Origin of the sequence: Falsigemmobacter intermedius (assembly GCF_004054105.1) — a bacterium.
GTDB classification, from domain to species: domain Bacteria; phylum Pseudomonadota; class Alphaproteobacteria; order Rhodobacterales; family Rhodobacteraceae; genus Wagnerdoeblera; species Wagnerdoeblera intermedia.
This window is the reverse complement of sequence record NZ_SBLC01000003.1, coordinates 56,358-111,576: the sequence shown is the minus strand read 5'-3', so window position 1 is coordinate 111,576 and position 55,219 is coordinate 56,358. Positions and strand designations below refer to the sequence as shown.

56 protein-coding genes, 1 tRNA gene and 1 pseudogene (2 of these 58 only partly in view) are annotated in these 55,219 nt (G+C 63.0%); 29 read left to right on the top strand and 29 right to left on the bottom strand.

Annotation, left to right across the window (positions count from 1 at the left end; all coding sequences use genetic code 11):
* The 9 genes from EP867_RS02795 to mepA all read left to right on the top strand — a co-directional run.
* A protein-coding gene (locus EP867_RS02795) for a SulP family inorganic anion transporter (protein WP_128486689.1) crosses the window boundary here: on the top strand, positions 1-1,322 show its 3' portion. Its footprint begins 76 nt before the window's first position; 1,322 of the gene's 1,398 nt are visible here — the last part of the coding sequence; the start codon falls outside the window, past its left edge; it ends in the stop codon at positions 1,320-1,322.
* A 145-nt stretch (positions 1,323-1,467) separates the two neighbouring features.
* A complete protein-coding gene (locus tag EP867_RS02790; protein ID WP_128486688.1) occupies positions 1,468-2,082 on the top strand; it encodes a ribonuclease D in 615 nt (204 codons plus the stop codon).
* A gap of 22 nt (positions 2,083-2,104) precedes the next feature.
* Positions 2,105-2,737 carry an LPS export ABC transporter periplasmic protein LptC gene (gene lptC / locus EP867_RS02785; RefSeq protein WP_128486687.1) on the top strand — a complete coding sequence of 211 codons (633 nt, stop codon included), beginning with the start codon at positions 2,105-2,107 and terminating at the stop codon, positions 2,735-2,737.
* Positions 2,738-2,747: 10 nt separating this feature from the next.
* Positions 2,748-3,251: an LptA/OstA family protein gene (locus tag EP867_RS02780; RefSeq protein WP_128486686.1), complete on the top strand. Its 504-nt coding sequence runs from the start codon at positions 2,748-2,750 to the stop codon at positions 3,249-3,251.
* Positions 3,251-4,006, top strand: a complete 756-nt coding sequence (gene lptB, locus EP867_RS02775) for an LPS export ABC transporter ATP-binding protein (protein WP_128486685.1) — start codon at positions 3,251-3,253, stop codon at positions 4,004-4,006. The genes EP867_RS02780 and lptB overlap by 1 nt, the downstream gene beginning before the upstream one ends.
* Positions 4,007-4,336: 330 nt before the next feature.
* Positions 4,337-4,912, top strand: a complete 576-nt coding sequence (gene hpf / locus EP867_RS02770) for a ribosome hibernation-promoting factor, HPF/YfiA family (RefSeq protein ID WP_128486684.1) — start codon at positions 4,337-4,339, stop codon at positions 4,910-4,912.
* 63 nt (positions 4,913-4,975) lie between these two features.
* The gene (locus tag EP867_RS02765) at positions 4,976-5,440 is read left to right on the top strand and encodes a PTS sugar transporter subunit IIA (RefSeq protein ID WP_128486683.1); all 465 of its coding nucleotides are present in this window, start codon (positions 4,976-4,978) and stop codon (positions 5,438-5,440) included.
* Positions 5,441-5,522: 82 nt separating this feature from the next.
* The gene (locus EP867_RS02760) at positions 5,523-6,851 is read left to right on the top strand and encodes an MFS transporter (protein WP_128486682.1); all 1,329 of its coding nucleotides are present in this window, start codon (positions 5,523-5,525) and stop codon (positions 6,849-6,851) included.
* Positions 6,851-7,750 carry a penicillin-insensitive murein endopeptidase gene (gene mepA / locus EP867_RS02755; protein WP_128486681.1) on the top strand — a complete coding sequence of 300 codons (900 nt, stop codon included), beginning with the start codon at positions 6,851-6,853 and terminating at the stop codon, positions 7,748-7,750. Before EP867_RS02760 ends, mepA begins: the two co-directional genes overlap by 1 nt.
* A 52-nt stretch (positions 7,751-7,802) precedes the next feature.
* Here the strand turns inward: mepA and EP867_RS02750 are convergent, their stop codons facing one another.
* Positions 7,803-8,321 carry a DUF1269 domain-containing protein gene (locus EP867_RS02750; RefSeq protein WP_128486680.1) on the bottom strand — a complete coding sequence of 173 codons (519 nt, stop codon included), beginning with the start codon at positions 8,319-8,321 and terminating at the stop codon, positions 7,803-7,805.
* Positions 8,322-8,416: 95 nt separating this feature from the next.
* The gene (locus EP867_RS02745) at positions 8,417-9,844 is read right to left on the bottom strand and encodes an amidohydrolase (RefSeq protein ID WP_128486679.1); all 1,428 of its coding nucleotides are present in this window, start codon (positions 9,842-9,844) and stop codon (positions 8,417-8,419) included.
* A gap of 176 nt (positions 9,845-10,020) precedes the next feature.
* On the opposite strand from EP867_RS02745, the gene sseA reads away from it, so the two are divergent.
* From sseA to EP867_RS02730, 3 genes are read left to right on the top strand one after another with little or no spacing between them, the layout of a single operon-like run.
* Positions 10,021-10,869, top strand: coding sequence for a 3-mercaptopyruvate sulfurtransferase (gene sseA / locus EP867_RS02740; protein WP_128486678.1), 849 nt, complete (start codon positions 10,021-10,023; stop codon positions 10,867-10,869).
* 4 nt (positions 10,870-10,873) lie between these two features.
* Positions 10,874-12,055, top strand: a complete 1,182-nt coding sequence (locus EP867_RS02735; protein ID WP_128486677.1) for an amino acid aminotransferase — start codon at positions 10,874-10,876, stop codon at positions 12,053-12,055.
* Between the two features lie 56 nt (positions 12,056-12,111).
* Complete coding sequence (locus EP867_RS02730) at positions 12,112-12,441, top strand: DUF2322 family protein (protein WP_128486676.1); 330 nt, start codon at positions 12,112-12,114, stop codon at positions 12,439-12,441.
* 66 nt (positions 12,442-12,507) lie between these two features.
* Here EP867_RS02730 and smpB read toward each other — a convergent pair whose 3' ends face one another.
* Positions 12,508-12,981 (bottom strand): SsrA-binding protein SmpB, encoded by a 474-nt coding sequence (smpB, locus tag EP867_RS02725; RefSeq protein ID WP_128486675.1) that lies wholly within the window; start codon positions 12,979-12,981, stop codon positions 12,508-12,510.
* Between the two features lie 107 nt (positions 12,982-13,088).
* Between smpB and EP867_RS02720 the strand changes: the two genes are divergently transcribed.
* The gene (locus tag EP867_RS02720; protein ID WP_128486674.1) at positions 13,089-14,276 is read left to right on the top strand and encodes a hypothetical protein; all 1,188 of its coding nucleotides are present in this window, start codon (positions 13,089-13,091) and stop codon (positions 14,274-14,276) included.
* 6 nt (positions 14,277-14,282) lie between these two features.
* Here the strand turns inward: EP867_RS02720 and EP867_RS02715 are convergent, their stop codons facing one another.
* Positions 14,283-16,265, bottom strand: a complete 1,983-nt coding sequence (locus EP867_RS02715; protein WP_128486673.1) for a lytic transglycosylase domain-containing protein — start codon at positions 16,263-16,265, stop codon at positions 14,283-14,285.
* A 137-nt stretch (positions 16,266-16,402) separates the two neighbouring features.
* On the opposite strand from EP867_RS02715, the gene dapA reads away from it, so the two are divergent.
* From dapA to EP867_RS02700, 3 genes are all read left to right on the top strand, one after another.
* Positions 16,403-17,275 carry a 4-hydroxy-tetrahydrodipicolinate synthase gene (dapA, locus tag EP867_RS02710; RefSeq protein WP_128486672.1) on the top strand — a complete coding sequence of 291 codons (873 nt, stop codon included), beginning with the start codon at positions 16,403-16,405 and terminating at the stop codon, positions 17,273-17,275.
* 173 nt (positions 17,276-17,448) lie between these two features.
* Positions 17,449-18,609, top strand: coding sequence for an AI-2E family transporter (locus tag EP867_RS02705; RefSeq protein WP_128486671.1), 1,161 nt, complete (start codon positions 17,449-17,451; stop codon positions 18,607-18,609).
* A gap of 169 nt (positions 18,610-18,778) precedes the next feature.
* Positions 18,779-19,390: a class I SAM-dependent methyltransferase gene (locus tag EP867_RS02700; protein ID WP_128486670.1), complete on the top strand. Its 612-nt coding sequence runs from the start codon at positions 18,779-18,781 to the stop codon at positions 19,388-19,390.
* Between the two features lie 100 nt (positions 19,391-19,490).
* On the opposite strand, the gene EP867_RS02695 is transcribed toward EP867_RS02700, so the two are convergent.
* The 12 genes from EP867_RS02695 to iscR all read right to left on the bottom strand — a co-directional run bounded on the left by EP867_RS02695 (position 19,491) and on the right by iscR (position 29,242).
* Positions 19,491-19,567: transfer RNA gene (locus EP867_RS02695), tRNA-Arg, on the bottom strand.
* 55 nt (positions 19,568-19,622) lie between these two features.
* On the bottom strand, positions 19,623-20,843 hold the full coding sequence (locus EP867_RS02690) for a cysteine desulfurase (protein WP_128486669.1): 1,221 nt from the start codon (positions 20,841-20,843) through the stop codon (positions 19,623-19,625).
* Between the two features lie 14 nt (positions 20,844-20,857).
* Positions 20,858-21,430: a YIP1 family protein gene (locus EP867_RS02685; protein ID WP_164888744.1), complete on the bottom strand. Its 573-nt coding sequence runs from the start codon at positions 21,428-21,430 to the stop codon at positions 20,858-20,860.
* Positions 21,431-21,447: 17 nt separating this feature from the next.
* Complete coding sequence (locus EP867_RS02680; RefSeq protein ID WP_128486667.1) at positions 21,448-21,945, bottom strand: YIP1 family protein; 498 nt, start codon at positions 21,943-21,945, stop codon at positions 21,448-21,450.
* A gap of 77 nt (positions 21,946-22,022) precedes the next feature.
* Complete coding sequence (gene sufD, locus EP867_RS02675; protein WP_128486666.1) at positions 22,023-23,315, bottom strand: Fe-S cluster assembly protein SufD; 1,293 nt, start codon at positions 23,313-23,315, stop codon at positions 22,023-22,025.
* A complete protein-coding gene (sufC, locus tag EP867_RS02670; protein ID WP_128486665.1) occupies positions 23,315-24,070 on the bottom strand; it encodes a Fe-S cluster assembly ATPase SufC in 756 nt (251 codons plus the stop codon). Before sufC ends, sufD begins: the two co-directional genes overlap by 1 nt.
* A 90-nt stretch (positions 24,071-24,160) precedes the next feature.
* Positions 24,161-24,667, bottom strand: a complete 507-nt coding sequence (locus EP867_RS02665) for a hypothetical protein (RefSeq protein ID WP_128486664.1) — start codon at positions 24,665-24,667, stop codon at positions 24,161-24,163.
* Positions 24,668-24,786: 119 nt separating this feature from the next.
* Positions 24,787-25,404 carry a hypothetical protein gene (locus tag EP867_RS02660; RefSeq protein ID WP_241656794.1) on the bottom strand — a complete coding sequence of 206 codons (618 nt, stop codon included), beginning with the start codon at positions 25,402-25,404 and terminating at the stop codon, positions 24,787-24,789.
* Complete coding sequence (locus EP867_RS02655) at positions 25,397-25,708, bottom strand: heavy metal-binding domain-containing protein (RefSeq protein WP_128486663.1); 312 nt, start codon at positions 25,706-25,708, stop codon at positions 25,397-25,399. Before EP867_RS02655 ends, EP867_RS02660 begins: the two co-directional genes overlap by 8 nt.
* Positions 25,709-26,006: 298 nt before the next feature.
* A complete protein-coding gene (gene sufB / locus EP867_RS02650) occupies positions 26,007-27,542 on the bottom strand; it encodes a Fe-S cluster assembly protein SufB (RefSeq protein WP_128486662.1) in 1,536 nt (511 codons plus the stop codon).
* Between the two features lie 99 nt (positions 27,543-27,641).
* The gene (locus tag EP867_RS02645; RefSeq protein ID WP_128486661.1) at positions 27,642-28,691 is read right to left on the bottom strand and encodes a cysteine desulfurase family protein; all 1,050 of its coding nucleotides are present in this window, start codon (positions 28,689-28,691) and stop codon (positions 27,642-27,644) included.
* Between the two features lie 89 nt (positions 28,692-28,780).
* Positions 28,781-29,242 (bottom strand): Fe-S cluster assembly transcriptional regulator IscR, encoded by a 462-nt coding sequence (gene iscR, locus EP867_RS02640; protein WP_128486660.1) that lies wholly within the window; start codon positions 29,240-29,242, stop codon positions 28,781-28,783.
* Between the two features lie 204 nt (positions 29,243-29,446).
* Between iscR and EP867_RS02635 the strand changes: the two genes are divergently transcribed.
* The 5 genes from EP867_RS02635 to EP867_RS02615 all read left to right on the top strand — a co-directional run bounded on the left by EP867_RS02635 (position 29,447) and on the right by EP867_RS02615 (position 32,571).
* Positions 29,447-30,106, top strand: coding sequence for an alpha/beta hydrolase (locus EP867_RS02635; protein ID WP_128486659.1), 660 nt, complete (start codon positions 29,447-29,449; stop codon positions 30,104-30,106).
* Between the two features lies 1 nt (position 30,107).
* Positions 30,108-30,335, top strand: coding sequence for a hypothetical protein (locus EP867_RS02630; protein ID WP_128486658.1), 228 nt, complete (start codon positions 30,108-30,110; stop codon positions 30,333-30,335).
* A gap of 67 nt (positions 30,336-30,402) precedes the next feature.
* Complete coding sequence (locus tag EP867_RS02625) at positions 30,403-31,008, top strand: HD domain-containing protein (RefSeq protein WP_128486657.1); 606 nt, start codon at positions 30,403-30,405, stop codon at positions 31,006-31,008.
* A 68-nt stretch (positions 31,009-31,076) separates the two neighbouring features.
* A complete protein-coding gene (gene ppk2 / locus EP867_RS02620) occupies positions 31,077-31,961 on the top strand; it encodes a polyphosphate kinase 2 (RefSeq protein ID WP_128486656.1) in 885 nt (294 codons plus the stop codon).
* Positions 31,954-32,571: a TetR/AcrR family transcriptional regulator gene (locus tag EP867_RS02615; RefSeq protein ID WP_128486655.1), complete on the top strand. Its 618-nt coding sequence runs from the start codon at positions 31,954-31,956 to the stop codon at positions 32,569-32,571. The genes ppk2 and EP867_RS02615 overlap by 8 nt, the downstream gene beginning before the upstream one ends.
* Positions 32,572-32,691: 120 nt before the next feature.
* Here the strand turns inward: EP867_RS02615 and EP867_RS02610 are convergent, their stop codons facing one another.
* Both EP867_RS02610 and EP867_RS02605 read right to left on the bottom strand, forming a co-directional pair.
* Positions 32,692-33,054, bottom strand: a complete 363-nt coding sequence (locus tag EP867_RS02610; RefSeq protein ID WP_128486654.1) for a HesB/IscA family protein — start codon at positions 33,052-33,054, stop codon at positions 32,692-32,694.
* A gap of 9 nt (positions 33,055-33,063) precedes the next feature.
* Entirely contained in the window at positions 33,064-33,429 is a 366-nt protein-coding gene (locus EP867_RS02605; protein WP_128486653.1) for an SUF system Fe-S cluster assembly protein, read from the bottom strand.
* 171 nt (positions 33,430-33,600) lie between these two features.
* Here EP867_RS02605 and tgt point away from each other — a divergent pair, with 171 nt between their 5' ends.
* On the top strand, positions 33,601-34,731 hold the full coding sequence (gene tgt, locus EP867_RS02600) for a tRNA guanosine(34) transglycosylase Tgt (RefSeq protein ID WP_128486652.1): 1,131 nt from the start codon (positions 33,601-33,603) through the stop codon (positions 34,729-34,731).
* A 125-nt stretch (positions 34,732-34,856) separates the two neighbouring features.
* Here the strand turns inward: tgt and EP867_RS02595 are convergent, their stop codons facing one another.
* The 4 genes from EP867_RS02595 to proS form a co-directional block, all read right to left on the bottom strand.
* Positions 34,857-35,540 (bottom strand): ABC transporter ATP-binding protein, encoded by a 684-nt coding sequence (locus EP867_RS02595; RefSeq protein ID WP_128486651.1) that lies wholly within the window; start codon positions 35,538-35,540, stop codon positions 34,857-34,859.
* A complete protein-coding gene (locus tag EP867_RS02590; protein WP_128486650.1) occupies positions 35,533-36,822 on the bottom strand; it encodes an ABC transporter permease in 1,290 nt (429 codons plus the stop codon). Before EP867_RS02590 ends, EP867_RS02595 begins: the two co-directional genes overlap by 8 nt.
* A gap of 212 nt (positions 36,823-37,034) precedes the next feature.
* Positions 37,035-37,280, bottom strand: a complete 246-nt coding sequence (locus tag EP867_RS02585; RefSeq protein ID WP_128486649.1) for a hypothetical protein — start codon at positions 37,278-37,280, stop codon at positions 37,035-37,037.
* Between the two features lie 244 nt (positions 37,281-37,524).
* Positions 37,525-38,862: a proline--tRNA ligase gene (proS, locus tag EP867_RS02580; RefSeq protein WP_128486648.1), complete on the bottom strand. Its 1,338-nt coding sequence runs from the start codon at positions 38,860-38,862 to the stop codon at positions 37,525-37,527.
* Positions 38,863-39,048: 186 nt separating this feature from the next.
* Here proS and EP867_RS02575 point away from each other — a divergent pair, with 186 nt between their 5' ends.
* From EP867_RS02575 to EP867_RS02565, 3 genes are all read left to right on the top strand, one after another.
* On the top strand, positions 39,049-40,113 hold the full coding sequence (locus EP867_RS02575) for an AI-2E family transporter (RefSeq protein ID WP_128486647.1): 1,065 nt from the start codon (positions 39,049-39,051) through the stop codon (positions 40,111-40,113).
* Positions 40,114-40,211: 98 nt separating this feature from the next.
* Entirely contained in the window at positions 40,212-42,386 is a 2,175-nt protein-coding gene (locus EP867_RS02570; RefSeq protein ID WP_128486646.1) for an RNA degradosome polyphosphate kinase, read from the top strand.
* A gap of 152 nt (positions 42,387-42,538) precedes the next feature.
* Positions 42,539-44,059 carry a Ppx/GppA family phosphatase gene (locus tag EP867_RS02565; protein WP_128486645.1) on the top strand — a complete coding sequence of 507 codons (1,521 nt, stop codon included), beginning with the start codon at positions 42,539-42,541 and terminating at the stop codon, positions 44,057-44,059.
* A 69-nt stretch (positions 44,060-44,128) separates the two neighbouring features.
* Here the strand turns inward: EP867_RS02565 and EP867_RS02560 are convergent.
* Both EP867_RS02560 and EP867_RS02555 read right to left on the bottom strand, forming a co-directional pair.
* A pseudogene (locus EP867_RS02560) lies at positions 44,129-45,442 on the bottom strand (D-amino acid dehydrogenase); the annotation flags it as partial.
* Between the two features lie 180 nt (positions 45,443-45,622).
* The gene (locus tag EP867_RS02555) at positions 45,623-46,213 is read right to left on the bottom strand and encodes a transglycosylase SLT domain-containing protein (protein ID WP_128486643.1); all 591 of its coding nucleotides are present in this window, start codon (positions 46,211-46,213) and stop codon (positions 45,623-45,625) included.
* Between the two features lie 332 nt (positions 46,214-46,545).
* Between EP867_RS02555 and gatB the strand changes: the two genes are divergently transcribed.
* On the top strand, positions 46,546-48,057 hold the full coding sequence (gene gatB / locus EP867_RS02550; protein ID WP_128486642.1) for an Asp-tRNA(Asn)/Glu-tRNA(Gln) amidotransferase subunit GatB: 1,512 nt from the start codon (positions 46,546-46,548) through the stop codon (positions 48,055-48,057).
* A gap of 162 nt (positions 48,058-48,219) precedes the next feature.
* Here gatB and EP867_RS02545 read toward each other — a convergent pair whose 3' ends face one another.
* The 5 genes from EP867_RS02545 to EP867_RS02525 all read right to left on the bottom strand — a co-directional run bounded on the left by EP867_RS02545 (position 48,220) and on the right by EP867_RS02525 (position 52,929).
* Positions 48,220-49,338 carry a hypothetical protein gene (locus EP867_RS02545; protein WP_128486641.1) on the bottom strand — a complete coding sequence of 373 codons (1,119 nt, stop codon included), beginning with the start codon at positions 49,336-49,338 and terminating at the stop codon, positions 48,220-48,222.
* Between the two features lie 132 nt (positions 49,339-49,470).
* Positions 49,471-50,118, bottom strand: coding sequence for a L,D-transpeptidase (locus tag EP867_RS02540; RefSeq protein WP_128486640.1), 648 nt, complete (start codon positions 50,116-50,118; stop codon positions 49,471-49,473).
* Between the two features lie 90 nt (positions 50,119-50,208).
* Positions 50,209-51,048 carry a tryptophan 2,3-dioxygenase gene (gene kynA / locus EP867_RS02535; protein ID WP_128486639.1) on the bottom strand — a complete coding sequence of 280 codons (840 nt, stop codon included), beginning with the start codon at positions 51,046-51,048 and terminating at the stop codon, positions 50,209-50,211.
* Positions 51,049-51,172: 124 nt separating this feature from the next.
* A complete protein-coding gene (gene kynU, locus EP867_RS02530; protein ID WP_128486638.1) occupies positions 51,173-52,369 on the bottom strand; it encodes a kynureninase in 1,197 nt (398 codons plus the stop codon).
* A 68-nt stretch (positions 52,370-52,437) separates the two neighbouring features.
* Positions 52,438-52,929 carry a hypothetical protein gene (locus tag EP867_RS02525; RefSeq protein WP_128486637.1) on the bottom strand — a complete coding sequence of 164 codons (492 nt, stop codon included), beginning with the start codon at positions 52,927-52,929 and terminating at the stop codon, positions 52,438-52,440.
* Between the two features lie 247 nt (positions 52,930-53,176).
* Here EP867_RS02525 and EP867_RS02520 point away from each other — a divergent pair, with 247 nt between their 5' ends.
* The 3 genes from EP867_RS02520 to EP867_RS02505 form a co-directional block, all read left to right on the top strand.
* A complete protein-coding gene (locus tag EP867_RS02520; RefSeq protein ID WP_128486636.1) occupies positions 53,177-54,223 on the top strand; it encodes an ABC transporter substrate-binding protein in 1,047 nt (348 codons plus the stop codon).
* Positions 54,224-54,502: 279 nt separating this feature from the next.
* Positions 54,503-55,126, top strand: coding sequence for a RodZ family helix-turn-helix domain-containing protein (locus EP867_RS19750; protein ID WP_164888743.1), 624 nt, complete (start codon positions 54,503-54,505; stop codon positions 55,124-55,126).
* Between the two features lie 26 nt (positions 55,127-55,152).
* Positions 55,153-55,219 carry the start of a hypothetical protein gene (locus tag EP867_RS02505; RefSeq protein ID WP_128486633.1) on the top strand. 548 nt of this gene lie beyond the right edge of the window, so the window shows 67 of its 615 coding nt (coding positions 1-67); the start codon lies at positions 55,153-55,155; the stop codon falls past the right edge of the window.

The following is a 55,219-nucleotide window of genomic DNA, read 5'->3' as shown; positions in this document are numbered from 1 at the left end:
CTTTTGCCCTGATCCCTGAGGTTATCGCTTTTTCCTTCACCGCCGGGATTGATCCGGCGACCGGACTTTATGCCTCTTTCATCATTTCGCTGGTAATCGCTGTCTTTGGCGGGCGTCCGGCGATGATCTCTGCCGCCGCAGGCTCTGTGGCGCTGGTGGTGGCGCCGCTGGTGAAAGAGCATGGCGTTGACTATCTCTTTGCCGCCGGTCTGCTGGCGGGCCTGTTTCAACTGGCCTTTGGCTTCGGGCGTCTCAGCAGTCTGATGCGTTTTGTCTCAAACCCGGTGCGGACGGGCTTTGTGAATGCGCTGGCGGTGCTGATCTTTGCAGCCCAGCTTCCCCATATTCTCAGCGCGGGGCCTTTGGGCCTGGCGATGATGGCCTTCGGGCTTGCGATCATTCTGGTGATGCCGCGTCTGACCACCGCAATCCCGGCCCCGCTGATCTGTGTGGTGGTGCTGACGCTGCTGGCGGAAATCGCGGGCCTGCCGGTGGCGCGGGTGGCCGATCTGGGGGCGCTTCCCTCAGGCCTTCCGGTCTTTGCGCTGCCGCAGGTCAGCCTCTCCTTAGATCTGTTGAAAATCATTTTCCTGCCTGCGCTTGCGATTGCCATGGTGGGGCTGCTGGAATCGCTGATGACAGCGCGGGTGGTGGATGATCTGACAAAGACCACCTCAAACCCCGATGCCGAAGCGCGCGGACTGGGCCTTGCCAATATCGCGGCCAGCCTTTTTGGCGGCATCGCAGGCTGTGGCATGATCGGGCAGACCGTCTCGAATGTGAAATACGGCGGACGCAGGCGGCTTTCGACCCTGGCCGCGGGCGGGCTTTTGCTGGTGCTGATGGTGGCGCTGAAGGATGTGATCGCGGCGGTGCCTGTGGCGGCGCTGGTGGCGATTATGATCCTGGTCTCGGTGGATACCTTTGACTGGGGCTCGCTGCGCCGGCTCCACATCATGCCGCGCCTTTCGGCTGTCGTGATGCTGATCACCGTGGCGGTGACCATTTTCACCCATAACCTCTCGCTTGGTGTGCTCTGTGGCGTGCTGACGAGCGCGGTCTTTTTCACGGCCACGCTGGCGCATTCGGCACAGCTCCGGCGCGACGGGGATGTCTATAGTCTCAGCGGGCCTTTGTTCTTTGCCTCGGCCCCGGATCTTTTTGCAGCCATTCGTGAAAGCGATCACACCGCCCCCGTCACCCTTGATCTGACAGCGGCGCGGCTTTGGGACATCACGGCAACAGAGGCCCTGAGCGCATTGAAGGCGCGGTTTGATGCGGCGGGGCTGGCGCTGATCATTCGCGGAGGACCCGATGCGTAAAATCACCGGACGCAAAACACCCGCCGCGCGGCGACTTGCCGATGCGGCTGCGGCTGCCGGTCCCGGGGCACGGGGCGCGTTGACCCCCTGCCCTGGCGGCGCTATGCGAAAAGTCAGTTCCCCCGATGCCAGCCGGAGCGCCAGCGTGACCCTTCATCTGTACCGCAATGACCTCCCCGAGGGGCTGGATCTGGGCCCGGTTGTGGCCATCGACACCGAGACCCTTGGCCTTGATCCGCGCCGCGACCGTCTCTGCCTTGTGCAGCTTTCCTCTGGCGACGGCTCGGCGCATCTGGTTCAGATCGAGCGGGGTCAGACCTCGGCCCCGCGCCTTCAGGCGCTGCTGGCCGATCCGCAGGTCACCAAGCTCTTTCATTATGGCCGCTTCGATATTGCGATTCTGAAGCAGGCCTTCGGCACGCTTTGCGTCAATGCCTGGTGCACCAAAATCGCCTCCCGTCTGATCCGCACCTATACCGACCGCCACGGGCTGAAATATCTGCTCACGGAGATGATCGGCGTGGATATCTCCAAGCAGCAGCAGACCTCAGACTGGGGGGCGGCCACGCTGACCGAGGCACAGATGAGCTATGCGGCCTCGGATGTTCTTTATCTGCACCGGCTGAAAGCCGCTCTTGAAGAGCGGCTGATCCGCGAAGACCGCAGCGATCTCGCGCAGCGTTTGTTTGACTTTCTGCCGATCCGGGCCGAGCTTGATCTGATGGGCTGGGACAATTCCGCCGATATCTTCCAGCACTGAGCGAAACACCGGAGCCCGCAGTTTGCGCAAGCGCGATAAAGCCCATTCCCGACTGGTCAGCCTGCTGAAAGTGGGCCTTCCGCTGACGGCGCTTGCTCTGTTGTCGACGGTTTTTCTGCTGGCGCGCACGCTCGACCCGGAAGATGCCCTGCCTTGGGCCACCGTTGATATCGAGGAACTGCTGCGCGATCCGCGGCTGACCGCACCGCAGTATGCCGGTGTCACCGAAGAGGGCGATGAGATCCTCTTCACCGCTGCCCGTGCCTGGCCGGGTGCTGCGACCGGCGCCCATGCGGCCGAGCCCGTTCTGCGGCTGATCTCGCCTGCCGGGGAGGAGACACGCGCCGTGGCTGAGACCGCCCGTATTGAGCCGACCGCCGGAGAGCTGACCCTGCAGACAGCGGTGCAGCTGACCACGGCCGGCGGCTATCTGATGACCACCGAGAAACTTGACCTCAAGCTTGACCGCAGCGCCCTGACAGCCCCCGGTGAGATCCGCGCAGAGGCCCCGGGAACACAGCTTGAGGCCGGCAGTATGCAGCTGACCCGCACAGGCGCGAAGGGCGGCGAGGTTGTGGTTTTCAAAGGCGGCGTCCGGCTGCTATACCAGCCGCAATCCGCGTCTTCCCCTTCCGCTCCCCCCTCCGCACCGTGAGATGGCTTTGATGTATTCCCTTCGCCGCACTGGTCTGACCCTTGCCCTTCTGTCCGGCCTGAGCGGAGCCGCTCTGGCGCAGGGAACCTCTGTGGGGTTCAGCGGCCTTAAGCAGGATCCCGGTGCCCCGGTTGAGGTCACCTCCGAGACCCTGAGCATCGACCGCGACGCCGGTCTGGCCATTCTGGAGGGCGAAGTGCTGGTCATCCAGGGCGAGATGCGCCTGACCGCCCCGCGCGTCGAAGTGATCTATGGCACTGAGGGCCAGCAGATCAAAGAGATCCATGCCCAGGGCGGTGTGACCATCGTCACGGCGGCGGATGCGGCAGAAGCCCGGGAGGCGCGCTATGATGTTGCCACCGGCGGCCTCGTCATGAGCGGCGATGTCCTTCTGACCCAGGGCCCCAGCACCATCGCGGGTGAGCGCCTGGTGGCAGATCTGCGCAGCGGGACCGGCCGGATGGAAGGCCGGGTGAAAACGCTCTTTAACACCGAACCGAAGGCGGGGAACTGATGGCCGTAACTTCCGGTCAGCCGCATCCCGGAGGCGGCCTGTCGATCCGCGGTCTGGCCAAAAGCTACCGCAAACGTCCCGTTCTGCGCGATGTGAACATCGATCTTGGCCGGGGCGAGGTTGTGGCCCTTCTGGGGCCGAACGGCTCTGGCAAAACCACCAGCTTTTACTGCGTCGCGGGCCTTATTCAGCCCGATGCAGGCGAAGTGCGGATGGATGATCACGATGTCACGGGCCTGCCGATGTATCGCCGCGCGCGGCTCGGCCTTGGCTATCTGCCCCAGGAGGTCTCTATTTTTCGCGGCCTCTCGGTGGAGGACAATATCAAATCCGTCCTTGAGATCGCCGTCGCGGACCGCCACGCGCGGCGCGAGCGTCTTGAAGAGCTTTTGAGCGAATTTTCCATCACCCATCTGCGCGAAGCCCCGGCCATCGCGCTGTCGGGTGGGGAGCGCCGCCGGGTTGAGATTGCGCGCTGCCTCGCCGCCTCGCCGCGCTATGTGCTGCTCGATGAGCCTTTCGCCGGGGTGGATCCGATTTCGGTCGGCGATATCCGCGGCCTGGTGCATGATCTGAAAGACCGTGGCATCGGCGTGCTGATCACCGATCACAACGTCCGCGAAACGCTTGAGATCGTTGACCGCGCTTATATTCTGCATGACGGAAAAGTCTTGATGAGCGGCACCGCTGACGAGGTGGTGCAGGACGAAAATGTCCGCCGCGTCTATCTCGGCCAGGGCTTCCGCGTCTCCTGAAACATGCTGCCGCGCAGCATCTGACCCGCCCTGAAAGGGGCGGGTTTTTATTTGATTGGCGATCACGCCAATGTGGCCATGCGGCATCGGAAAAGCTCCGCTGAGACCGGAGAGGGCAGTTGACATATGCTCCGCCCCGTTGCCCAATCTGAGGGATGCGTATGACCCGAGCTTCTCAGTTTCATCCGGTCGTCAGCCCTGCGGTTCCCCGCAGCCAGGCCCGGAGAGAAGACGGCCCCGCGCCGCACCCCATCGGTGCGGCCACAAAGCGCCGGCAAACCAGCCCGCTCGTCGGGACGGGTGCGGCTTTTCCACAGCGAAGGAGGCATCATGCGGTATCAGATCAGCGGACGGCAGCTCGACATCGGCGACGCTCTGCAGACACATGTAAAGTCTGAGCTCAATGAGACGGTTGAGAAATACGCCCAACGCCCGACCGAAGCCGTTGTCACATTCTCACGCAAGGCCCATGAGATGGTCTGCGAAGCGACCCTCCATCTCTCAACCGGGCTGACGGCGACTGCCAGCGGCAAGGCAACCGAGATTTACCCCGCCTTTGAGGCCTGCCGCGAGCGGCTTGATAAGCAGCTGCGCCGCCACAAGCGCCGCCTGCGTGACCATTATGGCCGCCGGTCACGCCCTGTTGAATTTGGCACGGGCCAGTCGTATATCCTGGCAGCTACCGAAGAGACGGAGGATTCGGAAGACGACTCGCTGCAGCCCGTCGTCATCGCTGAGATGGAAACCCGGGTTCCCGAGATTTCCGTTGGTGAAGCGGTCATGCAGCTGGAACTGTCGGCCCAGAAACTTCTGGTGTTCCGCAACGAAGGACATGGCGGGGTGAACGTGGTCTATCGCCGTGAAGACGGCAATATCGGCTGGATCGACCCCCGCAACAGCAAATAGCGGCCAGCCGCGCGCGCCCGGGAGGCCTTCCGGGCCCGCGCTCTTCCTGCTTTACGGATGGACATGGACATCTCGAAAATCCTCAAACCCGAAGCCGTGCGCGTTCTGGGTTCTATGACCAGCAAAAAGCGCCTGTTTCAGGAGCTTGGTGAAGTCGCAGCCTCGGCCTATGGCCTGCCGGCTGCCGTTGCAATCGACGGCCTGCAGGAGCGTGAAAGCCTTGGGCCGACCGGCGTGGGCCATGGCATTGCGCTGCCCCACGCCCGTCTCGAAGGGCTCGACCGCATTGTCGGGCTGTTCTTCCGGCTGGAAAAGCCGATGGACTTTGACAGCGTCGACCGTCAGCCGGTGGATCTGATCTTCACGCTCTTTGCGCCCAAAGACAGCGGCGTTGAGCATCTGAAGGCCCTTGCGCTGATCTCGCGCACCATGCGTGACCAGCAGGTCTGCGCCAAGCTGCGCGCCAATCTGGCCCCGGCGACGATCTACGCGATCCTGACCGAAAGCCGCCCCCAGGCGGCGGCATGATCGCAGCCCGGTTTTGTCACGAGTGATCTGAGCCTCCGGGGCGCCAGCGGCGCCCTCTCCCCTCACCCGCCGGAGCCATCTTATGACACCCACGCAGAAGCGCATTCGGGGCTGGTATTTTTTCGACTTCGCCAGCCAGCCCTATAATACGCTTTTGCTGACCTTCATCTTCGGGCCCTATGTGGTCTCGCTGATCGGAGACGGCTCCACCGCTCAGGCCATCTGGGGCTATGGCGTGGGGCTGGCGGGACTGGCCATTGCGCTTCTCTCGCCGGTGCTGGGCGCGATTGCCGATAAAACCGGTCGGCGGATGGGCTTCATTGTCCTTTTCTCGCTGCTTTATGTGTTGGGGGCCTGGGGGCTCTGGTGGTCCTCACCGCAGGATTTCAACATCTGGTGGGTGATGTTCTCCTTCTCGGTGGGCCTCATCGGGATGGAATTTGCCACCACCTTCACCAATGCCATGATGCCTGATCTGGCCCCGCGCGAAGAGCTGGGGCGGATCTCCGGCAGCGGCTGGGCCTTTGGCTATGTCGGCGGCGTGATTGCCCTTGCGATCATGCTGCTGTTTTTCGCAGAAGGCACAGAGGGGACCACGCTGATCGGTCTTGCGCCGCTCTTCGGCCTTGATCCTGAGACGCGCGAGGGGACGCGCTTTGTCGGTCCCTTCACCGCGATCTGGTTTGCAGTCTTTATGGTGCCTTTCTTCCTGTGGGTGCGCGAGCCGCGCCGGCCTGGCACCGGGATCCTCGCTGCCACCCGCCGCGCCTTTCCGGACACCCTGGCGCATATCCGCGCCCTGCCCGCCAACCGCAGCCTCGCGGCCTATCTTTTGTCTTCGACCTTTTACCGCGACGGGCTGAACGGGATGTATACCTTCGGCGGCATCTATGCGGCAGGGGTTCTGGGCTGGTCGGTGACCAATGTCGGCATCTTCGGCATCCTGGCCGCGATCACCGGGGCGATCTTCGCCTGGTGGGGCGGACGGCTCGACAGCCGCTTTGGCCCGAAGCCCGTCATCGCCGCATCCGTTCTTCTGATGCTGCTGGTCTGTATCGCGGTGGTCTATGTCTCGCGGACTAAGGTCTTTGGCCTGCCCGTCGGACCAGAAAGCTTCGCGCCCGATATTGCCTTTTACGTCATCGGCTGCCTGATCGGCGCAGGCGGTGGCATCCTGCAATCGGCAAGCCGCACGATGATGGTGCGCCAGGCACATCCCCACCGCATGACCGAGGATTTCGGCCTTTATGCGCTGACCGGCAAGGCCATGGCCTGGATGGCCCCGCTGAGCATTGCCGTCACCACCCAGCTGACCGGCAGCCAGCAGCTTGGCATTCTTCCGCTGATCGGGCTTTTTCTGATCGGGCTTGTGCTGCTACTCTGGGTGCGTCCCGAGGGAGGTACCCATTGATGTTTTTAAGATTTGCGCTGCTCGCCGCGCTGATGCTGCCCGGCGCTGTTCCGGGTGTGGCCCTGGCCCAGCAAAAGGCCAATCAGCTGTTTGGCGCCAAAACCACCCCCAGCCCGCACCGCCCGGCACCCATTGGCTCTTACGCCAAGGGCTGCGCGGCAGGTCTGGTGCAACTGCCGGAAACCGGCCCCTCCTGGCAGGCGATGCGGCTCTCGCGCAACCGCAACTGGGGCCACCCGGAGACGATCCGCTTTCTGCAGGAGCTCTCAGTCGCGGCGCAGCAGATCGGCTGGCGCGGGCTTTATATCGGTGACATCAGCCAGCCGCGCGGCGGTCCCATGGTCTCGGGCCATGCCAGCCACCAGATCGGGCTGGATGCTGATATCTGGATGCTGCCGCCGCAGCGGCTGAACCTCTCGCGGGCCGAGCGTGAAAAGATCTCCTCGATCCCCGTGCGCAGTGCCGATCAGCGCAGCGTGACGCGCAACTGGACCGCCAGCCACCACGCACTCTTGCGTGCGGCCGCTTCGGATGACCGGGTGGACCGCATTTTCGTCGCAGCCGCCGTGAAGATTGAGATGTGCCGCTCGGCGCGTTCATCCGACACCCGCTGGCTGCAGAAGATCCGCCCCGTGGCGGGGCATGACACCCATTTCCACGTCCGCCTGAAATGCCCGCCCGGCTCTGGCGGGTCGTGTCAGACCCAGACGCCGACGGTGCAGGAGTTGTCGAAGGGTGGCAATGGCTGTGATGAGACGCTGACCTGGTGGGTGACGGATTACCTGAACCCGCCCAAACAGACCGGCCCGAAACCGCCGCCGCAGCCGCGCCCGCGTGGCCCGCGCGATTACACCATGGCGGATCTGCCCGCCGCCTGCCATCAGGTGCTGACGGAATAACAAAAGACCGCCCCCCCGGGGCGGTCTTTTTCATTGGCGCAGTCGCATCGCCTCAAGCGGCGTTCAGACCGGCAATGGCCGAGCGCAGCTTCTCTTCATCCTCGGGCGAAAGCGACGAGCGGATGATGCGGCCCCTGGTGTCCTTGAATTCTGCCATGACCTTTTCCGGCTGCGCTTTGCGCACCAAAAGGAAAAGCGCTGAGGTTCCGGGGGTCAGAGTCTCCGCAATCTCGCGGATCAGATCATCATTGATCCCGTAATCCGCCAGAGAGCCCGCCAGCGCCCCGGTCCCTGCGCCGATTGCGCCGCCGATGGCCATGCCCGCCAGCGGATTGAGGAACAAAAGCCCGATCAGCGTGCCGAACATCGCCCCCGAGACACCCGAGGAGGCCGCGCCCATGCCGACCAGATTAACGCTCTGTTTCAGATCGACCGCGCCTTCCGCCGAGCGGGTGGCGATCACCGCATCTTCCAGATCGATCAGATATTCGCGCTGCAGGCGGCGCAGGCGCGACAGCGTTTCATCCGCCTCGGTGACCGTGTCAAAGCCGATTACGATAAATTCAGACATCAGAACCTCTCACAAATCCGGGGCAGCCCCCCGCAGCACCAACCGCCATGACGCGATCGGGTTGCCACGCGGCGGACGCCTGATCGCGGGAGGGCTCAGCCCAGCGCCTCTTCGCGGGTCAGGATCGGGGCCTGAACCTCCGGCGGGATCGGGCTGACAAAGGGGCTGCGCGCAAGGCGGTCCGCGTGTTCGCGTTTTGCCTCAGCCAGCAGCGCCGGATCGGCGATCAGCTTCTCGCCCAGCCGCGCCATGGCAGTGGCCGCATGGATCATGCCCTTGTGGGCGGCCGGCGATTTGCCCTGGGCCGTCATCTGCCAGGAGTGAAGCGGCGTGCCGATGGCCGCGGTGGCGACCAGCACTTCCGTGGTGGGCACCTTCCAGGTCACATCGCCCACATCGGTGGAGCCCAGCATCTGCTCGCCGCCCGGACGGAAGGGGGCCACCCAGTCACAAAGCAGATCGTCATTGGGCGGCTGATTGATCACGGCAAATTCCGCCGCAATATCGTTTTCGGTCAGCGTGGCGCGGATCTTGGCGGCATAGGCGCGGTCGGCGTCATCAAAGGGCACACCGCCGATTTCCTCGAGCACCGCCTGCATCGCCTTATCCAGCGTCAGGTTTTCGAGGTGGTTCGAGACTGCCGAAAACACCTTCGGTTCGACACTCGTTTCCGTCATCAGCGCGGCCCCTTCGGCCACCTTTTTCACCCGCTCGACCAGCGAGAGCATCTCGGGCAGTTTCAGCGCCCGGATCGAATAACGCACCGTGGCTTTCGACTGCACCACATTGGGCGCGCGGCCCCCGGCATCGAGATAGGCGTAGTGAATGCGGGCATCCTGCACCATATGCTCGCGCAGATAGTTCACCCCCACCGACATCAGCTCCACCGCATCAAGAGCTGAGCGGCCCAGATGCGGGGTCGCCGCCGCATGAGACGACCGGCCGGTGAAGGTGAAATCGATGCGCGTATTGGCCAGCGCCAGCGGATCATCGACACGGGTGATGCCGCCCGGATGCCAGGTGACCGCCGCATCCACATCATCAAAAGCGCCGTCGCGCACCATAAAGGCCTTTGCCGCGCCGCCCTCTTCGGCAGGGCAGCCGTAATAGCGCACCCGTCCCGGCGTGCCGGTGGCGGCCAGCCAGTCTTTCAGCGCGCAGGCCGCCAGCAGCGAGGCAGACCCCAGAAGATTATGCCCGCAGCCATGACCATTGCCGCCCCCCTCAACCTCTGAGTGGAAATCCACCCCCGCCTCCTGGCTCAGCCCCGGCAGAGCATCATATTCGCCAAGGATCGCAATGACCGGCCCGCCTTCACCCGCCTCGCCCATGACGGCGGTGGGCAGGCCCGCGAGATTGCGGGTGACGCGAAAGCCCTTGGCCTCCAGCATCTCGGTATGGGCATCGCAGGAGCGGAACTCGCCGTAAAGCAGCTCCGGCGTGGCCCAGACGCGGTCGGCAAGGCCTTTCAGGTCTTCCTGATGGCGGGCGATATGGTCCGGGATGGTGGATCGGTTTTGCATTCTGTCGCTCTCACTGAGCCGCAGGCGGTGGCGGCGGATGATCCATGGTGGCAGCGCGGCAGGCGCCCTGCAAGGCCGCGCCTCACCGGAAAGGCTGAGGTTTGCGCCCTGCCCGTTACCCTTGCTCTGCCCTGCCCTGAGGGCTAGGAAAGAGCGAAAGACCGGGAGGCTGCCTAATGACCGATGATCCCCGCACGCTGGTGTCGACCGCCTGGCTCGACGCGCATCTGAAAGACCCTGACCTGCGGGTGATTGATGCCTCCTGGTATCTGCCCGCCATGGGTCGCGATGCGAAGGCCGAATATGAGGCCGGCCATATCCCCGGCGCGCGCTTCTTTGATATCGAAGAGATTTCCGATACCCGTTCGGCCCTGCCGCATATGGCGCCGCCGCCCGAGAAGTTCATCTCGCGGATGCGTGCCATGGGCATTGGTGACGGTCATCAGGTGGTGATCTACGACGGCCACGGGCTTTTCTCAGCCGCGCGGGTCTGGTGGACCTTCCGGCTGATGGGCAAAACAGATGTCGCCGTGCTCGACGGGGGCCTGCCGAAGTGGAAGGCCGAAGGCCGCGCCCTTGAAAATCTGCCCCCCGTCATGCGTGACCGCCATATGACGGTGCAGCGTCAGGCGGGTCTGGTGAAAGATGTCACCCAAGTGGCCCAGGCCTCCAAGCTGAAATCCCATATCATCCTTGACGCCCGCGCCCCGGGCCGCTTCTCAGGCGCTGAGGCCGAGCCGCGACCCGGTCTGCGCTCAGGCCATATCCCCGGCGCGAAGAACCTGCCCTTTGGTCAGGTGCTGGAAGCCAATGGCACCATGAAGTCACCTGAGGCGCTGCGTGAGATTTTCGCGGGCCTTGGCGTCACGCCCGAGCAGCCGGTGATCACCTCCTGCGGCTCCGGGGTCACGGCAGCGGTGCTGTCACTGGCGCTGGAGCGGGCGGGCCACCGCAACCATGCGCTTTATGACGGCTCCTGGGCCGAATGGGGCATGTATGACGATCTGCCGGTCGAAAAGGACTGAGACCATGCTGGAAACTCTGAAGCCTCAGGCCGAAGACAAGATCATCCGCCTGATGGCGCAGTTCCGCGAGGACCCGCGTGACGGCAAGATCGACCTTGGCGTCGGCGTTTATAAAGATGCAACCGGCCTGACGCCGGTGATGCGGGCCGTTCGCGCGGCGGGGGCCGAACTCCAGGCCTCTGAGACCACCAAAACCTATACCGCGCTTGCGGGGGACAGTCAGTTTCACGCGGTAATGCGCGATCTGATCCTCGGGGATGCGGTGCCTGCGAGCCGCGTGGCTGCTGCGGCAACGCCTGGCGGCACCGGCGCTCTGCGCATCGCCTGTGATCTGATCCGCAAAGCCCGGCCCGGAGCGCGGGTGCTGATGTCCGACCCGACCTGGCCGAACCACCCGGCCATCGCGCAGGATCTGGGCCTCGTCCCCGCCACCTACCGCTATTTCGATGAAGCCTCGGGCACCGTCGATTTCGCGGGGATGAAAGCGGATCTCTCGGCCATCAGCGCGGATGACATCGTGCTGCTCCACGGCTGCTGCCACAACCCGACCGGGGCGAACCTGACCCCGGCCGAATGGGATGAGCTGGTGGCGCTGCTGAAAGCCAAAGGTGCCACGGTTCTGGTCGACATCGCCTATCAGGGCTTCGGCGACGGGCTGGAGGAAGATGCTTACGGCGTGCGGGCGCTGGCCAAAGCGCTGCCCGAACTGCTGATCGCGGCCTCCTGCTCAAAGAACTTCGGGGTGTACCGCGAGCGTGTGGGTATCCTGCTGGCCCTGGTGCCGGAGGGAACGGAAACCGCGCTGGTTCAGGCCAATCTGGCCGCGCTGAACCGGCTGAACTACTCCTTCCCGCCCGATCACGGCGCACGTCTGGTGCAGACCATTCTGACCTCAGAGACGCTGACCGCGGACTGGAAGGCGGAACTGGAAGAGGTGCGCCTTTCCATGCTGGGGCTGCGCGAGCAGCTGGCCTCTGAGCTGCGCCGCCTGACCAACTCGGACCACTTTGATTTCGTGGCCCGCCACCGTGGCATGTTCTCGCGCCTTGGCCTCAGCCCTGAACAGGTAGAGCGGCTGCGGGTGGAATTCGGCGTCTATATGGTGGGCGACAGCCGCATCAATATCGCCGGGCTGAACACCGAAAGCGTGCCGAAACTGGCCGCAGCGATTGCCGCCGTGCTCTGACTCTGAGGCGGGGGCTGATGCCCCCTCCTCACCTCTCTGACCTGAAAGGACCGCGCATGATCCGGCCCACCGCTTCGTTCAAAGACAACCTTGCCCTTCTGCCCGCGATCGACGGCATCACCCGGATTGAGCTGACCGATGCTGCAGGCGCCACTGTTGCGGTCATCGAGAACCAGCCCGGCAAACAGGGCTCGCTGGCGGTCTACGCCTATCTCGGCGCGGCCTTCGGCGCGCTGACCACGGAGGCCGCGACCCATGGCCTTGAGGTTTTTGCCGAACATACCGCCGATGCCAAAGCCCGCCCCGGTGCGCATCCCAATATCGACCGTCTTTTTGAGGTCATCGCCAGCGGTGCGGCCCTGGAGATCAAAGTCGTAAAAGCCTGAGACGGCCTGCCGGAAAAACCAAAGGCGCCCGAAGGGGCGCCTTTTTGCATGCCGCTGATTGCCGCCTCAGCCCTGCTTCAGCAGACGCTGCTTCTGGCGGGCCCAGTCGCGTTTGGCCTCGGTCTCGCGCTTATCGGCATTCTTTTTGCCTTTGGCCACGCCAAGCGCGATTTTCACGATGCCACGCTCGTTGAAATACATCTTCAGCGGCACAAGGGTCATGCCCTCACGGCCCACCGACTGCCAGAGCCGCGACAGTTCGCGCTTCGAGACCAGAAGCTTGCGGTGGCGGCGCTCTTCATGGCTGTCAAAGCGGTTCGCCTGTTTCAGCGCCGCAATATAGCTGTTGATCAGCCACAACTCACCGTTCTCAACCGAGGCATAGCTGTCGGCAATATTGGACTGCCCCGTGCGCAGGGATTTCACCTCTGAGCCGGTGAGAATGATCCCGGCCTCAAGCTCGCTTTCGATAAAATAATCGAAGCGGGCGCGGCGGTTCTCGGCGATGAGCTTGCTGTTGGGGTCGTGTTTTTTCTGCATGGCTTGTCAGAAATAGGGGATGCGCGGGGCGCTGTCCAGTGAGCCCGCCTTGCGGCAGGCCGCGCAGACTGCAATTGTGGTCACAAGAGGGTTGAAGGATATCTGGTATGGCAGTTCTTGCGGATCTGAACGGGCTGGTGGCCGACGGCGTGATCACAGCGGCTCAGGCCCATGTCATGCGCGAACGCTCGCGCTCGGCCATGGTGGCGCTGGTGATCCGGCTTCTGCTCTGCGGCGGGGTTCTCGCGGCGGCAGCGGGTTTTGTCGCCTGGCTCCAGGATCCGGTCAGCGTTGCTCTTGCAGGGTTTTTATTCCTGCTGGGGGGCGCGGTTGTTCTGGCCGTGGCGGGCCCGCTCTGGCGGATGTTTGGCCATGCCGCCGCGCTGATCGGCGCGGTGATGCTGACCGGCGGCGGACTGGTTGAGGCCCTGCGCTCTTTTCCGCAGCCTGAAGCCGGGCTCCTGCCGGCGGCAGCGGGTCTGCTGATCGCGCTGCCCGCAGCGCTGCTCTATCGTTCAGGCAGTGAGCGGATGACCTTTCTGGGAGGGTTTCTGCTGCTGATCGGGCTGGGGCTGCATCTGACGGGCCTTGGCTCTGTGCTGATCGATCAGGAGCGCGGCGGGGTGATCCCCATGCTCTTTTCGCTCTATGCCACGCTGATTCTGCTCGGCGCGGGATGGTTCCTTGATCTGCGGCTCATCACGGCCCTCGCCATCGTTCCCTTTGCCCAGGTGCTGCACACCGGGACCGATTATTTCCACGCGGTCTTTGTCTTTTATTCGCCCGAACCCGCGCTGAGCATTCTGCAGATGGCTCTCGGCATGGGGTTGGCTTTCTGGCTGATGCGGATCCGCCCGGAGCGCGATGCCCGCCACGCCGGGATCTTTGCGGTCATGGCCTTTATCGTGGCCAATCTCTGCTTTCTGGTCGGCTCGCTCTGGGGCGATGTGGTGGGGGATACCCTCGCGCTCTGGCGCGTCTATGACCGCGGCGCGGACGGCTTTTCCTGGAGCGCGGCGGAAGAGGCGAGACGCGCCTATGAGGCCCGCGCGCTGGTGATCCCCGAAAGCGTTTTCGCGGCGGTCTGGGCACTCGTGCTGGCGGCCTGTGCGATCGGCGCGGCCCGGATGCTGCATCGCGGGCTGTTTAATACCGCGCTGACCTTTGGCGCGATCCATGCCTATACCCAGGTCTTTGAAAGCTTCGGCGATCAGCCCCTGGCCTGGATCATCGGCGGTCTGGCGGCCATTCCGCTGGCCTGGGGTATCTGGCGTCTCAATCAGCAGTTCGGCTGAGCCGGCTCAGCCGCGCGCTGCCCCCCGCAGGAGCCCCGTGATCGCCACCGGCGCACCGGGGGTCCGCCGCGCCTGATAGATCGCCAGCCCCTCTGTGACCCGCATGATATAGGTGCGGGTCTCTTCAAAGGGCACGAGTTCCACCCAGTCGATCACATCGACCTCTGCGCGGCGCGGATCGCCGAACTGGGTGATCCAGGCACGCGGACGCCCAGGCCCCGCATTATAGCCCGCCGCCCTGAGCGCGATTGAGGGGCCGAATTCCTCCGCGAGATGGGCCAGATAGGCCGAGCCGAGTTTCGCGTTATAGGCCGGATCACGGGTCAGCGCCGGGATGTCGACCGGAAGGCCCAGCTTTTCAGCCATGAGTTTCGCCGTCCCCGGCATCAGTTGCATCAGCCCGAGCGCCCCGGCCGGAGAGACCGCATCGGCGCGAAACTCGCTTTCACGCCGGGCAACGGCCAGGGCCAGCGGCCGCTCCACGGCCAGATCTTCGGGCAGCAGGCCCGGATCCGGGAAGTAGATCCCGGGCAGAATGATGCCCCGCGCGGCCGCCTGTTTGCCCAGCAGAACCGCCAGATGGGGATCCCCCTTCTCCAGAGCGAAGGCCCCGAGCGCGGCCAGTTCCGCGGCCTCGCGGTCCTCTGCGAGATGCAGAAGGAAGCGGCGCGCATTGGCGGGGTCATTGGCCCGGTAAAGCAGCAGGGCCGCCTCGGTCACCGAAGAGCCAAGGAAGGGCGCCCCCTTCCAGTCCGCGAGGGGCGGCGGGCTGACCAGGGTGTCTTCCATCTGAAGCCCCAGCTTTTCCGCCGCCAGAAGCCCGTAATAGGCCGTCTGGTGCCGCGCAGCCCGGGTATAGGCGGCCTTTGCCTCCTCAGGCTGGCGCAGATCTTCCAGCGCCCGTGCCTGCCAGTAGTCCGCCCGCGCGACCGAGATCGGGGTCGAGACACTGTCCCCAAGGGTGCGGAAATGGCTCAGCGCCCGGGCGGGATCTTTCATCGCCCGCAAAGCGATGAAGCCTGCAAGAAACTCCAGATCCGCCTGAGCGGCACTGCGGCTCAGATGATGGGAAGCGGCGATTTTATAAGCCTCAGCGGCCTTGCCTTCGCGCAGAAGACCACGTGCCAGCACGGCGCGGCGCCGCGCCCAGACCTCAGGGCGACCAAGGGCTTCAGGGGCGCTGCTGCGTTCACGCAGGATCTCCAGTGCGCCATCGGTGCGGGATTTCTTCATCCGCCATTCAAAGCGCGCGAAGGCAAGGCCGGGATCGCGTGCAAGCGCCTCCGGCACGGCGGCGATCAGCGCATCCACGCCCTCGCGTTCCTCCCGAAGGGCCAGACGGGCTTCTGCCAGCTTCTGCCAGCCCTCGCTGACCAGCGGCAGCATCTGCCGCGCCTCGGCATTGCGCCCCTCCCACAAAAGCGCGTCGAGACGTGCCTCGTGATCCCGACGGCTCAGCGCGGGCCCTGCCTCTTCAACGACCTTCTGCTGATCGATCGCACTGAGCCGCAGGCCGGGCCAGGCGGAGGTGAGCCATTTTGTCGCCTCCTGCTCCTGACCAAGCGCCCGATGCGCTTTGACCGCAGCCAGAAGCCCCTCGACGCTGGCAGGGCTGCGGGTTCCGAACCAGGCCAGAACCCGCGACGGGGTGATCGAGCGTGCCACCGCAGTCTCACCGCGGCTTCTGACCAGCGCAAGGCCGGGCCAGTCGGCACGGCGCTGCAAAAACGCCTCATAGTCGGTCAGCGTGCCTTCACCGGCGCGCAGACGCATCCACTCAATAATATCAGCCGCCACCGGCCCGGCCTGTGCCACCGCTGCCTGCGCCCGCTCCCAGTCGCGCAAAGAGGCCGCCGCCAGCCCTTCGGCCAGCGGATCGCGGGCCTGAGAAGCAAGCTCGGGCACCGGAAGCGGCAAAGCCTCAGTGGCCAGCCCCGGCAGGGGCGAAAGGATCAGGGCGAAGGCGGGCAGCAGCAGGGGACGGATCATGGTTTATTTGCCCCCGACCCGCGCCGCAGAGCAAGACACAAAGCCGCCAGCACCCCCTTTGCAAGCCGCCACACCGCGGTTAGGAAGATTTCAAACCAACGGGCGATTCACGCCCTATTCGCGAGGAGACGCGTGCCATGATCAAAGGGTCACTTCCTGCCCTGGTAACGCCGTTGAAGAACGGCAAACCGGATTATGATGCGCTGAAGAAGCTCGTCGAATGGCATATCGCGGAAGGCTCGAACGGCCTTGTGCCCGTCGGCACCACCGGCGAAAGCCCGACGCTGAGCCATGAAGAGCATGCCGAAGTCATCGCCACCGTGGTGAAAGCCGCCGCAGGCCGCGTGCCGGTCATCGCGGGCGCGGGCTCCAACAGCACCAGCGAAGGTGTCTGGCTGATGCAGAAGGCGGCCGAAGCCGGTGCCGATGCCGCTCTGGTGGTGACGCCCTATTACAACAAGCCGACCCAGGCCGGTATGATTGCGCATTTCACCGCGATGCACGACGCAGCGGACCTGCCGATTGTCATCTACAACATCCCCGGCCGCTCGGTTGTGGATATGACGCCTGAGACCATGGGCGAGCTTGCAAAGCTGCCGCGCATCATCGGCGTGAAAGACGCCACCGGCAGGATTGAGCGGGTCAGCCAGCAGCGCGCTGCCTGCGGTAAAGACTTCATCCAGCTCTCGGGCGAAGATGCAACGGCACTCGGCTTTAACGCTCATGGTGGCGTGGGCTGCATCTCGGTGACCGCAAACGTCGCCCCGCGCCTTTGCGCAGAGTTCCAGGCTGCGACCCTTGCAGGGGATTATGCCAAAGCGCTGGAGTATCAGGACCGCCTGATGCCGCTTCATGAGGCGATTTTCATCGAGCCGGGTCTGGTCGGCGCGAAATACGCCATGTCGCTTCTGGGGCTTTGCACCGAAGAAGTCCGCCTGCCGCTGGTCGGCCTGACCGAGGGCACCAAAGAGAAGATCCGCGCCGCCATGCAGCACGCCGGACTGCTCTGAGACCGATTTCGGAATTCTCAAGGAAAAGGGTCGCTTTAGCGGCCCTTTTTCATGTGACACATGAGCCGCTTTCCGTTGCGAAAAGCGCCTTTCACGGAAATTGTGACCTGCTTTAAAGTGGACCCGGGCGCAGCCCTGCGTTAGCCTGAGGTGAAACCAGGCCTCAGGATCCGATGACTGACCCAAACGCGCTTCCCCGACCCATCCCCGCGCGTCCGCGTTCCCGTCCGCTGCTTACCGATATTTCCGCAGCCAGGTGGCTTCTTCTCGCAATTCTTGCGGCGGCCGTCTATTTCTTCCATGGCTTTCTGGTGCCGGTCCTGGCTGCCACGATCATCGCCGTGGCAAGCTGGCCGATCCGGGAGCGCTGCATCAACAGGATGGGGATGGGGCGCACGATCGGCGCGACGGTTCTGATCGTCATTCTGGTCCTCTTCCTCGTCATCCCGATCATCCTTGCGCTCAGCTATGCCTTCCGCGAGCTGCGGGGATGGATCTCCTGGGGGATCCTGGTCAATGGCGTGGGTGCGCCGCCCCCGGCCTGGATGAGTGATCTGCCGCAGATCGGCCCCTGGCTGGATCTGCAGTGGCGCAATCACATCGGACGTCCGGGCGCCATCGCGGATCACGTCCACTTCCTCAGCGGTGAGAATATCGGCACCATTTATCGCGCAGCCCTGGCCACCGGCTCGGTCGCGGCGCATCTGCTGCTGAACCTGGTGTTCCTGCTGATCACGCTCTTTGTCTTTTATCGCGACGGCGACCGGCTGGTTGCGCAGATCGATGTGGTCGGCTCCCGCATCCTGCCGGGGCGCTGGCAGCGTCTGTCGCGCATTGTGCCGACGACCATTTCGGCCACGGTCACCGGCATGACGCTGATCGCGATCGGCGAGGGGGTGATTCTGGGCGTGGCCTATTGGATGGCGGGTGTGCCCTCACCGGTCACCTTTGCGGTCATCACCGGCTTTATGGCCCTGATCCCTGGTGGCGCGCCGCTCTCTTTCACGCTGGTCTCGATCTATCTGGTGGCCAGCGGGTCGACCTTTGAAGGCATTGTGCTCTTTGTCTGGGGGACGGTGGAGCTGTTCATCGTCGATAAGACCATCCGACCGGTGCTCGTCGGCGGCCCGGTCCGCCTGCCCTTCCTTCCCACTTTCTTCGGTCTGGTCGGGGGGGTGAAAACCATGGGAATTGTGGGGCTTTTCGTCGGCCCCGTCCTGATGGCGATTCTGGTGGCCGTCTGGCGTGAATGGCAGCGCGAACTGCTGGAGCATCCGGTTGCCCCGCTGCCCGTCGAGCCACCTGAGCCGCCCCTTCCGTCAGTGCAGAGTTAAACCTCCGAAATCAGAACGAAATCCGCGCGAGGGGCATCCCCCCCTCGCGTTTTCTTTTGCGCAGGCTCTGCGCGATCCTCAGCCAAAATGCGCTCTGGGCAAATTTTCTCTGGGAATACGATGGATCACCGTTACACCTTAAGGCAGCATTAACTGGTAAGGCGGACCAATGCGCTCTGAAGCTGTGACAACCTCCTATAAACGCTGGGCACCTGTCTATGATCTGGTCTTCGGGCGCGTCTTCGCGCCAGGGCGGGCCAGAGCCACAAGTTTCGCAAACAGCCATGGCGGGACCGTGCTGGAGGTGGGGGTCGGCACCGGCCTGTCCCTGCCCCACTACCGCGCCGATGTGCAGGTGACGGGCATCGACTACTCGCAGGAGATGCTGAACAAGGCGATCGAAAAGGTTGCAGAGCTCGGGCTGCGCAATGTCACGCTGGAGCAGATGGATGCGCAGGAGATGCGCTTTGCCGATGAAAGCTTCGACATTGTCACGGCGCTTCATGTGCTCTCGGTGGTGCCGGATCCGGTGAAAACCCTGGCAGAAATGGCCCGGGTCTGCCGCAGGGGCGGGCATGTGCTGATCGGCAACCACTTTGCGGCTGAGAAGGGTATCCTGAAGATCGTGGAAAAGAAGATGCATGTGCTCCAGGATCATCTGGGCTGGCAGGCGGACTTCCCCATCGAGACGGTGCTGAGCAACCCCGATCTGCAACTGGTAGAACGCCGCCCCATGCCGCCCCTGGGCGCTATGACCTGGCTGGTTCTGAAACGGATCTGAGCCGCGGGTAATACGCAAAACGCGCCCCGGGAGGGCGCGTTACAAAGCCTGAGACACCCCCGGTCCGGGTCACTTCAGCGTTTTGATCTGGCGGAGGAAGTGGCGCACCCGACAGGATTCGAACCTGTGACCCCTGCCTTCGGAGGGCAGTACTCTATCCAGCTGAGCTACGGGTGCCTGAGCTTGTCTATAGCCGCAGGCACCGCCGCGTGCAACCGCGATCACTCTGGAATCACGAGAAAAGATCGTGACAAAGTTCCAGCGCTGAGACGAGGGCATCCACCTCAGCCTCGGTGTTGTAAAGCGCGAAGGAGGCACGACAGGTTGCACCCACGCCCAGATGCTCCATCAGGGGCATTGCGCAGTGCGTCCCGGCCCGCACGGCAATGCCGCGTTTGTCGAGGACCGTTGAAATGTCATGCGCATGGGCCGCACCGTCCAGCGTGAAGCTGAAAATCGCGCCTTTGGTGGCGGAATTGCCCTGGACGTTCAGCCAGTTCAGACCGTCAAGTTTAGCGCGCGCATAATCGCGGATGCGCCGCTCATGGGCGGCAACATTCTCCATGCCAAGCGCCATCAGATAGTCAAGCGCCGCGCCCAGACCGATCTGCTGCACGATGCCCGGCGTTCCGGCCTCAAATTTCATCGGCGGATCCGCCCAGGTCACCGCCTCGCGGGTCACTTCACGAATCATATCGCCGCCGCCCAGGAAGGGGCGCATTTCGGCCTGACGCTCCCGCGAGATCCAGATCGCGCCGGAGCCTGAGGGGCCGTAAAGCTTGTGGCCGGTGATCGCGAAGAAATCCGCACCAAGCGTGCTCAGGTCAATCGGCATATGCACCGCCGACTGCGAACCATCGACCAGGACCGGCACGCCTTTGTCCTTTGCCCCTTTGCAGATCGCTGCCACATCCACCACCGAGCCGAGCACGTTCGACATATGGGTGATCGCAATCAGCTTCGTCTTCGGCGTGATGGCATCGAGCACCGCCTGCGGATCCAGATCGCCATTGGCGTCAATCTCGACCCATTTCAGCACCACACCCTGACGCTCGCGCAGAAAATGCCAGGGCACGATATTGGCGTGATGCTCCATCACCGACAGGATGATCTCATCCCCCGTCTGAAGGCGCGGTGCGGCCCAGCCGTAAGAGACAAGGTTGATCCCTTCGGTCGAGCCCGAGGTGAAGACCACCTCATCCTCATGGGGCGCGTTCAGAAAGCGCGCGATGGTGCCGCGCACAGCTTCATATTTCTCGGTCGAGAGATTGGAGAGATAATGCAGGCCGCGGTGCACATTGGCATAGTCCTCCGCATAGCCGCGGGTGACCGCATCAATCACCACCTGCGGCTTTTGCGCAGAGGCCCCGTTGTCGAGATAGACCAGCGGTCTGCCGTTCACTTCACGCGACAGAATCGGAAAATCGCGGCGGATCAGGTTGACGTCATACATCGAAGGCGAACCTTTCACCCGAGCAGCGGGAAGAACAGGGTAAAGAAGATCGACATCACAAAGGCCACGGCAAAGATGCCACCGATGATGCCCAGAAAGGTCAGAGGCAGGGATTTAAACCCGTGAAGCCCCGCGACCAGACCCGTGGCGACCCAGGCCGCGCCCACGATCGCCGCCAGGCTCAGAAAGCCCGCCAGCGGCGGCAGCAGAAGCATCAGAAAGACCTGCACGAACTGCACCACCACCAGCAGCGCCTGCAGCCAGGTGACGATGCGCAGAGCGCCGGTAAAATCGCCCTGCCCCCTGGCCATGCGCCCCAGCAGCGTAACCGCCAGCGCCAGCGCCAGCATGGCCATCAGCTGCAGAGCCAGAAGCGCGAAAGGCACCGGCAGCATCGCCGTGGTTTCCGCCGCGGAGGGTCCGGTCAGCGCCGCGAGCCAGAGCCCCAGCACCGAGAGCACCGAGACCAGCAGCAGGCTTTCCCAAAGGCTGTTGCCCGGCAGTGATAAAGACCCGATGCGCGCACCATTGCGGCGCGGGTCGGTCAGAGCCTCACGGGCGAGAGCAATCAGATCAGAGCTGTTCATAGTAAGTCTTTCCGGCATCAGGCCACGACCGCATCGGCGCTTTCCGCCACAGAGAGGGCATTGCCCCATTGCCATGCAAATCCGAAGGCGATCAGCCCGCCCACCAGCATGGCCTGCGGGCCCTGGCCGATAAATCCGGCCACAAGGCCCTGAAACAGCATCAAAGGCGCAGTCGCCAGCAGCGACCAGAAGAGCGCGACCCGGGCCGTGTAAAAGCTGCCCTTACCGCCAAACATCCGCGCGATCAGATGCGAGAGTGCCGCGATCAGATAGGCAAACAGCGGGAAGAGGAACATGATCCCCATCATCGCGCCGCCGATCCGCGCATCCAGCGGCACCGAAGGGTCAAAATGGGCCTGCCGCGCCAGGCGGGGCAGCTGGGCCACGAAAATCAGCAGCGAGGCAACGAAGAGCATGGCGAAGGCGCGGTCCTCGCGCAGCCCCGCAGCCAGCAGATCGCGCATCACCGCTCTGGGGGCGCGCCAGCTTCTGAGAATGCGGCGGGTCATCGACATAGGGGCAGCTCCATGGTTCCATCAGCCCGTCTTATAAACCGCGGCCCGGGCGATTGCACCCGGGCCGTGGCAGGATTTTAGTCGTTGGTGTGACGGGTCAGCCAGGACTCCAGGCGACCGCGGATCTCTTCGCCAAGGGTCTCGTCGTCAATCTCGCCAATGGCTTCCGCAAGGAAGGCCAGCACGAGCAGCGCTTCGGCCTGACGCTTCGGCACACCGCGCGAACGCAGATAGTAAAGCGCGGTCTCATCGATCGCCCCCGAGGTCGAGCCGTGCGAGCATTTCACGTCGTCGGCATAGATCTCAAGCTCCGGCTTCGCCAGGAACTGGCTGTCGCCGTCAAGCAGCAGCGACTGGCTGATCTGATAGCCGTCGGTCTTCTGTGCGCCCGGTTTCACCAGGATTTTGCCCTGGAAGACGCCGGTGGCCCCGTTCATCAGAACTTTTTTGAAGACCTGACGGCTCTCGCAACGCTCTGCACCATGGATGATGAAGACGGTGTCATCGTGTTTGACACCCGCATCACCGACGCAGGCCCCGGCGATATGGGCGAAAGCGTCATCCCCGGTCAGATCCAGAACCGCCTCGTTGCGGGTCAGGGTGCCATTGGCGGTCATGGTGAAGGACTTGAAGGTCGACTCACTGCCAATGCGTGCGAAGATATGCGTGATCGCGCTGCGGTCGCTGTCGCGGCCCTGGGTGCGCACGTGGTGGAAGGTCGCGCCCTTGCCGACTTCGACTTCCATCACCGAGTTAAAGCGCGCAGCGCCAACACCGTTTTCCAGCAGCGTGAATTCTGCACCCTCTTCCAGCTTCAGCACATGGTGCAGCAGCACATCCGAGGTCTCTGAGCTTTGCTCATAGATCAGCGAAAGCGGACGCTCTGCCTGACCGGTCACGCGGATCAGAAGGCCATCTGCCGCAAAAGCGGTGTTCAGAACGGCGAAGGGACGCTCAACCGGCTTCTGACCATTGGCTTCCAGCTTGCCGTAAAGCTCTGCCGCCCAGTGGCTGTCGGTGCCGGCCACATCCGCCAGACGCGAGAGTTCCACACCGGCCAGCTCCAGGCTGTCCGAACGGGCCGCATCAAAGACGCCGTCGACGAAATAGAGCTTCACGCGCTCAATAGCATCGAAAGGCACCACGGCATCCGCTGCCGCAGGCGTGACCGCCGCCGGGGTGACCGCGTTGAAGGCGGCCGGATCGGTGTAGCGCCAGTATTCATCGCGGCGGCCCGGCAGACCCATGGCCTGCAGACGGGCCAGCGCATCAGCACGGGCTGCGGAAACCCAGGAGCCGCCCGCCGGCTGCGAAAGCGCGGCAAGACGCAGGGCGAGGGTCTCCTGTTTGGCTTTCAGGAGTGCCGACATCAGTTCTCCTCCGCCAGCAGGTTGGCGTAGCCGTTGTTTTCAACTTCCAGCGCCAGTTCCGGGCCACCGGTTTTGATGATGCGGCCGTTTGCCATGATGTGAACGACATCCGGTTTGATGTGGTCCAGCAGGCGCTGGTAGTGGGTGATGACGAGGAAGGAACGACCCTCGGAGCGCAGCGCGTTCACGCCTTCCGAGACCAGTTTCATCGCATCCACGTCGAGACCCGAGTCGGTCTCATCGAGCACGCACATTTTCGGCTCCAGCATGGCCATCTGCAGGATCTCGTTGCGCTTTTTCTCACCGCCCGAGAAACCGACGTTGACCGGACGCTTCAGCATCTCAGCGTCGATCTTCAGGGTTTTGGCTTTTTCGCGCACGAGTTTGAGGAAGTCACCGGCCGAGACTTCTTCTTCACCGCGCAGCTTGCGCTGAGCGTTGAGCGCGGTGCGCAGGAAAGTCATATTGCCGACGCCGGGGATTTCCACCGGATACTGGAACGCAAGGAAAAGGCCCGCTGCTGCGCGCTCTTCGGGTTCCATCTCCAGCAGTTCTTCGCCCTCAAGGGTGGCCGAACCTTCGGTCACTTCATAGCCGTCACGGCCCGAGAGAACATAGGAGAGCGTCGATTTGCCCGAGCCGTTCGGGCCCATGATGGCATGCACTTCGCCGGCTTTGATCGAGAGGTTGACCCCTTTCAGGATCTGCTTGTCCTCTTCTTCGAGCTTGACGTGCAGGTTACGGATTTCCAGCATGGAACGGTCCTTTCGAGAAACGGAAAGAAGGGGCAGCCGCGCGAAGGCGGAGCCCCTGGTGTTGTCTGGCAGCCGGAAGTGGCTGCGGGATCAGAAAAGCAGTGTTGCCCCCGGCAGGACCGCAGGCTGCGCGATGCCCATCATGGCCGAGACCCATTCCGGCGCGAAGACCAGCAGGAAACCCTCGGGCCAGAACTGCACCAGATTGTGCAAAAGCGCGGCCGTGAGCATCATCGAGAGGAGCTGCAGCGCAAAGCTGCGCCAGCCGCTGAGGCCAAGAATGGCGCGCACCAGCCCCAGGGCCACCAGACCGATCAGCAGACCGGCGGGAAGCTGCATCTCGGGCGAGAGTTGCGCGGTCAGATGAAAGACCACCCAATGCGCCCAGAGCCAGGCCAGCGCCCCCGAGAGGATCGCGATAAAGACCTGCGCGATTGCGGGCGCACGCCTGCCGGAGGGTTTCTCCTGCAAACGTCCGATCCCGGTTGCCGCGCCGGGCACGGATTGATCCATGCCGATGAAAAGCGCGGAATTGGTGTTTCCCGTCTGCGCAGCGATCCGCGCGAGCCGGGCATTGAAAGCGTCCTGCCGATTCATGGTTTCCCCCCCCTGTCTCTTTTTCTGCGACAAGGATTGAAGATGAATTATGGCAGTTCGCGGGCGAAATCGGTCCGCTCTGGGGAGAGTTCCAGGCAATTTGAGGGAAATTCATCATTTCACCTCGACCTGAAAAAGAGCCCGGCATACCAGCCCGCAAGCGCGCGCGGCAGGGTCATGGGCAAAAGTTCAAACCGGGCCATCCGCCCGATCATCTCAACAGGTTCAGCAAGTCTGCAGACCGTGTGATACTCTTTGCGGTCGCGGTAATCATCAAAGAGAACCGTCACCGGCTTTGTGCTGCGCAGGGCCACGGTGGCAAAACAGGCCGCCCGGAAGCGCCCGTCAATCAGCACCAGATCGGGCTGCTGAAAATCCGGCCGGTCCCAGACCGAATGCGGATAGGCAGGCCAGGCTGCAAATTTTGAATAATCCGCCGGATAGCCCCAGTCGCGCACCGGGCCGATATCGGCATGATGCAGCGTCACTGAAGAGGCGCCGGGATTGGCCCGCAGCCAGTCGCCCAGACCCGCGGCCCAGTCTGCATCGCTTTCGACGCTGAAGATCACTTTGTCGGGCAGCTCTGACGCCAGAACCGTCGAGCCGCCCGAGCCATATTCCAGCACCACCTGCGCCGCCTCAAGGGCATGACGAAGCGCCTGCGCCTCTGCCTCAGGCAGGGTCAGAACCGGCTTCACCGCCAGAGCGGGGCGCGCAGTGCTGCGCAGTTCAGCCAAGCCGCACCGCCGTACCGCTGGCCGAGACCATCAGCATATTGTTGATCACTTCAAAGTCGAGATCGACGCCCACAACGGCATCGGCACCAAGGCGCTGCGCCTCAGCCTCCATCTCCGCCAGCGCGGTTTTGCGCGCGCGGCCCAACTCTCTTTCATAAGCCCCTGAGCGGCCACCCACGATATCGCGGATACCGGCAAAGAGGTCTTTGAAGATATTGGCCCCCAGAATGGCCTCGCCGGTGACGATGCCCAGATAGTCCCGTGCAGGCCGCCCCTCAACGGTGGGAGTGGTGGTCACAATCATTGCGTTTCTCTCCATCGTCAGGGGCCGAAGCCCGCCCGGGTTGTCATTCTCCGCCCGTCCTGGGCGATCTTCCGTCTGCAATGTGCCGGATCATCCGGCACGCCCCTGCACCACTGTCACAGCGATCCGGGCCCTGATGAAAATCGCGGCAAAGGCGCCGCGTTTCCCCTCGGACTGAATTGCCAGCCAGTCCCGCGCCGCAGTCACACGTCGGATCAGGCACGCGTCGATCCGGCCGGTGCAGGATCACGGCCCCTGTCGGGGCCCCGCCAGACCTAAGTCCGGCGGGGAGCGGTCTTCAGCCGACCGAGCCTTCGAGCGAGATTGCAACAAGGCTCTGAGCCTCCATCGCAAATTCCATCGGCAGCGCCTGAAGAACCTCTTTGACGAAGCCGTTGACGACCAGCGCCACGGCCTCTTCTTCACCCATGCCGCGCGAACGGCAGTAGAAGAGCTGATCGTCATCCACCTTCGAGGTGGTCGCCTCATGCTCAACGCGGCTCGAGTTGTTCTTCACTTCGATGTAAGGCACGGTATGCGCGCCGCACTGATCGCCGATCAGCAGCGAGTCACATTGGGTGTAGTTACGCGAATCCGTCGCTTTCGGGTGCATGGTGACCTGACCGCGATAGGTGTTCTGCGCTTTACCCGCCGAGATGCCCTTCGAGACGATGCGCGACTTGGTGCGCTTGCCCAGGTGGATCATCTTGGTGCCGGTATCGGCCTGCTGCATGTTGTTGGCGATGGCGATCGAGTAGAACTCGCCCTGGCTGTCATCACCGCGCAGAATGCAGGAGGGGTACTTCCAGGTGATCGCCGAGCCGGTCTCGACCTGCGTCCACATCACTTTCGCACGATCACCGCGGCAATCAGCGCGCTTCGTCACGAAGTTATAAATGCCGCCCTTGCCCTCTTCGTCGCCCGGGAACCAGTTCTGAACGGTCGAGTACTTGATCTCGGCATCTTCCAGAATGATCAGTTCCACCACGGCCGCATGCAGCTGGTTGGTGTCGCGCTTGGGCGCGGTGCAGCCTTCCAGATAAGAGACATAAGAGCCCTTGTCTGCGATGATCAGCGTGCGCTCAAACTGCCCGGTGTTTTCCGCATTGATGCGGAAATAGGTCGACAGCTCCATCGGGCAGCGGGTGCCTTCGGGGATGTAGACAAACGAGCCGTCCGAGAAGACCGCCGAGTTCAGCGTGGCAAAGAAGTTATCCGACTGCGGCACCACGGTGCCGAGGTATTTCTTCACCAGTTCCGGATGCTCTTTGATCGCTTCCGAAATCGAGCAGAAGATGACGCCCGCTTTGCGCAGCTCATCCTTGAAAGTGGTGCCCAGCGAGACGGAGTCGAAGACCGCATCCACCGCGACCTTCCGGCCATCGGCAGGCGCATTCTCTGCCCCTTCGACACCGGCAAGGATCATCTGCTCGCGCAGCGGAATGCCCAGCTTCTCATAGGTCGCCAGCAGCTTCGGGTCCACCTCATCGAGCGACTTCGGCTTTTCCGTCATGCTCTTGGGTTTGGCGTAGTAATACTGATCCTGATAATCAATCTCAGGATAGTTCAGCATCGCCCAGGACGGCTCTTCCATCTGCAGCCAGCGGCGATAGGCAGCCAGACGCCATTCCAGCATCCACTCCGGCTCGTCGTTTTTCGCCGAGATGAGGCGAACGATATCCTCGTTCAGACCCTTGGGGGCCATCTCCATCTCGATCTCGGTTTCCCAGCCGTATTTGTACTTGCCGGCCATTGCCTCGACGGTTTCAATCGTCTCACGGTCCACACCCTCACGGATGTCGGTCCGGGCTTCGGCCTGATCGGTCAATGCCATCTCTTCGTCCTTCTCACCGACTGCCCGTGGCAGCCTCATTCGCTCTCGCGGGCCGCTGAGCGGCCCCGTCCTGATCCCGCCCCGCCCGTCAGAGGCAGGTCAGGCCTTCATACGCGCCAGCACCTTATCGCGCGCCCGCGACCAGGTTTCGGCAAAACGCAACAGAGGCTCCCTCTGCACGCCGATCCCCAGAGAGATCCGCATGGCCGAGGCGGCCTCTGCCTCGTCAAATCCCATCGCCCGCAGCACCCGGCTTGAGCGCACCTTGCCGCTCGAACAGGCCGAACCTGCCGAGACCGCAAAGCCGGCCAGGTCCATCTGCATCACCTGGGTCTCCCCTTTCCAGCCCGGGGTCACCAGGCAAAGCGTATTGGGCAGGCGGGCTGTCTTATGCCCGACTGAAATAGTCCCGCTTTCCCCGCCTGACAATGCTGAGTCTAGAATATTTCTAAATTCTTCGACCTCCTGCCAGCGTCCTGCGGCAAGATCACGCTGCGCTGCCGTTGCAGCTGCGGCAAAACCGGCAATGCCGATCAGATTCTCAGTCCCGGCACGGCGCCCCATCTCCTGCCCGCCGCCTTTCAGCTGCGCGGCAATCTCAAGCCCGCGCCGGATCACCAGAGCGCCGATCCCCTTCGGACCACCGATCTTATGAGCCGAGACAAAGCCGATATCGATCCCGGACCAGTCAAAGGCAAAAGGCAGCTTACCAAACCCCTGGGTCAGATCCGCCACCGCCAGCCCTGCGGGCAGCTTCTGCACCACCCCGGTCTCTGAATTGGCCAGCTGCAGCGCAGAGCCGGCCGGATTGCTGAGCGTCACCAGACCATCGCGATCGACCGGCAGATCTGCCGCGCACCAGGCCGAGACCGCCTCATGCTCCACCTCAGCGCAGTGGAGCCCCCGCCCCGCACAGGCCATGGCCGCAGCCTCGGTCGAGCCTGAGACAAAAACCACATCCGAGGCCTCCGCCCCCAGCGCCGTCGCGATCTCGCCCCGCGCCCGCTCCATCAGCGCTTTCGCCGCGCGTCCTTCAGCATGAACTGATGAGGGATTGCCCGTCAGATCCATCGCCGCCAGCATGGCCTCGCGCGCCTCCGCCCGCAGAGGCGTGGTCGCATTCCAGTCCAGATAAAGCCTTGCGACCATCGTCTCAGCCCCTGCTTTGGCTTTTAGAAAAATACTCCGGGGTCCGGGGCAGCGCCCCGGGGCCGGCCACCTGCGCCAAATCCGCGGTCTCAGTCCTCATCCACAACCCGAAACAGCGCCGGAACCGCCGGACAGGGCGTCAGCTGGTTGCCGATCACATCCGACAGGCGCACCTGATGAAGATAGACATAAACATTGGCCGACAGCCCCTGCCAGAGCCGGTTGCACAAAGATTGCGCACGGCTGCCCGACATGCCGCCCGAAGCGCCGGCGCCGGTATGGGTGGCATCCACCGTTTCCTCGACCGCTTCCAGCACCTCAGAGACACGGATCGCATCGGGCGAGCGCGCAAGGCGGTAGCCGCCCCCCGGCCCGCGCACCGATTCCACAAGGCCCGCACGGCGCAGCCGCACGAAGAGCTGTTCCAGATAGGGCAGCGAAATATCCTGCCGCTTTGAGATTTCCGCCAGTGAAACCCGGCCTTCGCCCGCATAAAGCGCCAGATCAGACAGCGCCACCATCGCGTAGCGGCCCTTCGTCGAAAGTTTCATTGCCGCTCCTGCTGCGCGCCCCCGACCATTGACGCCGGACAGGCTGACGCTTAACTCATTGCTGTAGCGGCCGGAAGCTCTCCGGCCATCTGGAATCATTCTAAGCAGGCCCCCGCCTGGCGTCAACCGCGAGCCCCGGACACCGGGGGCGACACAGCGGCACGCCCTGTGGGGCGTCTGCTTTATCAGTCAGTGAGCCCGCGCATGCCCGAAGTGATTTTCCCCGGCCCCGAAGGACGCCTTGAAGGCCGTTATCACCCTCAGAAGGAACGCGACGCTCCGATTGCGATCATTCTGCACCCCCATCCGCAGTTCGGCGGGACGATGAACAACCGCGTCGTCTATAACCTGCATTATGCCTTCCATAATATGGGCTTTACGGTTCTGCGCTTCAACTTCCGCGGCGTCGGCCGCAGCCAGGGCGAATATGACCAGGGCATCGGCGAGCTGTCGGATGCGGCAGCGGCGCTCGACTATCTGCAGTCGATGAACCCCAATGCCAAACACTGCTGGGTCGCGGGCTTCTCCTTCGGCGCCTGGATCGGCATGCAGCTTCTGATGCGCCGCCCTGAGATCACCGGCTTCATCTCGGTGGCCCCGCCGGCCAATATGTATGATTTCAGCTTCCTCGCGCCATGCCCGGCCTCGGGCCTGATCATCAATGGTGCCGCCGACCGCGTGGCTCCGCCGAAAGACACCGTGACCCTCGTGAATAAACTCCACGAGCAGAAGGGCATCACCGTCACCCACACGCAGATCGAGGGTGCAGGCCACTTCTTTGAGGATGACGAGCAGCACATGAAGCCGATGATCGCTCATGTGGATGAATACGTCCGCCGCCGCCTCACCGAGACCACCCGCTGATATGGCCCTGCTTGAGGACCTCGCAGACAGCCTGTCGGCCGATGTCTTTCAGGCCATGAAGGCCACCGGCGACGACCGGCTTTATGAGCGCGTCGCTCTGTCGATCGGCGCACTCTCCCCTTCGATGGAGGAGGCTTTTCTCACCTCCATCCGGCTGCGCCTCGCCGAGCAGCGCGGGCGACAGTTTCTGATCCAGGAACTGACGCGCATGCAGGGCAGCCAGTCCTGACCCCTTCCAGAGGCCGCGCCCCGAAAGCGCGGCCTTTTTGCTGACCGCCTCCCCCCGGATATCTCTGATGACTGCCCCTGACACCGATCTGACCGCCCGGCTTGCCTTTCTCACCGAAGCCGACCGGCTCAAACTCGTGGACCGTGCCTCCCGGATCACCAACAATACCCGCTGCGAAAACTCGGCCGAGCATTCCTGGCATCTGGCGCTCTACGCCCTCGTCCTCGGCGATCTGGCCGGCCCCGGCGTCTCGACCGATCGGGTCATCCGGATGATGCTGCTCCATGATCTGGTCGAGATCGATGCAGGCGATGTGCCGATCCACTCCGCCGCCGGTCAGGCCCATGCCTCTGAGGCGACAAAGGCCGCCGAACTGGCGGGGGCCGAGCGGATCTTCGGCCTGCTGCCCCCGGCGAAAGCCGCGGAACTGCGCGCGCTCTGGGATGAGTTCGAGGAGGGGGAAACCCCCGATGCCCGCTTCGCCCGAGCCCTCGACCGGGTGCAGCCGGTGATGCTGAACCTGATCAATGACGGCGGCACCTGGAATGATTTTGAGGTCACCCGCGAGCAGCTTGAAACCCGGGTCGGAGCCAAGGTCATGCGCGGGGCACCGGCACTCTGGCTGCACCTCAAAGGCGCGATCGACGCCTGGTTCAGCCGCAACCACCCCTGAGACCGGGGCTGGCCCATTGCACTTTCCGGGCAGCGGGCGATACTGGCCGCCACTGCCCGGAGATCCCCATGACGCGTCCCTCCCCCGCTCTGCCCCTTGACGGTGCCATCAGCCGCTACGCCGAAACAGAGGCCCCCGCCGCGATCCGCGAGGCCCTGAAGAACGCGAAAAAGAACGACATTCTCGACGCCAGCTTCCCCTATCGCCAGGGGCTTGAGAAAGCGGCCTATAACGCGCAGATGCTGCCGCTGCAGATCCAGATGGTGCGGCTGCAGAATGATCTGCGCCAGAGCGGGCGGCGGCTTGTCGTGCTTTTTGAGGGCCGCGATGCCGCCGGCAAAGGCGGCACCATCCGCACCGTCACCGAAAACCTCAACCCGCGCCACGCGACCGTCGTCGCTTTGCCCAAACCCACCGAGCGCGAGGCCACTCAGTGGTATTTCCAGCGCTATATCGACTGGCTTCCGGCGGCGGGCGAAATGGTCTTCTTTGACCGCTCCTGGTACAATCGCGCCGTGGTGGAACATGTCTTCGGCTTCTGCACACCCGAGCAGCGCGAGCATTTCTTCCGCCAGCAACCCGGCTTTGAGGAAACGCTCGCCGATGAAAACATCACCCTCGTCAAAATCTGGCTCAATGTCGGCCGCGCCGAGCAGTTGCGCCGCATGATTGACCGCGAGCGTGACCCGCTCAAACAGTGGAAGCTGAGCGCCATTGACGCCGAAGGGCTGCACCGCTGGGAAGATTACACCGCCGCAATCCGCGAGATGCTGCGCAGAAGCCATATCCCTGAAGCGCCCTGGACGATCATTCGCTCAGACGACAAGCGCCGCGCGCGCATCGCCGCCATGCAGACCATCCTGCACCGCATGGAGTTTGAGGGCAAAGATGAGGCAGCCATCGGCGCGCCCGACCCGCTGATCGTCTCGGACCCGGACCTGCGGCATGGCTAAAGCGGGCTATCACCACGGCAACCTGCGCCAGGCGCTGGTCACCGCAAGCCTCGATCTGATTGAGAAAAACGGCCCCCAGGGCTTCACCCTGTCAGAAGCCGCAAAAGCCGCAGGGGTCACCCCGGCGGCGGTCTATCGCCATTTCCAGGGCCGCGAGGATCTGCTGGCGGAGGTCGCGCGGCAGGGCTTTGAGATCTTCGGTGATCTGATGGAGCACGCCTGGAACGGCGGCGCACCCTCGGTGCTTGCAGGCTTTGAGGCGACGGGCCGCGCCTATCTCGCCTTCGCGCGGCGCTTTCCGGCGCATTACATGGCGATGTTTGAAAGCGGCCTCAGCCTGTCTGCCTGGCCGGAGTTAAGCCAGACCGCACGCCGCGCTCAAACCCCCCTCCTCCAGGGTGCCGAGGCGCTGGCGGCCGCGATCCCCGAACATCGCCGCCCGCCGCCTGCGATGTTCGCCGCCCATATTCAGGCACTGAGCCACGGCATCGTCGAGCTGCATACCCGAAACCCCGCAAACCCGCGAAGCCCCTTCGCGGCCGAGGACCTTCTGGAAAGCGGCATCGGGATCTACCTGCGCGGCCTCGGTGTCATTGCCCCGGATGGGTAATCCCCGCTCGGGCGAGCCGCGACAGCGTCTGTGAGATCACAGGTCTGCCCTTCCAAAGACCGGATAAAGAAAAGCGCCCCGAGAGGGCGCTTTTGCAAACTCCCGCCGGGGAGACGCCGGTCAGAGACGCGCGGGCGCTTCCTCAAACTTCACCGACTCGCCACAGCCGCAGCTGTCGATCACATTGGGGTTGCGGAACTTAAACCCGCTCTCCAGCAGCGAGACCTCATAATCGATCTCGGTGCCGATCAGAAACATCTGTGCCATGGGCGCAATCAGCACCCGCGCGCCATCCTGCTCGACGACCTCATCGAGCGGGTTCACCTCAGACACATAGTCCATGGTGTATTCCATCCCCGCACAGCCGCCCTTTTTGACGCCGATGCGCAGCCCCTGAGAGCCGTCACGCGCCATCAGCTTCGCGATCTGTTTTGCCGCCGACGGCGTCAGCGTCACAGCCGCTTTTCCCGGAATGCCAAACATCAGGGGTCCTCACATAAACCCAAGTTCGAGCCGCGCCTCATCGGACATCATATCCATGCCCCAGGGCGGATCGAAGGTCATGCCTACGTCAACCTGCTTCACACCCGGCACGGCATTGACCGCATCGGCCACCCAGCCCGGCATCTCCCCCGCCACCGGGCAGCCCGGCGCGGTCAGGGTCATCATGATCTCAACCGCGTTCTCCGCATCGATGGAGATCGTATAGACCAGGCCCAGATCATAGATGTTCACCGGGATTTCCGGATCAAAAACCGTGCGACAGGCCTCGACCACCGACTCATAGAGCGGATGCTCGGTGGACGAAGGCCGGATCAGCGGCTCGCCTTCCAAAAGATCGGTCGATTGAGTGCTCATGGCAGATCCGTCCCGGCAGTCGGTGAATATCCTGACCCTGATATAGGATTTTACTCAGGAACGTCCAGTGCCAGGGGGAAAATCAGCCATCGGCGGGACGCGCTGTCACCTTGCGCCCGGACCTGCGGGACCTGTATGGAAGGCCCGTTTGGATCATTCTGGAGACACCCCATGGCCGAAGGCTTCGGATTTACGCTCAAAGCCACCGATGGCGCAGCCCGGACAGGGGTCATCCATACCACCCGCGGCGAAATCCGCACCCCCGCCTTCATGCCTGTCGGCACCGCTGCCACGGTCAAGGCCATGATGCCCGACTCCGTGCGGGCCACCGGTGCGGATATTCTTCTGGGCAATACCTACCACCTGATGCTGCGCCCCGGCGCCGAACGGGTGGCCCGCCTTGGCGGTCTGCACAAATTCATGAACTGGGAACGCCCGATCCTCACCGACAGCGGCGGTTTTCAGGTCATGTCGCTCTCTTCGCTCAGAAAACTCACCGAAGAGGGCGTGACGTTCCGCAGCCATTACGACGGCTCAAAACACGTCCTCACCCCCGAACGCTCGATGGAGATTCAAAAGCTCCTCGGCTCTGACATCGTCATGTGCTTCGACGAATGCCCCGCCCTGCCCGCGACGGAAGCTGAGGTGGCAAAATCCATGCGCCTCTCAATGCGCTGGGCACAACGCTCGCGCGACGCCTTCGGCGATCGCCCGGGGCATGCGCTTTTCGGCATCATGCAGGGCGGCGTCACCCGCGATCTGCGCGAGGAATCGGCGGAAAAACTCAAATCCATCGGCTTTGACGGCTATGCCGTCGGCGGCCTCGCCGTCGGCGAAGGCCAGGAAGCGATGTTCGATGTGCTGAATTACGCCCCCGGCTTCCTGCCTGAGGACAAACCGCGCTACCTGATGGGCGTCGGCAAACCCGATGATATCGTCGGCGCCGTTGAGCGCGGCATCGATATGATGGACTGCGTGCTGCCCTCGCGCTCGGGCCGCACCGCCCAAGGGTGGACCCGCCGCGGCCAGGTCAATCTGCGCAATGCCCGCCACCAGGACGACCCGCGCCCGCTCGATGAAAACTGCAGCTGCCCGGCCTGCCGCAACTATTCGCGCGGCTATCTGCACCATGTCATCCGCGCGCAGGAGATCATCGGCTCGATGCTGCTGACCTGGCACAACCTGCACTACTATCAGGACCTGATGCAGGGCCTGCGCGACGCGATTGAGGCCCAAAACCTCAAAGCCTTCGTCGCCGATTTCCACGCCAAACGCGCCGAAGGCGATATCGACCCGCTCTGAGCCTGAAGGCCCCGCCCGGCTTTGGCTTTTTCCAAATACTCCCGGGCGGGGTCCGGGGAGGGCAGGCAGCCCTCCCCGGCGCTCTCAACTTAAAAAAACCGGTAACGGCTGAGCACAGCCCGCGCTCATCCCTCCGTCACCACCCCGTTTTCAAGCTTCACCACCCGGTCCATACGCGCGGCAAGCTCAAAGTTATGGGTCGCGATCAGCGCCGAAAGCCCGGTCTCGCGCACGATCTCCATCAGAACGCCAAAGACCTGATCCGACGTTGCCGGATCAAGATTGCCCGTCGGCTCATCGGCAAGCAGAAGCTTCGGCCCATTGGCCAGCGCCCGGCAAAACGCCACCCGCTGCGCCTCACCGCCCGAAAGCTGCGCCGGCCGGTGGCCGGCCCGTGCCGAAAGCCCGACCCGCCCCAAAAGTTCCAGCGCCCGCGCTTTGGCAGCCCCGCCGGAGGCGCCATTGGCCAGCTGCGGCAGCATGACGTTTTCCAGCGCGGTGAACTCCGGCAGCAGATGGTGGAACTGATAGATAAACCCCACCTCCGCCCGGCGGATCTCCGTCCGCGCCCGATCGGACAGACGGCCCGCATCCTGGCCCGCGATCACCACCTGCCCGCTTTCAGCCTCATCCAGAAGCCCGGCAATATGCAGAAGCGTCGATTTACCAGAGCCCGAGGGCGCCACCAGCGCCACAACCTGGCCGCGCGGCAGCTCCAGATTCACGCCCCGCAACACCTCAACCGCGGCAGGTTTTCCGGGATTATAGGTCTTGGTGATCCCCGAGAGGCTCAGAACGATCTCACTCATGACGCAAAGCCTCCACCGGGTTCATCCGCGCTGCGCGCCATGCGGGCGGCAGCGTGACAACAAAGGACAGCCCCAAGGATAATGCCGCCGCCTTAACAACATCCACGAGCCGCAATTCAGCCGGCAGCGCATAAATCCCACGGATCGCCGGATCCCAGACCCCGCCATCGCCGACACCATTCACAACCGCGAAAATGAAGTCGATATTGACGACGAACATCACCCCGAGAAACAGCCCCAGTGCCGTCCCGGTCACGCCGGTGGCCACACCGCAAAGGAAGAAGATCCGCAGCACGGCGCCTTCGGTCAGCCCCATGGTGCGCAGGATCCCGATCGCCCGGCTTTTCGTGCGCACCAGCATGATCAGACCCGCGATGATATTGAGCGAGGCGATCAGCACGAGGATCGACAGGATGATGAACATCACATTGTCCTCCACGCTCAGCGCCCTCAGAAAGGCACCGGAACTGTCGCGCCAGGACCAGAGCAGGGCCCCGTCTCCGGCGGCCCCGAGAAGGGCGGGGGACATCTCATCGACCTTATCGGGATCGCGGACCATCACCTCGATCTCATCCGCAAATCCTTCGCGGTTGAAATAGCTCTGCGCTTCGGCAAAAGGCATGTAAATCCGCGTGCGGTCGATGTCATAGCGCCCGGCGGTGAAGATCGCCACCACCTCATAGGCGCTGACCCTGGGCGAGGTGCCAAAGGCTGTCTTCACCCCGTCGGGAGAAATAAGCCGGACGCGGTCACCAACCATAACCCCCAGCTCCCGCGCCACGCCTGAGCCGATTGCCACCCCTTCGTCAAAGCGCGAGAGATCGCCTTCCAGCGTGGCCTCATCGCCTGCGACGCGGGGAATGCCCTTGAGATCTTCAAGGGTGATCCCGAAAACCTCTGCTCCGGCATTGCGGCCATTGGCATTGGCCATGATCTGGCCACGGATCAGCGGCGCGGCACGGGTGACCCCCGCGACCTGCGACAGCCGCTCTGCCTCGGCCTGATAATCGGGAATGCCACGCTGCAAGCCGCCTTCAGGCGTGGAGCGCGCGGCATGATAGACCGTCACATGGGCATTGGCCCCGAGGATGGTGTCGACAAATTCCGTCCGGAAACCCGAGCGCACGGCGAGTGTTGCGACCAGCGCAAAGACAGCCAGCGTAATGCCCAGGAGAGAGATGATGGTAACGACGGAGACCCCGCCATCAGCCCCGATGCCCCGCATATAGCGCCAGGCAACCATCCATTCGAAACGCGAAAACGGCGCGGTACGATTAGCCAAATGTCCCTCCGGTCAGACCTGCGGCACCATTGACAGGCCTGTCCGAAAGGTCAAGGCTGCAGGGAAGGACTGGCGACGCAGAGATATGACAGCTGCGCGAGCGGGAACCGGAAAAGGCCGAAAATGGCGGATCAGCGCTCACAGCGCGATCGAAACGGCCGCGAACAGACTGCCTTTCGCCCGATGCCTGTCGCCTCTGCGACGGCGGAGCCTCAGTGACGCAGGGGCACTGCACGGGGCTCGCTGCGAAGCCCCTCTGCGCCGCGGTAGGCGCTGAAGTCTTCGCCCGGCCGGTCGCCGATGCGCCGCGCCTGTCGCAGGACAAGCGCAGAGCAGGCAACGGCTGACAGGCCATAGCCGGTCAGAACTGACGCCATCAGACCCATTCCCAGGGCCCAGAGCGTCAGCGATCCGGCGAAGCCGATCAGAGAAGCGAAGATGACAAAAACGCCTGCCATTGACGAATACCTTAAGCCCGTTTCACGGAATGATTGCACAGGACGAAGACGAGGGGCAGCATCTCCACAGGACAAAGTGTCCTCTTCGGAGCGTTCTGCGTCAAGACTGTCGCTAAAATGCAGGTGAAATCCCGCGTATCGGCGGAATTTGTTTCAAATTTGCATCCAATTCCCTGGTGACTCCAGCAAAAAGAGGGGCTGGCACCCCTCTTTCCGATTCACCTCAGGGTTGTATCCCGAAACCTCAGATGTTTTCGTAGATCGCAGCGATCTTCGCAATGGCAGCTTCCGCCGACATCTCTTCGGAAAGACCGGTACGACGGCTGGTGACTTCGACCACGCCATTGGCCAGACCGCGCGGACCGACGGTGATGCGCCAGGGCAGACCGATCAGATCCATGGTGGCGAATTTCGCCCCCGCCCGTTCGTCGCGGTCATCGTAAAGCGCCTCAAGACCCTTTGCCGCCAGACCTTTGTAAAGCGCGTCACAGGCCGCATCGGTGGCCGCATCACCCTGCTTGAGGTTGACGATCCCCACCGGGAAGGGTGTCACGCCTTCGGGCCAGATGATGCCCTTATCGTCGTGGCTGGCCTCGATGATCGCCCCGATCAGGCGCGAAACGCCGATGCCATGCGAGCCCATCTCGACCGGAATCTGCTTCCCTTCCGGGCTGACCACGGTTGCGCCCATGGCCTCAGAGTATTTGGTGCCGAAGTAGAAGATCTGACCCACCTCGATCCCGCGTGCAACCCTGCGGTGCTCTTCGGGGACTTCGGCGAAAATCCCCTCATCATGGGTCTCGTCGGTGCGCGCATAGAGGGTGGTGAACTCGTCACAGACGGCCTTCACCTCCTCACGGTTGTCATAATCAACAGAGCGGTCGCCCAGTTTCAGCTCGGTGACGCGCGCATCATAGAAGACTTCCGACTCACCCGTCTGGGCGAGCACCAGAAATTCATGGGTATCTTCGCCGCCGATCGGGCCGGAATCGGCCCGCATCGGAATCGCCGTCAGGCCCATGCGCTCATAGGTGCGCAGGTAGCTGACCATATGGCGGTTATAGGCGTGCAGCGCGTCCTCTTTGGTGAGGTCGAAGTTATAGCCGTCCTTCATCAGGAACTCGCGGCCCCGCATCACGCCGAAACGCGGACGCATCTCATCGCGGAATTTCCACTGGATCTGATAAAGCGTCAACGGCAGCGATTTATAGGAGGAGACATGGGCACGGAACATATCCGTGATCATTTCCTCGTTGGTCGGCCCATAGAGCATCTCACGGTCATGGCGGTCTTTGATGCGCAGCATCTCGGGGCCGTAAGCGTCGTAACGCCCGCTCTCGCGCCAGAGATCCGCCGATTGCAGGGTCGGCATCAGAACCGGAACGTGACCGGCGCGGATCTGTTCTTCATTAACGATCTGCTGAATGCGGTTGAGCACCCGCAGGCCCAGCGGCAGCCAGGAGTAAATCCCCGCCGACTGCTGTTTGATCATACCGGCCCGCAGCATATAGCGGTGCGAGACGATCTGCGCCTCTTTGGGGTCTTCCTTCAGAACGGGCAGGAAATAGCGGGACAGACGCATGGGCGGCCTCTGGCATAAGGGTTTGCGGTTTCCTAACGGCTGCGCCCTGCCCTGACAAGTGCGCCATGGGCGGGCGCAGGGCGGCAGAGGGGGGCGCAGCCTGCGGCTTTTGCATCTCAAAGCGCCATTCTCCTTGAACGCCGGCGCTTCCTGGGCAATCTGTTCAGAAATATGAGGAAGAGTAACATGGCGCATCCCGTCCGCGATCAGCTGAAATACTGGGCCATCGGGATGCTGGTGTTGTTTCTGGTGCTCTGGGCGCTCGGCAAGGTGATGCTGCCCTTTCTGGTGGGGGGCGCCATTGCCTATTTCCTCGACCCGGTGGCAGACCGGCTGCAAAAGCTGGGCCTGTCGCGGACGGCGGCCACGGCGATCATTTCACTCGCTGCGGTCTTTGCCACGGTGGCCTTGTTTTTGTCGGTCATCCCGACGCTGGTGCGCCAGCTCAGCGAGCTGATCAACGCGGCCCCTGAGATCATCCGCAAGCTGATGGATTATCTTTATGAGCGCTTCCCGGATCTGAGCGACAATACCTCCACAATCCGCACCTCCCTTGCCGAGCTGGGCGAGGCGATCAAATCGCGCGGGATGGTGGTGGTGAATACGCTCATCGGCTCTGCCGTCAGCGTGCTCGACTGGGTTTTGTTTCTCGTTATCGTGCCGGTCGTGGCCTTTTACATGCTGCTCGACTGGGACCGCATGGTGCGGCGGATTGATGAGCTCTTGCCCCGCGCCTATGCCCCGACCGTCCGTCATCTCGCCTCAGAGATTGACCGGGTTCTGGCCGCCTTCGTGCGTGGTCAGCTGACCGTCTGTCTGATCCTCGGCGGGTTTTATGCGGCCGCGCTGGCCGCAGCGGGTCTGCAGTTCGGCTTCATCGTTGGCGCAATCGCCGGGGCCATCACCTTCATTCCCTATGTCGGCTCGATCGTCGGCGGTGCGCTCGCCATCGGACTGGCCCTGGTTCAATATTGGGGCGACTGGTGGTCGGTGGGACTGATTGCCGCAATCTTCGCGGTGGGACAGTTCCTGGAAGGCAATGTCATAACCCCGCGTCTGGTCGGCGGCTCGGTCGGGCTTCATCCGGTCTGGCTGCTCTTTGCCCTCTCGGCCTTTGGCTCGCTCTTTGGTTTTGCAGGCATGCTGGTGGCTGTGCCGGTGGCTGCCGCGATCGGGGTTCTCGTCCGCTTCGCCTCAGCGCGCTACGTCGAGAGTGACCTCTATCGCGGCGACGCGCCGCCCGAGCCGTAAGCCCCCCCTTGGGCGGCTTTTTGTAATTTCACACAAAGCCGCCTTGCACCCCGGGTTTTGTCACACCACTGTCACAGAGCAGCTTCATCAGTGACACCATGACCCAGGCCGACTTTCTCTCCGCCCCCTTCGCCGATCCCGTCACCCTTCCCGAAAGCGAAACGGAAGGCGCGACACGATTTTTTAACCGTGAACTCAGCTGGCTGGCCTTCAACTGGCGTGTGCTGGAAGAAGCCGCAAATCCGCGCGTCCCGCTGCTGGAGCGGCTGCGCTTTCTGTCGATTTCCGCCACCAATCTGGATGAATTCTACACCGTTCGCGTGGCCGGTCTGCGCCAGCTCGTGCGATCGGGCAACCGGATGCTCTCGGACGACGGCCATCCGCCGGCAGAGCAGCTGCGCCTGATCAATGCGGATGCCCGCGATCTGATGAGCACGCAGCAGAAAACCTACCGCAGCCTCAGCGCCGAGATGGAAGAGGCCGGGATCTCGATCCTGACCCGCGCGCGGCTGACGCAAAGTGACCGCGACTTTCTGCGCGACTATTTCCTGCATCAGGTGTTTCCGGTGCTCTCGCCGCTGGCGATCGACCCGGCCCACCCCTTCCCCTTCATTCCCAACACCGGTTTTTCGCTGGGCCTTGAGCTTGAGCGCACCTCAGACCGCCGCAGGCTTCAGGCGCTGCTGCCGATCCCGAACCAGATCTCGCGCTTTGTGATCCTTCCCGCTGAAGAAGGGAAGTTCCGCGTTCTGCCGCTGGAAGACCTGCTGCTGCTGAACCTCTCCTCGCTCTTCCCGGGCTATGATGAAATCGGCCACTGCGCCTTCCGGGTGCTGCGTGACAGCGACCTTGAGGTGGAAGATGAGGCCGAGGATCTGGTCCGTGAGTTTGAAACGGCCCTCAAGCGCCGCCGCCGCGGTGAGGTGATCCGGCTGAAAATCTCGGCCGGTGCGCCCGAGGCGCTGCGCGCGCTGATCATGGAAGAACTCGATGTCACCGCGGATGAGGTGGTTGAGATCAAGGGGCTGATCGGGGTTGCCGATCTGAAAGAGCTGGTGATCTCATCGCGCCCTGATCTGCTGTGGCCGCTCTTCACCCCGCGCGTGCCCGAACGGGTGCTCGATCACGACGGCGATATTTTCTCTGCGATCCGGCAAAAGGATATGCTGCTGCATCATCCTTATGAGACCTTCGACATGGTCATCCGCTTTTTGCAGCAGGCGGCGCGGGACCCGAATGTGCTGGCGATCAAACAGACGCTTTACCGCACGTCCTATGACAGCCCCGTCGTCGACGCGCTTTGCGAGGCGGCTGAGAACGGCAAGTCGGTCACCGCGCTGGTTGAGCTGAAAGCCCGTTTTGACGAGGCCTCCAACATCCGCCAGTCGCGCCGGCTGGAGCGGGCGGGCGCCCATGTGGTCTATGGCTTCATGCACCTCAAGACCCATGCCAAAATCTCAACCGTCGTCCGGCGTGAGGGGGACAGTCTCGTCACCTATACCCACTTCGGCACCGGGAACTATCACCCGATTACGGCGAAGATTTACACAGATCTCAGCTTCTTCACCTGCGATGCGGCCCTGGGGCGGGATGCCACCAAAGTCTTTAATTACCTCTCAGGCTATGTGCAGCCCGACAACCTCGAAAACCTGGCTATCTCGCCCATCAGCCAGAAGCCGCGTCTGCTGGAGCTGATCGCGGCGGAGGCTGAGCACGCCCGCCAGGGCCGTCGCGGTGAAATCTGGGCCAAAATGAACTCGCTGATCGATATGGAGATCATCGACGCGCTTTATGCGGCAAGCCAGGCCGGGGTGAAGATCAGCCTGGTGATCCGCGGCATGTGTGGTCTGCGCCCGGGCATTGCGGGTCTGTCGGAAAACATCCGCGTCAAATCCATCGTCGGACGCTTCCTTGAGCACAGCCGCATCGTCTGCTTCGGCGGCGGAGAGGGTCTGCCCTCCCGCAATGCGCGGGTCTTTATCTCTTCGGCGGACTGGATGCGGCGCAACCTCAACCGCCGGGTCGAGACCCTGGTTGAAATTTTGAACGCCACCGTGAAGGCCCAGATCGTCAGCCAGATCATGGCGGCCAATATGGCCGATGAGGAGCAAAGCTGGGTCCTGGGGCCGGAGGGGCGCTATTCGCGCCAGTTGCAAAGCGAGGACCAGCGCCTTTTCAACTGCCACCGCTTTTTCATGGAGAACCCTTCTCTTTCGGGCCGTGGCTCGGCGGGGGCGGCAGATGTGCCGCGACTGGGCTTTTCCGGGGATTGACGCGCGGGGCCCATCCGCGCATTTTCGCGCTGTGGACCCAAGCTGCCGGAACCCCGCTTGAAATCGAATCTTAAGGGATATGCAGCGCTTCAGGTCGCGGGGGGGGTTCACCTCGCGGCCTTTCCCCCTTCACGGCAAAGCCGGATTTCCTGATGACCGATGACTTTGAGCCCTTTGGCCGCCCGCTTTTTGAGGACCCCTCTGCCCGTGCTCTGAGCCGGGTTGGCGTGGTGGATGTCGGCTCAAACTCGGTGCGGATGGTGGTCTTTGACGGCGCGGCCCGCAGCCCGGCCTATTTTTACAACGAAAAGGTCATGGCGGGCCTTGGCAAGGGGCTGGCACAGACCGGTCGGCTGAACCCCGAAGGGCGCGTGCGGGCGCTGACCGCGCTTCGCCGCTTTGCAGCGCTCGCCGAAGGCATGGGCATTGCGCCGCTGACCGTGGTGGCCACGGCGGCCGTGCGCGAGGCTGAGGACGGCCCCGAATTCCAGGCGCTGGTTGAGCGCGAAACCGGCCTGCGGCTGTTCGTGATCGACGGGCAGGAGGAGGCGCGGCTCACCTCTCAGGGGGTTTTGCTGGGCTGGCCCGATGCCTCGGGCATCGTTTGTGACATCGGCGGCAACTCGATGGAGCTGGCGCGGATCGGCAAAGGCAAAGTGGGCGATCGCATTTCCACCCCGCTTGGTCCCTTCCGGCTGCAGCAGGTTGAAGGCGGCGCCGAGCAGCGCGCCAAAGTCATTGAACGGATCCTGCGCAAAGCGCGTTCGGTGGTGAAGCCTGAGGGGGAGCGGCTTTACCTCGTCGGCGGTTCCTGGCGGGTGATTGCACGTCTTGATATGGAGCGTCGCGGCTATCCGCTGACGGTTCTGCACGAATACCGGATGGAGCCGGACTCGGTTCTGGAGACCGTCGACTGGATCCGTCGCAATGATGCCGCGGCCCTGCGCAGCCGGACCGGAACCTCAGCAGAGCGGATGGAACTGGTGCCTCTCGCGGGGGAAGTCCTCTCGGCCATGGTGCGCATGTTCAAACTGCGCGAGATCGACGTCTCTTCTTACGGCATCCGCGAGGGGCTGCTTTATGAGCAGATGCCGCAGCGCCTGCGCGAGCGTGACCCGCTGATAGAGGCGGCGCGCCAGATGGAGGCCACGCAGTCGCGTATGCCGGGCTTTGGTAAAAAGCTGTTCACCTTCCTCACCCCGCTCTTCAAAGAGGCAGATGCCGAGCGCACGCGGCTGATCAAAGCGGCCTGCCTGCTGCATGACACCACCTGGCGCTCTCATCCCGACTATCGGGCTGAGGTCTGCTTTGAGAATGCCACCCGCGCCAACCTTGGCGGGCTTGATCATCCGGGGCGGGTCTTTCTGGGGCTCTCGCTTCTGCACCGCTATAAAAACAGCCGCGCAGGCTCGCGGTTTGAGCCGCTCTTCCGGCTTTTGAACGAAGAGCAGCTGCGTCAGGCTGAGGTTCTTGGCAAAGCCATGCGCTTTGGCGCGATGTTTGCGCTTGGAGATCCGAATGAGGCTGCCGCGCTGAAATGGCAGCCGAAGAAGAAACTGCTGGAACTGACGCTTCAGCCGCGCGGCGAGGCCCTCTTTGCCGAAGTGGCGCAGGCGCGGTTCAAATCCCTGGCCAATGCCCTTGGGGCCACCACCACCATCAAAATGGCCTGAGCGCCTTTCAATGCAAAAAGCCGCCACCCTTCTCCGGGATGGCGGCTTTTTCAGATCAAAGGCCGATACTCAGGCCGCTGCAGGTCGCAGAGGGACCGCCACGCGTGCATCCGGAACCGTCCGGCCATAACGCGACACCGCAAGACCCGAGGGGTCGATCTGCGGCTGAACCCCCGACATCAGATCCGACAACAGCCGGCCCGAGCCTGCCGCCATCGTCCAGCCCAGCGTGCCATGCCCGGTGTTGGTCCAGAGGTTGCGATAGGGCGTCTGCCCCACGATCGGGGTGCCATCGGGCGTCATCGGCCGCAGACCGGTCCAGAAGCTGGCCTGGGTCAGATCCCCTGCACCGCCGAACATCTCCGTCAGCGATTTTTCAAGGGTCTCACGGCGACGCTGATGCAGGCTCAGATCATAGCCTGCGATTTCGGCAAGGCCGCCCACACGGATCCGGTCGCCCAGACGGGTGATCGCAACCTTGAAGGTCTCATCCATCACGGTCGAAACCGGGGCCTTTGCCTCATCCACGATGGGGGCGGTGATCGAATACCCCTTCAGCGGCTGGATCGGCAGGCGGATGCCCAGATGTTTCACGAGCTGCGGCGAATAAGAGCCGAGCGCCACAACGTAAGCATCCGCCTCCATCAGCCCTTCCGAGGTGGTGACCCCGGTGATCCGGTCACCGTTCGACAGGACCGAATGGATCGTCACGCCATATTTGAAGGTCACCCCCGCGGCAGCGGCTTTTTCCTGCAGCACATTGGTGAATTTGAAGCAGTCGCCCGTGCCATCGCCCGGCAGACGCAGACCGCCCGCAATGCGGTGGGCCGATCCTGCCAGACCCGGCTCTGCGGCCACGCAGCCGGCACGGTCCAGCACCTCAAAGGGAACGCCGTCCTTGCGCAGGACTTCGATGTCTTTCGCAGCGGCATCGACCTGCTTTTGCGTGCGGAAGACCTGCAGCGTCCCCTGCTCGCGGTTGTCATAGCTCAGTCCCGTCTCGGCGCGCAGGTCGTCCATGCAGTCGCGGCTGTATTCCGCCAGACGCACCATGCGGCTTTTGTTGCGCGCATAGGCTTTCGAGGTGCAGTTGGCCAGCATCTCAAGCAGCCAGCGCAGCCGGTCTTTATCGGCGGTCCAGTGCAGGACCAGGGGCGCATGGCGCTCAAACATCCACTTCATGGCTTTGAACGGCACGCCCGGCGCGGCCCAGGGGGCGGAATAGCCGGGGCTGATCTGGCCCGCATTCGCAAAGCTGGTTTCCTGGGCTGCGCCGCTGGCGCGGTCAATCACAGTGACCTCATGGCCCGCCTTTGCCAGATACCAGGCAGAGGTCACACCGATGACACCGGAACCAAGGATAAGAATACGCATGCTGATCTCCGCCGCGCGAGAAGACTGTTCCCGCGATGCTAGACCCTTTCCATGTGCATTTTCTGCGTTTCTTCAGTTAAGGCGGGATGAATTCACGAAGAAAACCCCGCCCGGGCTGACCGGGGCGGGGTTTTCTTCGATCATTTCAAAAAGAGGCGCAAGATACGCCCACCGAGGCTCTGGATCGTCTCAGGCCTGGCAATAGGCCTGATTGCGGGTCCAGGAGGCAATCTCAGCGCGTTTCGAGGCATTGCGCATCGGACCCCAGTCCATCGCCAGACCACCCCAGGCACCGGGGCCGCCCGCGACTTTGCCGGTTCTGGCGACCTGACGCGCGGCGATATTGACGGCGCAGCTCAGATTGGCTTCGGCCTCATAAAGCGCGCCCGCATCGCAGCCATAGGCACGCGCCGTGGCAGGCGAGATCTGCAGAAGACCGCGGTATTTTCCGCCCGCACCCGCAGCCTGCGGGTTCCAGGTGCTCTCATGCTTGGCAAGCGCTGAGAAGATTCCCACCCAGAACGCCTGCTTTTCTGCCTCAGAGGCGCCCGGATAGCCGGGGCAGAAGGTGGTGACATCCGAGAGCGGCGTTGCAACCAGGGCCTGTCCCCGCGTCGAAATCGCAGCCAGCGTTGCTTTGGTCCAGTTGTCGCCATTGGGCCGGTGATCCCAGCGGGCGACAGGGGGTTCTGCGGTCGCATTGGCACTGTCATTGAGCGTGCAGGCGGCGGGCAGAAGCGCAACAAGGGCGACGATCAGCGAGCGGGTGAAGGGTCTCATCAGAGGATCCGGGCAGCACCGGATCCAGTGCCCGGCGCGCGATTGCTGCCTGCCACCCCCCGGGAGGGCAACCCCTGCGCCCCTCACTCCATCAAAACTGGCGAAATTTCGCCGGAATCAGCGTCAAACATCCGCAATGTTCCTGATAAACCCCCGCTCTGCTCCCATCGGCGGTCTTTTGCCAGAGCCTGCCGCCGGGGTGGATTCGGCCCCTCTCCGCCGGAAAATCATGCAGTGGGAAAAGCGGGATTGCGGCTCTGTGACCCGGCCTCGCGGCTTGCTCAATTTCGCCTGCTGCGCTATTCGGCAGGCTGCAACACCGGAGGCAGACCATGCTCGACCTGACCTATACCGCGCCGCAGCCGAAAGTGTATGCGGGCGCCAAGCAAGACTGGGAAATCGTAATCGGCATGGAGATCCATGCTCAGGTCTCGAGCCAGGCGAAGCTTTTCTCCGGCGCCTCGACCTCTTTTGGCGCAGAGCCCAATTCCAACGTCGCTTTCGTTGACGCCGCCATGCCGGGCATGCTGCCTGTCATCAATGAATTCTGCGTCGAGCAGGCCGTGCGCACCGGTCTGGGCCTGAAAGCAGAGATCAATCTGCGCTCGGCCTTTGACCGTAAAAACTACTTCTACCCGGATCTGCCGCAGGGCTATCAGATCAGCCAGCTTTATCACCCCATCGTGGGCGAAGGCGAAGTGCTGGTCGAGATGGGCCCGGGCGTCGCGCGTCTCGTGCGTATCGAACGCATCCACCTTGAGCAGGACGCCGGTAAATCGATCCACGACATGGATCCGGCGCTCTCTTTTGTGGACTTCAACCGCACCGGCGTGGCGCTGATGGAAATCGTCTCGCGCCCTGACATCCGTGGCCCGGAAGAAGCCGCTGCCTATGTGACCAAGCTGCGCCAGATCCTGCGCTATCTCGGCACCTGCGACGGCAATATGCAAAACGGCAACCTGCGCGCTGACGTGAACGTCTCGATCTGCCCGATCGGCAATTATGAGAAGTTCCAGGCGACCGGCGATTTCGGCTATCTCGGCACCCGCTGCGAAATCAAAAACATGAACTCGATGCGCTTTATCCAGGCTGCCATCGACGTTGAAGCCCGCCGCCAGATCGCCATCGTCGAAGACGGCGGCAAGGTCGATCAGGAAACCCGCCTCTACGATCCGGACAAGAACGAAACCCGTTCGATGCGTTCGAAGGAAGAGGCGCACGACTACCGCTACTTCCCCTGCCCGGATCTGCTGCCGCTGGAAATCGAGCAGGAGTGGGTGGATGAGATCGCGCGCACCATGCCGGAACTGCCGGATGCCAAGAAGCAGCGCTTCATGCGCGACTTCGGCCTGACCGATTATGACGCCTCGGTTCTGACCGCCGAACTTGATGCGGGGGCCTATTTTGACGCTGTGGCCCAGGGCCGCGACGGCAAGATCGCTGCCAACTGGGTCATTAACGAGCTGTTCGGCCGTCTGAACAAAGAGGGTCTCGACATCGCCTCGAGTCCGGTTTCGGCAGCCCAGCTTGGCGGCCTGCTGGATCTGCTTGGCGCACAGGTGATCTCGGGCAAACTGGCGAAGGATCTCTTTGAGATCCTCTGGACCGAAGGCGGCGATCCGGCGGTCATCGTCGAAGAGCGCGGCATGAAGCAGGTGACCGACACCGGCGCGATCGAAAAGGCCGTCGATGATATCATCGCCGCCAACCCCGCTCAGGTCGAGAAAGCGAAGCAGAACCCGAAACTTGCGGGCTGGTTCGTGGGCCAGGTGATGAAGGCGACCGGCGGCAAAGCCAACCCGGCGGCAGTGAACGACATCGTCAACGCCAAACTCGGCCTCTGAGAAGCGGCCTGCTGACAGCGAGAACCCCGCCCCACCGGGCGGGGTTTTTCTTTGGCAAATGCCGGAATGGCTGACGGGCGGTCGCAGGACCGTTTGCACAGACCGCCGGGCAGAAAAAAGCCGCCCGCGGTAAACGGGCGGCTCACTGTCAGGATCTCAGGCTCAGAGCTTGGGGGCGGCGCCCGTCATGCCCTTTTGCAGCTCATAGGCCTCCTGAAGGCGTTTAGCCTCTGCCGGCGACCAGGTTTTCCAGAAATCTGCATAGGCCACATCGCCTTTACGCAGTTCTACCTTCATCAGCGAGGCGCGGCCCGGTGCCTGGAAATCTTCGCCGGTGTAGATGATGACCGAGGCCCCGCAGGCAATCTTCAGGGTTTCCCCATCGCTTCTCATGCCGATGCTGCTGTAGGGCACGCTCACGCCCTGAAGATGGATCTTCTCATCGCAGACGTCGCCATAGGCCTTGGGGTCGGCCGTCCCGGCGCGGTCATAGTAGATGTGGCCCTTCATCGCGCCTTGGCCGTGCTTTTCGGCCAGCGATTTATCCAGCACCGCAATGGCGAGGTTGGCCGAGGCCGGGACGCTCCACTCGCGGCCGAGGAAGGCGACCTTTTCCGGCTCCTGGTCGCCTTCGAGCTTCGAGGTCCAGGTGATGTAGAGATAATCTTCGGGCTTATTGCCGACAGCCGCGGTGCCTTTGCCCCAGATTTCCAGCGCGCGGGTGCTGCCGTCGCGGTAGCTCAGCGTATCGCTGTGCCCCTCAAGGCGGGCAAAACCTTCGGCGGTCAGTTTGGCCTCAATAGCCGGGCGCTCTTCGCCGATGGTCATGCCCAGGATGTCAAAGCCCTTGGGCGCGGTAACGGCATCGGCTTCGGTGAAGGGACGAAGCACGGTGAAGAGATCGTAGGTATTGCCTTTCAGGGGACCACCTTCGGTGAACGTCACCGAAAGCATGCCGTTCTCGCCCGGCTTTGAGGTAAAGGCGATCTCAGAAGGGCAACTTGCCGCGCTTTGCTGCTGCACGGGCGTGGCATCCTCAATGCTGCCGTCTGCCGCGCGTTTGAAGGCCAGGACGCATTTGCCGAATGCCATGCCGCCGAACCCCTGAACGTCGACGATCAGTTCACCATAACCGCCGATCTGCGTCAGCTCGAAGCCGACCTGGCCCTGGGCATCGCGGTAGCCGTTGACGGTGTGAAAGCCGTCGGTATTGGCAAAGGCCTGGCTCGCTGAGCCCAACAGCACCGCGCTCAGAGCGGTCGTTCTCAACATGTGACGCATGGCGCGCCTCCCCTTCAGAATGATGCGGGGATGGGTGCAAGGCGCGGAGGGAAAGTCAAGAACCGCCGGGTATAACGCTGAAAAAATAAACGTTTCAACCGGGGGAAGATGCACTCTGCCCCCGGCTTAAAGTCAGCGTACGATGACCTTTGCCCCGGGCGTGACCCGGGCGTGCAGGTCAATCACATCCTGCTGGATCATCCGGAAGCAGCCGGCCGAAGCATTGGTGCCGATCGAGCGCCATTCCGGCGTGCCATGGATGCGGAAGCCCGTGTCGTGACCGTCTTTATAAAGATAGATGGCCCGCGCCCCGAGCGGGTTCTTCGGGCCGCCGGGCTGGCCGTCTTTCCAGCGCTCAAGCGAGGGAGTGCGCTTGATCATCTCCGGGGGCGGCGTCCATTTCGGCCAGCGGGCCTTGTGGTTCACCACCGTCTCGCCCTTCCAGCCAAAGCCGTCTTTACCCACGCCAATGCCATAGCGCAGCGCCGAGCGCTCATCCTGGATCAGGTAAAGATGGCGCGTCGTGGTGTCGACGAGGATCGTGCCCGGGGCCTCTTCGGGCAGCGGGTTCGGCACCAGAGTGCGCTGATACTGCACCGGCACTTTCGCCGGATCGACGGCCGGAATTTTAAATCCGGCGTCTTCGCGCGCGGACCAGTCCAGCGGCTGAAGCTCTTCCGCGATGGGCGGCGGGGGTTTGGGAACGAACTGACCCTTCTCCGGGTCCCAGGTGCAGGCTGCCAGAGCAAACAGAGCAGCCGTAAGAATGAGCTTTTTCATACCCTCTCCGGGGTTATTCCATCGGGAGATACTTGCAATGTTTTTTGCCCCGAAGGAAGGGGCGGGAAAGCCCCACCCCCCGGGAGAGGGTCAGAGTGTGCTTCGCATGCGCCACAACTCAGGGAAAAGCTCCACCTCCAGCATACGGCGCAGATAGCTGACCCCCTCGGTGCCGCCGGTGCCGCGCCGGAAGCCGATCACCCGCTCCACCGTGGTGACATGGTTAAAGCGCCAGCGGCGGAAGTAATCCTCAAAATCCACCAGCTTCTCAGCCAGTTCATAGGCTTCCCACCAGCGGTCGGGATTGCGGTAGACTTCGCACCAGACCGCCTCAATGCGCGGATCTTCCACCCAGGGGCTGCGCAGATCGCGGGTGAGGATGTCCTGTGGCACCGGCAGGCCCATCCGCGCAAGCGCGCGCAGCGCCTCATCATAAAGCGAGGGCTTTGCCAATTCGGCCTCCAGCGCTGCCATCAGATCGGGGCGATGCGCATGGGGGCCAAGCATGGCGAGGTTGCGATTGCCCACCGCATATTCGATCAGCCGGTACTGCGCCGACTGAAAGCCCGAGCTTTGCCCCAGACTGGGGCGGAAGCTCTGATAATCGCTGGGCGTCATGGTGCGCAGAACATCCCAGGCCGAATTCAGCTGCTCAAAGATCCGCGCAATCCGGCTGAGCATCTTGAAGGCCGGGCGCAGACGGTCTTGCGAAAGCGCCTGACGGCAGGCCTCCATTTCATGGAGGGCGAGGCGCATCCACAGTTCAGAGGTCTGATGCTGGATGATGAACAGCATCTCATCATGAGAATCCGACAGCGGTGTCTGGGCTGAAAGGATGGTATCGAGCTGCAGATAATCGACATAGGACATCCGGTCCTGAAACGACATCTGAGCGCCCTCGCGGGCGGGATTATAGGGACACTGGCTCATATCTGGCTCCGGGTAAAAGGGGACGAGAGGGCTCAGGCCCGGCACGTCCCCACCCAAAGCTCCGCCATCCTGCGCCAGAGGCAGGCCCAGGCCGCAGGGCGGCACAGAGGCGGCAGTCGTTCCATCAGGTCACAGCGGCTTTCATCTTATAGTCCGCCCGGTCCCAGGCCCGGGTGGCAAGAATTTCGGCAAGGATGTCCACGGCGCGGTTCACCTCGTCAAGCCCGATGTAAAGCGGCGTGAAGCCAAAGCGCAGAATATCGGGAGCGCGGAAATCCCCCACCACACCGCGGGCGATCAGCGCCTGCATCACGGCATAGCCCTCAGGATGGCGGAAGCTGACCTGCGAGCCGCGGGATTTGTGATCGAGGGGCGTGGCCAGGTCCAGACCCGGACATTTCGCGGTGACACCGGCGATGAAGGCATCGGTCAGTTCCAGCGAACGGGCGCGCAGATCCTGAACCGAAACCCCCTCCCAGACATCGAGCGCCGCATCGAGGGCGGCAAGCTGCAGGATCGGCGGCGTGCCGACCCGCATCCGCTCAATCCCGGTGCCGGGGCGATAGGCCAGATCAAAGGCGAAGGGGCTTTCATGGCCCAGCCAGCCTGAAAGCGCCGGGCGCACCTGATCGGCCAGACGCGGGGCCACATAGATAAATGCCGGGCCGCCGGGGCCGGAGTTGAGATATTTATAGCTGCAGCCGACCGCGAAATCAGCGCCGCCTGCGGCCACTTCGCAATCCACCGCCCCTGCACTATGCGCCAGATCCCAGATCGCCAGCGCCCCCGCGGCATGGGCCCTGGCGGTCAGCGCTGCCATGTCGTGACGCCGCCCCGTGCGGTAATCGACCTCAGTTATGAGAATGGCCGCCACCGTCTCATCAATCGCCTCCGCGACCTCTTCCGGGGCTACGGTTTTCAGAACGTAATCCGGCCCGAGCGTGCGCAAAAGTCCGTCGGCGATATAGAGGTCAGAGGGAAAGTTTCCGGTGTCCGACAGAACCACCCGCCGCTCGGGGCGCAGCTCGAGGGCCGATGCCAGCGCCTGATATACCTTGATCGAGAGCGTATCGCCCATGACCACCGCGCCTGCTTCGGCCCCGATCAGCCGGGCGATCCGGTCACCAACGCGGCGCGGCATCTCCATCCAGCCGGCCCGGTTCCAGGCGGTGATCAGCATGGCGCCCCACTCCTGCTGCACGGCCTCAGCGATGCGCGCAGGCACTGCCCTGGGCAGCGGCCCCAGCGAATTGCCGTCGAGGTAGATCAGGCCCTCAGGCAGATCAAACAGGGCTTTGGTTGCGTTGAAATCGACCGTCATAGCGCCGCTCCGTGGCAGGTGTGGAGGGCAGTGAAACAAAGCGCGGCAGAAGTTTCAAGCTTAAAGCGTCAACCCATCCACTCGACATCTTCGGGCAGTGACAGGAGATCCGGCAGATCGGGCGCAAGGCCCTCGCGCGCCAGATACTCACAGACCCGCCCCCGCGCCTCACCCTGCGCCCAGAACACCTGGGTCAGACAAAGCCCGAGCGGCTGCGACACCACCCGTCCGCTTTCCGGAGCATACCAGTAAAGCTGCCCCGAAGTCCCCTCCGGACCCTGCCGCGCCGCCCAGGCCACCAGAAGCGCATCGACATTCAGCCGCTCGCGCCGCCAGGCCGAAAAATCGACCTGCGCCAGCCCCTCAGCCAGGGCGGGGTGCAAGACCTCTGAGACCTGCTCAAGACGGCGCATCCAGATCAGATCGCGCACCAGAGCGCGCGACAGAAGATCGCCGAAGGCCCCCTCCCGGGCCATCAGAAGCCCGCGCAGACGCGGCACCGGCAGCGTCGCCAGATATTCCAGCAGCAGATGGTTCTGCCAGCGGTTAAAGCGTGCCATCTGCAGGCACCAGCGCTGAGTGATCACGTTAGACTGCCATTGCTGCCCCACCTGCCCGACTATGCCCGATGGATCCGGCTTTGCATCTCTTTTTTGGTGCATAAGCCGCAGGCAGTCGCGAAAAAGTTGCAGTCAATTTTCTGCCACCGGGGCGCGCACCCTGCCCGCGCGCACTCTTCGTGCTTGAGGGCGGCTCTGGCCTTCGCTAGGCTCCCAAACCTGACATCCCCCGCTTTGAGGACCAATGATGATCCGCAAATCCGCCCTTCTTCTTTCTGCCGTAACCTTTCTCGGCACACCGGCATTCTCGGCAGATGCTGATCTGACGATCTTTGACTGGGCCGGTTTTGAGGTCGATGGCCTCTTTACGGATTACGTCGCCAAACACGGCCAGAAGCCCACCTTCGCACTCTTTGGCGATGACGATGAGGCCTTCCAGAAGGTCGTCTCGGGCTTCCGGGTGGATGGCGTTCACCCCTGCTCGCAGATGGTGTCGAAATACCGCGACGCGGGCCTGATTGAACCCTGGGACACCTCAAAGATCCCGGCCTTCAACGACATCTACCCCGAGATGCTGGATTCGGAGATCTTCAAAGACGACAAGGGCGTCTGGTTCCTGCCCTCTTACTGGGGGGTGACGGCTGTCGCTTATAACACCGAGACCGTCCCGGCTGAGGATGTCGCCTCACTTCAGGTCTTCGTGAACCCGAAATACCAGGGCCGCATCTCGCTGCCCGACAGCTCCGATGACGTCTGGTCGCTGGCCTATCTGGCTACCGGCGTGACCGACTGGACCAATGTCACCGAAGAGCAGTATCAGGCCGCTGCCGACTGGCTGCGCAAGGCCCATGAGAATGTGTACCACTACTGGGCGGACCCGGCCGATCAGATCCAGCAGATGGCCGCAGGTGCAGTCAGCATCTCCTGGTCCTGGAATGACGGCGTGGCGCTGCTGCAGGCAGAGAATTTCCCCGTGGGCTTCCAGCGTGAGGCGAAGGAGGGCTCGGCCACCTTCACCTGTGGCTTCGTGAATATGAAAGACGGCCCCGGCTCGGAAGAGAAGCTTTACGACTTTGTAAACTCCTGGATCCGCGCCGATGCGGCCCAGCCGCTGCTGGATGAGATGGGCTATGGCCATTCCAACCAGAAAGGCATGGAATCCATCGATCAGGCGACCTTGCTGAAAGCCGGCCTGCAGGAGATTTCTGCACCGACCCTCGCGCAGGTTCCCAATGACCCCAAACTGCGTGAGCGTCAGCTGGCGGAATTTGAGAAAATCAAAGCCGGTTTCTGAGCGGTATATGTTCCACAGATTTTTGAAAGCCGGCCCCGTTGGGCCGGCTTTTGCCGTTCAGCTTCCGATCCATGGCGGATAATCGCTGCAACTCTGGATTTAGCAACCGCCCGATGGATTAATTAACCATTTTCTTCCGTGGGTTACCCGGGATCCGATCGGGCCGATGCGTTTCGCCCCCTAATTGCGCGGCTCACGATCCTGAGAGCAAAAGGAACTCCCCTCCCCCGGCGCGGCTTGCCTCATCAGCAATTCAATCTGCCGAATGGAGGAAAACCGATGCTGATCCACAAGACACCGTTGATGGCGGGCATTCTGGCGCTCGCCTTTGCTGCCCCCGCTCTGGCACAGACCCCGGCCACCCCGGGCACGGCCGATACGCCTGCTGCCCCCCCGGCCGTGACCATGCCGCCGGCTGATACTGCTCCCACGGGCACCGCCCCGGCTGAAACCGCCCCCACAGGTACGGCCCCGGCAGGCACAGCCCCCGCCGGCACCTCCACGACGGCCACCCCGGCGATGGACTGCGAAGCCGAATTTGCCCGCCGCGATACCGATGGCAGCGGCCTTCTGAGCGAGACCGAGGCGCCCTCTTACTACGCCCGCGCCCGCATCGACGGCAAAGAGATCGCAGCGAGCGGCGTCAGCAAGGAAGAATTTCTTTCAGCCTGCGACGGCGATGCCTTTGACCGTACCGAACCGGAAGCCGGTGCCCCCTTTGAAGGCGCCAACAGCTTTACCGAAAATCAGGCCCGTGACCGTGCTATTGCCTGGGGCGTCACCGATGTCGCTGAAATGAGCAAAGACGATCAGGGCATCTGGCGCAGCACCGGCCGTCTTGACGGGGCCGATGTCAATGTCGCGGTCGATTACAAAGGCAATGTCGTCGCCACCCCGAAGTAATCCGGTTCAGAGTGAGGAGAATTTAAATGACTGTTATCACCCGTCTTTATCACAGCTATGACGATGCCCGCCGCGCGATTGATGCCGTCAACG

Bases quoted from the DNA above. Each gene is read 5' to 3' on its own strand.
- EP867_RS02780 (WP_128486686.1), top strand. From the start codon at position 2,748: ATGTATTCCCTTCGCCGCACTGGTCTGACCCTTGCCCTTCTGTCCGGC.
- lptB (WP_128486685.1), top strand. From the start codon at position 3,251: ATGGCCGTAACTTCCGGTCAGCCGCATCCCGGAGGCGGCCTGTCGATC.
- hpf (WP_128486684.1), top strand. From the start codon at position 4,337: ATGCGGTATCAGATCAGCGGACGGCAGCTCGACATCGGCGACGCTCTG.
- EP867_RS02765 (WP_128486683.1), top strand. From the start codon at position 4,976: ATGGACATCTCGAAAATCCTCAAACCCGAAGCCGTGCGCGTTCTGGGT.
- EP867_RS02760 (WP_128486682.1), top strand. From the start codon at position 5,523: ATGACACCCACGCAGAAGCGCATTCGGGGCTGGTATTTTTTCGACTTC.
- mepA (WP_128486681.1), top strand. From the start codon at position 6,851: ATGTTTTTAAGATTTGCGCTGCTCGCCGCGCTGATGCTGCCCGGCGCT.
- EP867_RS02750 (WP_128486680.1), bottom strand. From the start codon at position 8,321: ATGTCTGAATTTATCGTAATCGGCTTTGACACGGTCACCGAGGCGGAT.
- EP867_RS02745 (WP_128486679.1), bottom strand. From the start codon at position 9,844: ATGCAAAACCGATCCACCATCCCGGACCATATCGCCCGCCATCAGGAA.
- sseA (WP_128486678.1), top strand. From the start codon at position 10,021: ATGACCGATGATCCCCGCACGCTGGTGTCGACCGCCTGGCTCGACGCG.
- EP867_RS02735 (WP_128486677.1), top strand. From the start codon at position 10,874: ATGCTGGAAACTCTGAAGCCTCAGGCCGAAGACAAGATCATCCGCCTG.
- EP867_RS02730 (WP_128486676.1), top strand. From the start codon at position 12,112: ATGATCCGGCCCACCGCTTCGTTCAAAGACAACCTTGCCCTTCTGCCC.
- smpB (WP_128486675.1), bottom strand. From the start codon at position 12,981: ATGCAGAAAAAACACGACCCCAACAGCAAGCTCATCGCCGAGAACCGC.
- EP867_RS02720 (WP_128486674.1), top strand. From the start codon at position 13,089: ATGGCAGTTCTTGCGGATCTGAACGGGCTGGTGGCCGACGGCGTGATC.
- EP867_RS02715 (WP_128486673.1), bottom strand. From the start codon at position 16,265: ATGATCCGTCCCCTGCTGCTGCCCGCCTTCGCCCTGATCCTTTCGCCC.
- dapA (WP_128486672.1), top strand. From the start codon at position 16,403: ATGATCAAAGGGTCACTTCCTGCCCTGGTAACGCCGTTGAAGAACGGC.
- EP867_RS02705 (WP_128486671.1), top strand. From the start codon at position 17,449: ATGACTGACCCAAACGCGCTTCCCCGACCCATCCCCGCGCGTCCGCGT.
- EP867_RS02700 (WP_128486670.1), top strand. From the start codon at position 18,779: ATGCGCTCTGAAGCTGTGACAACCTCCTATAAACGCTGGGCACCTGTC.
- EP867_RS02690 (WP_128486669.1), bottom strand. From the start codon at position 20,843: ATGTATGACGTCAACCTGATCCGCCGCGATTTTCCGATTCTGTCGCGT.
- EP867_RS02685 (WP_164888744.1), bottom strand. From the start codon at position 21,430: ATGAACAGCTCTGATCTGATTGCTCTCGCCCGTGAGGCTCTGACCGAC.
- EP867_RS02680 (WP_128486667.1), bottom strand. From the start codon at position 21,945: ATGTCGATGACCCGCCGCATTCTCAGAAGCTGGCGCGCCCCCAGAGCG.
- sufD (WP_128486666.1), bottom strand. From the start codon at position 23,315: ATGTCGGCACTCCTGAAAGCCAAACAGGAGACCCTCGCCCTGCGTCTT.
- sufC (WP_128486665.1), bottom strand. From the start codon at position 24,070: ATGCTGGAAATCCGTAACCTGCACGTCAAGCTCGAAGAAGAGGACAAG.
- EP867_RS02665 (WP_128486664.1), bottom strand. From the start codon at position 24,667: ATGAATCGGCAGGACGCTTTCAATGCCCGGCTCGCGCGGATCGCTGCG.
- EP867_RS02655 (WP_128486663.1), bottom strand. From the start codon at position 25,708: ATGATTGTGACCACCACTCCCACCGTTGAGGGGCGGCCTGCACGGGAC.
- sufB (WP_128486662.1), bottom strand. From the start codon at position 27,542: ATGGCATTGACCGATCAGGCCGAAGCCCGGACCGACATCCGTGAGGGT.
- EP867_RS02645 (WP_128486661.1), bottom strand. From the start codon at position 28,691: ATGGTCGCAAGGCTTTATCTGGACTGGAATGCGACCACGCCTCTGCGG.
- iscR (WP_128486660.1), bottom strand. From the start codon at position 29,242: ATGAAACTTTCGACGAAGGGCCGCTACGCGATGGTGGCGCTGTCTGAT.
- EP867_RS02635 (WP_128486659.1), top strand. From the start codon at position 29,447: ATGCCCGAAGTGATTTTCCCCGGCCCCGAAGGACGCCTTGAAGGCCGT.
- EP867_RS02630 (WP_128486658.1), top strand. From the start codon at position 30,108: ATGGCCCTGCTTGAGGACCTCGCAGACAGCCTGTCGGCCGATGTCTTT.
- EP867_RS02625 (WP_128486657.1), top strand. From the start codon at position 30,403: ATGACTGCCCCTGACACCGATCTGACCGCCCGGCTTGCCTTTCTCACC.
- ppk2 (WP_128486656.1), top strand. From the start codon at position 31,077: ATGACGCGTCCCTCCCCCGCTCTGCCCCTTGACGGTGCCATCAGCCGC.
- EP867_RS02615 (WP_128486655.1), top strand. From the start codon at position 31,954: ATGGCTAAAGCGGGCTATCACCACGGCAACCTGCGCCAGGCGCTGGTC.
- EP867_RS02610 (WP_128486654.1), bottom strand. From the start codon at position 33,054: ATGTTTGGCATTCCGGGAAAAGCGGCTGTGACGCTGACGCCGTCGGCG.
- EP867_RS02605 (WP_128486653.1), bottom strand. From the start codon at position 33,429: ATGAGCACTCAATCGACCGATCTTTTGGAAGGCGAGCCGCTGATCCGG.
- tgt (WP_128486652.1), top strand. From the start codon at position 33,601: ATGGCCGAAGGCTTCGGATTTACGCTCAAAGCCACCGATGGCGCAGCC.
- EP867_RS02595 (WP_128486651.1), bottom strand. From the start codon at position 35,540: ATGAGTGAGATCGTTCTGAGCCTCTCGGGGATCACCAAGACCTATAAT.
- EP867_RS02585 (WP_128486649.1), bottom strand. From the start codon at position 37,280: ATGGCAGGCGTTTTTGTCATCTTCGCTTCTCTGATCGGCTTCGCCGGA.
- proS (WP_128486648.1), bottom strand. From the start codon at position 38,862: ATGCGTCTGTCCCGCTATTTCCTGCCCGTTCTGAAGGAAGACCCCAAA.
- EP867_RS02575 (WP_128486647.1), top strand. From the start codon at position 39,049: ATGGCGCATCCCGTCCGCGATCAGCTGAAATACTGGGCCATCGGGATG.
- EP867_RS02570 (WP_128486646.1), top strand. From the start codon at position 40,212: ATGACCCAGGCCGACTTTCTCTCCGCCCCCTTCGCCGATCCCGTCACC.
- EP867_RS02565 (WP_128486645.1), top strand. From the start codon at position 42,539: ATGACCGATGACTTTGAGCCCTTTGGCCGCCCGCTTTTTGAGGACCCC.
- EP867_RS02555 (WP_128486643.1), bottom strand. From the start codon at position 46,213: ATGAGACCCTTCACCCGCTCGCTGATCGTCGCCCTTGTTGCGCTTCTG.
- gatB (WP_128486642.1), top strand. From the start codon at position 46,546: ATGCTCGACCTGACCTATACCGCGCCGCAGCCGAAAGTGTATGCGGGC.
- EP867_RS02545 (WP_128486641.1), bottom strand. From the start codon at position 49,338: ATGCGTCACATGTTGAGAACGACCGCTCTGAGCGCGGTGCTGTTGGGC.
- EP867_RS02540 (WP_128486640.1), bottom strand. From the start codon at position 50,118: ATGAAAAAGCTCATTCTTACGGCTGCTCTGTTTGCTCTGGCAGCCTGC.
- kynA (WP_128486639.1), bottom strand. From the start codon at position 51,048: ATGAGCCAGTGTCCCTATAATCCCGCCCGCGAGGGCGCTCAGATGTCG.
- kynU (WP_128486638.1), bottom strand. From the start codon at position 52,369: ATGACGGTCGATTTCAACGCAACCAAAGCCCTGTTTGATCTGCCTGAG.
- EP867_RS02525 (WP_128486637.1), bottom strand. From the start codon at position 52,929: ATGGCACGCTTTAACCGCTGGCAGAACCATCTGCTGCTGGAATATCTG.
- EP867_RS02520 (WP_128486636.1), top strand. From the start codon at position 53,177: ATGATCCGCAAATCCGCCCTTCTTCTTTCTGCCGTAACCTTTCTCGGC.
- EP867_RS19750 (WP_164888743.1), top strand. From the start codon at position 54,503: ATGCTGATCCACAAGACACCGTTGATGGCGGGCATTCTGGCGCTCGCC.